Annotated in this window: 45 protein-coding genes, 1 pseudogene and 1 riboswitch (1 of these 47 running past the window's edge); of the genes and pseudogenes, 31 read left to right on the plus strand and 15 right to left on the minus strand. The window is 71.6% G+C overall.

The features are described from left to right. Positions 1 to 185 precede the first annotated feature (185 nt). Entirely contained in the window at positions 186 to 2,336 is a 2,151-nt protein-coding gene (locus LCH29_RS36250; RefSeq protein ID WP_446465933.1) for a primosomal protein N', read from the plus strand. Between the two features lie 8 nt (positions 2,337 to 2,344). Here LCH29_RS36250 and LCH29_RS36255 read toward each other — a convergent pair whose 3' ends face one another. Next, a complete protein-coding gene (locus LCH29_RS36255; protein WP_446465934.1) occupies positions 2,345 to 2,866 on the minus strand; it encodes a hypothetical protein in 522 nt (173 codons plus the stop codon). A gap of 225 nt (positions 2,867 to 3,091) precedes the next feature. Here LCH29_RS36255 and fmt point away from each other — a divergent pair, with 225 nt between their 5' ends. The 3 genes from fmt (at position 3,092) to LCH29_RS36270 (ending at position 7,586) form a co-directional block, all read left to right on the plus strand. After that, positions 3,092 to 4,024, plus strand: coding sequence for a methionyl-tRNA formyltransferase (gene fmt / locus LCH29_RS36260; RefSeq protein ID WP_446465935.1), 933 nt, complete (start codon positions 3,092 to 3,094; stop codon positions 4,022 to 4,024). A gap of 153 nt (positions 4,025 to 4,177) precedes the next feature. Further along, positions 4,178 to 6,085 (plus strand): ABC transporter ATP-binding protein, encoded by a 1,908-nt coding sequence (locus LCH29_RS36265; protein ID WP_446465936.1) that lies wholly within the window; start codon positions 4,178 to 4,180, stop codon positions 6,083 to 6,085. A gap of 52 nt (positions 6,086 to 6,137) precedes the next feature. Next, entirely contained in the window at positions 6,138 to 7,586 is a 1,449-nt protein-coding gene (locus LCH29_RS36270) for an RsmB/NOP family class I SAM-dependent RNA methyltransferase (protein WP_446465937.1), read from the plus strand. A 105-nt stretch (positions 7,587 to 7,691) separates the two neighbouring features. Here LCH29_RS36270 and LCH29_RS36275 read toward each other — a convergent pair whose 3' ends face one another. The 3 genes from LCH29_RS36275 to LCH29_RS36285 all read right to left on the minus strand — a co-directional run bounded on the left by LCH29_RS36275 (position 7,692) and on the right by LCH29_RS36285 (position 16,635). After that, positions 7,692 to 8,342, minus strand: a complete 651-nt coding sequence (locus tag LCH29_RS36275) for a hypothetical protein (protein ID WP_446465938.1) — start codon at positions 8,340 to 8,342, stop codon at positions 7,692 to 7,694. Positions 8,343 to 8,347: 5 nt separating this feature from the next. Then, positions 8,348 to 9,340 (minus strand): hypothetical protein, encoded by a 993-nt coding sequence (locus tag LCH29_RS36280; protein WP_446465939.1) that lies wholly within the window; start codon positions 9,338 to 9,340, stop codon positions 8,348 to 8,350. A 137-nt stretch (positions 9,341 to 9,477) separates the two neighbouring features. After that, a complete protein-coding gene (locus tag LCH29_RS36285) occupies positions 9,478 to 16,635 on the minus strand; it encodes a LamG-like jellyroll fold domain-containing protein (RefSeq protein WP_446465940.1) in 7,158 nt (2,385 codons plus the stop codon). Positions 16,636 to 17,458: 823 nt separating this feature from the next. On the opposite strand from LCH29_RS36285, the gene LCH29_RS36290 reads away from it, so the two are divergent. Both LCH29_RS36290 and LCH29_RS36295 read left to right on the plus strand, forming a co-directional pair. Beyond that, entirely contained in the window at positions 17,459 to 18,526 is a 1,068-nt protein-coding gene (locus tag LCH29_RS36290) for a hypothetical protein (RefSeq protein WP_446465941.1), read from the plus strand. 250 nt (positions 18,527 to 18,776) lie between these two features. After that, positions 18,777 to 20,996: an NADP-dependent isocitrate dehydrogenase gene (locus tag LCH29_RS36295; RefSeq protein WP_446465942.1), complete on the plus strand. Its 2,220-nt coding sequence runs from the start codon at positions 18,777 to 18,779 to the stop codon at positions 20,994 to 20,996. 72 nt (positions 20,997 to 21,068) lie between these two features. On the opposite strand, the gene LCH29_RS36300 is transcribed toward LCH29_RS36295, so the two are convergent. Next, on the minus strand, positions 21,069 to 22,007 hold the full coding sequence (locus LCH29_RS36300; RefSeq protein WP_446465943.1) for a serine hydrolase: 939 nt from the start codon (positions 22,005 to 22,007) through the stop codon (positions 21,069 to 21,071). Positions 22,008 to 22,247: 240 nt separating this feature from the next. Between LCH29_RS36300 and rpe the strand changes: the two genes are divergently transcribed. From rpe to LCH29_RS36315, 3 genes are all read left to right on the plus strand, one after another. After that, on the plus strand, positions 22,248 to 22,946 hold the full coding sequence (rpe, locus tag LCH29_RS36305; protein ID WP_446465944.1) for a ribulose-phosphate 3-epimerase: 699 nt from the start codon (positions 22,248 to 22,250) through the stop codon (positions 22,944 to 22,946). 112 nt (positions 22,947 to 23,058) lie between these two features. Beyond that, entirely contained in the window at positions 23,059 to 24,048 is a 990-nt protein-coding gene (locus LCH29_RS36310; protein WP_446466016.1) for a sugar-binding transcriptional regulator, read from the plus strand. 354 nt (positions 24,049 to 24,402) lie between these two features. Next, entirely contained in the window at positions 24,403 to 25,197 is a 795-nt protein-coding gene (locus tag LCH29_RS36315) for an SDR family NAD(P)-dependent oxidoreductase (protein ID WP_446465945.1), read from the plus strand. Positions 25,198 to 25,402: 205 nt separating this feature from the next. On the opposite strand, the gene LCH29_RS36320 is transcribed toward LCH29_RS36315, so the two are convergent. Beyond that, positions 25,403 to 25,612, minus strand: coding sequence for a hypothetical protein (locus tag LCH29_RS36320; protein ID WP_446465946.1), 210 nt, complete (start codon positions 25,610 to 25,612; stop codon positions 25,403 to 25,405). Between the two features lie 309 nt (positions 25,613 to 25,921). On the opposite strand from LCH29_RS36320, the gene LCH29_RS36325 reads away from it, so the two are divergent. After that, a complete protein-coding gene (locus LCH29_RS36325) occupies positions 25,922 to 27,385 on the plus strand; it encodes a GuaB1 family IMP dehydrogenase-related protein (RefSeq protein ID WP_446465947.1) in 1,464 nt (487 codons plus the stop codon). A gap of 70 nt (positions 27,386 to 27,455) precedes the next feature. Here the strand turns inward: LCH29_RS36325 and LCH29_RS36330 are convergent, their stop codons facing one another. Further along, a complete protein-coding gene (locus LCH29_RS36330) occupies positions 27,456 to 28,268 on the minus strand; it encodes a DUF2637 domain-containing protein (protein ID WP_446465948.1) in 813 nt (270 codons plus the stop codon). Next, positions 28,265 to 28,510 carry a hypothetical protein gene (locus LCH29_RS36335; protein WP_446465949.1) on the minus strand — a complete coding sequence of 82 codons (246 nt, stop codon included), beginning with the start codon at positions 28,508 to 28,510 and terminating at the stop codon, positions 28,265 to 28,267. The genes LCH29_RS36330 and LCH29_RS36335 overlap by 4 nt, the downstream gene beginning before the upstream one ends. Before the next feature lie 313 nt (positions 28,511 to 28,823). Here LCH29_RS36335 and LCH29_RS36340 point away from each other — a divergent pair, with 313 nt between their 5' ends. The 4 genes from LCH29_RS36340 (at position 28,824) to LCH29_RS36355 (ending at position 33,535) form a co-directional block, all read left to right on the plus strand. Then, complete coding sequence (locus LCH29_RS36340) at positions 28,824 to 30,296, plus strand: amino acid permease (protein ID WP_446465950.1); 1,473 nt, start codon at positions 28,824 to 28,826, stop codon at positions 30,294 to 30,296. 10 nt (positions 30,297 to 30,306) lie between these two features. Beyond that, positions 30,307 to 30,762 (plus strand): Lrp/AsnC family transcriptional regulator, encoded by a 456-nt coding sequence (locus LCH29_RS36345; RefSeq protein ID WP_009713600.1) that lies wholly within the window; start codon positions 30,307 to 30,309, stop codon positions 30,760 to 30,762. Positions 30,763 to 30,950: 188 nt separating this feature from the next. Further along, positions 30,951 to 31,748 (plus strand): carbon-nitrogen hydrolase family protein, encoded by a 798-nt coding sequence (locus tag LCH29_RS36350; protein ID WP_123107100.1) that lies wholly within the window; start codon positions 30,951 to 30,953, stop codon positions 31,746 to 31,748. A 62-nt stretch (positions 31,749 to 31,810) separates the two neighbouring features. Then, on the plus strand, positions 31,811 to 33,535 hold the full coding sequence (locus LCH29_RS36355; RefSeq protein ID WP_446465951.1) for a flavin monoamine oxidase family protein: 1,725 nt from the start codon (positions 31,811 to 31,813) through the stop codon (positions 33,533 to 33,535). Here LCH29_RS36355 and LCH29_RS36360 read toward each other — a convergent pair whose 3' ends face one another. Both LCH29_RS36360 and LCH29_RS36365 read right to left on the minus strand, forming a co-directional pair. Beyond that, the gene (locus LCH29_RS36360; protein ID WP_446465952.1) at positions 33,536 to 34,237 is read right to left on the minus strand and encodes a DUF5995 family protein; all 702 of its coding nucleotides are present in this window, start codon (positions 34,235 to 34,237) and stop codon (positions 33,536 to 33,538) included. It lies immediately after the preceding gene. An 86-nt stretch (positions 34,238 to 34,323) separates the two neighbouring features. Further along, the gene (locus tag LCH29_RS36365; protein ID WP_446465953.1) at positions 34,324 to 35,208 is read right to left on the minus strand and encodes an NAD-dependent epimerase/dehydratase family protein; all 885 of its coding nucleotides are present in this window, start codon (positions 35,206 to 35,208) and stop codon (positions 34,324 to 34,326) included. A 133-nt stretch (positions 35,209 to 35,341) separates the two neighbouring features. On the opposite strand from LCH29_RS36365, the gene LCH29_RS36370 reads away from it, so the two are divergent. After that, positions 35,342 to 36,196 (plus strand): helix-turn-helix transcriptional regulator, encoded by an 855-nt coding sequence (locus LCH29_RS36370; protein WP_446465954.1) that lies wholly within the window; start codon positions 35,342 to 35,344, stop codon positions 36,194 to 36,196. Positions 36,197 to 36,620: 424 nt separating this feature from the next. On the opposite strand, the pseudogene LCH29_RS36375 reads toward LCH29_RS36370, so the two are convergent. Further along, positions 36,621 to 36,959, minus strand: a pseudogene (locus tag LCH29_RS36375) (nitrate reductase); the annotation flags it as partial. Between the two features lie 192 nt (positions 36,960 to 37,151). Here LCH29_RS36375 and LCH29_RS36380 point away from each other — a divergent pair. Then, positions 37,152 to 38,615 (plus strand): hypothetical protein, encoded by a 1,464-nt coding sequence (locus LCH29_RS36380; protein WP_446465955.1) that lies wholly within the window; start codon positions 37,152 to 37,154, stop codon positions 38,613 to 38,615. Here the strand turns inward: LCH29_RS36380 and LCH29_RS36385 are convergent. Further along, complete coding sequence (locus LCH29_RS36385; protein ID WP_446465956.1) at positions 38,612 to 39,814, minus strand: MFS transporter; 1,203 nt, start codon at positions 39,812 to 39,814, stop codon at positions 38,612 to 38,614. The two genes, LCH29_RS36380 and LCH29_RS36385, sit on opposite strands and share 4 nt — an antisense overlap. A 171-nt stretch (positions 39,815 to 39,985) precedes the next feature. On the opposite strand from LCH29_RS36385, the gene LCH29_RS36390 reads away from it, so the two are divergent. The 11 genes from LCH29_RS36390 (at position 39,986) to LCH29_RS36440 (ending at position 50,461) form a co-directional block, all read left to right on the plus strand. Then, the gene (locus LCH29_RS36390) at positions 39,986 to 41,290 is read left to right on the plus strand and encodes an alginate lyase family protein (RefSeq protein WP_446465957.1); all 1,305 of its coding nucleotides are present in this window, start codon (positions 39,986 to 39,988) and stop codon (positions 41,288 to 41,290) included. 116 nt (positions 41,291 to 41,406) lie between these two features. Beyond that, positions 41,407 to 41,537, plus strand: a riboswitch (FMN riboswitch). Positions 41,538 to 41,734: 197 nt separating this feature from the next. Continuing rightward, entirely contained in the window at positions 41,735 to 42,823 is a 1,089-nt protein-coding gene (gene ribD, locus LCH29_RS36395) for a bifunctional diaminohydroxyphosphoribosylaminopyrimidine deaminase/5-amino-6-(5-phosphoribosylamino)uracil reductase RibD (protein ID WP_446466017.1), read from the plus strand. Between the two features lies 1 nt (position 42,824). After that, entirely contained in the window at positions 42,825 to 43,445 is a 621-nt protein-coding gene (locus LCH29_RS36400; RefSeq protein ID WP_446465958.1) for a riboflavin synthase, read from the plus strand. After that, positions 43,442 to 44,137: a nicotinamide mononucleotide transporter family protein gene (locus LCH29_RS36405; RefSeq protein WP_446465959.1), complete on the plus strand. Its 696-nt coding sequence runs from the start codon at positions 43,442 to 43,444 to the stop codon at positions 44,135 to 44,137. The genes LCH29_RS36400 and LCH29_RS36405 overlap by 4 nt, the downstream gene beginning before the upstream one ends. Then, positions 44,134 to 45,477, plus strand: coding sequence for a bifunctional 3,4-dihydroxy-2-butanone-4-phosphate synthase/GTP cyclohydrolase II (locus LCH29_RS36410; RefSeq protein ID WP_446465960.1), 1,344 nt, complete (start codon positions 44,134 to 44,136; stop codon positions 45,475 to 45,477). The genes LCH29_RS36405 and LCH29_RS36410 overlap by 4 nt, the downstream gene beginning before the upstream one ends. A gap of 35 nt (positions 45,478 to 45,512) precedes the next feature. After that, positions 45,513 to 45,986 carry a 6,7-dimethyl-8-ribityllumazine synthase gene (gene ribH, locus LCH29_RS36415; RefSeq protein WP_123106609.1) on the plus strand — a complete coding sequence of 158 codons (474 nt, stop codon included), beginning with the start codon at positions 45,513 to 45,515 and terminating at the stop codon, positions 45,984 to 45,986. Between the two features lie 35 nt (positions 45,987 to 46,021). Further along, positions 46,022 to 46,306, plus strand: coding sequence for a phosphoribosyl-ATP diphosphatase (locus LCH29_RS36420; protein ID WP_009713585.1), 285 nt, complete (start codon positions 46,022 to 46,024; stop codon positions 46,304 to 46,306). Positions 46,307 to 46,353: 47 nt separating this feature from the next. Further along, positions 46,354 to 47,202, plus strand: coding sequence for an ATP phosphoribosyltransferase (gene hisG / locus LCH29_RS36425; protein WP_123106610.1), 849 nt, complete (start codon positions 46,354 to 46,356; stop codon positions 47,200 to 47,202). A gap of 41 nt (positions 47,203 to 47,243) precedes the next feature. Next, positions 47,244 to 47,699, plus strand: coding sequence for a PH domain-containing protein (locus LCH29_RS36430; RefSeq protein WP_446465961.1), 456 nt, complete (start codon positions 47,244 to 47,246; stop codon positions 47,697 to 47,699). 201 nt (positions 47,700 to 47,900) lie between these two features. Continuing rightward, positions 47,901 to 49,310: a hemolysin family protein gene (locus LCH29_RS36435; protein WP_446465962.1), complete on the plus strand. Its 1,410-nt coding sequence runs from the start codon at positions 47,901 to 47,903 to the stop codon at positions 49,308 to 49,310. Continuing rightward, complete coding sequence (locus LCH29_RS36440; protein WP_446465963.1) at positions 49,307 to 50,461, plus strand: hemolysin family protein; 1,155 nt, start codon at positions 49,307 to 49,309, stop codon at positions 50,459 to 50,461. Before LCH29_RS36435 ends, LCH29_RS36440 begins: the two co-directional genes overlap by 4 nt. Positions 50,462 to 50,469: 8 nt before the next feature. Here LCH29_RS36440 and LCH29_RS36445 read toward each other — a convergent pair whose 3' ends face one another. Further along, on the minus strand, positions 50,470 to 52,368 hold the full coding sequence (locus LCH29_RS36445; protein ID WP_446465964.1) for an AAA family ATPase: 1,899 nt from the start codon (positions 52,366 to 52,368) through the stop codon (positions 50,470 to 50,472). 408 nt (positions 52,369 to 52,776) lie between these two features. Beyond that, the gene (locus LCH29_RS36450; RefSeq protein WP_446465965.1) at positions 52,777 to 53,409 is read right to left on the minus strand and encodes a uridine kinase family protein; all 633 of its coding nucleotides are present in this window, start codon (positions 53,407 to 53,409) and stop codon (positions 52,777 to 52,779) included. Between the two features lie 172 nt (positions 53,410 to 53,581). Between LCH29_RS36450 and LCH29_RS36455 the strand changes: the two genes are divergently transcribed. Continuing rightward, positions 53,582 to 54,970: a peptidase C39 family protein gene (locus LCH29_RS36455; protein ID WP_446465966.1), complete on the plus strand. Its 1,389-nt coding sequence runs from the start codon at positions 53,582 to 53,584 to the stop codon at positions 54,968 to 54,970. A gap of 9 nt (positions 54,971 to 54,979) precedes the next feature. On the opposite strand, the gene LCH29_RS36460 is transcribed toward LCH29_RS36455, so the two are convergent. Continuing rightward, the gene (locus tag LCH29_RS36460; RefSeq protein WP_446465967.1) at positions 54,980 to 56,335 is read right to left on the minus strand and encodes an MATE family efflux transporter; all 1,356 of its coding nucleotides are present in this window, start codon (positions 56,333 to 56,335) and stop codon (positions 54,980 to 54,982) included. Between the two features lie 110 nt (positions 56,336 to 56,445). On the opposite strand from LCH29_RS36460, the gene LCH29_RS36465 reads away from it, so the two are divergent. From LCH29_RS36465 to LCH29_RS36475, 3 genes are all read left to right on the plus strand, one after another. Next, positions 56,446 to 56,970, plus strand: a complete 525-nt coding sequence (locus LCH29_RS36465; protein ID WP_446465968.1) for a PadR family transcriptional regulator — start codon at positions 56,446 to 56,448, stop codon at positions 56,968 to 56,970. A 124-nt stretch (positions 56,971 to 57,094) separates the two neighbouring features. Beyond that, entirely contained in the window at positions 57,095 to 57,430 is a 336-nt protein-coding gene (locus LCH29_RS36470) for an ArsR/SmtB family transcription factor (protein ID WP_446465969.1), read from the plus strand. A gap of 1 nt (position 57,431) precedes the next feature. Next, a protein-coding gene (locus tag LCH29_RS36475; RefSeq protein ID WP_446465970.1) for a cation transporter crosses the window boundary here: on the plus strand, positions 57,432 to 57,671 show its 5' portion. Its footprint extends 441 nt past the window's final position; only the first 240 of its 681 coding nucleotides appear in the window; it begins with the start codon at positions 57,432 to 57,434; its stop codon lies beyond the right edge, outside the window.

The following is a 57,671-nucleotide window of genomic DNA, read 5'->3' on the forward strand; positions in this document are numbered from 1 at the left end:
GACGGCGGCCTACGGCCACTTCGGCCGCGAGGACTCCGACTTCACCTGGGAGCGCACCGACCGCGTCGACGCCCTCCGCGCGGCGGCCGGTCTGTAAACAACCGGCCACAGTCTGACCGAAGGCCCGGACGCCCTTGCGGCGTCCGGGCCCTCGCATGTCCGAGTCCTCTGCTAAGACTTGATCTGTGAGCAGGGACGACGAGCAGCGCAAGGCCCCGGCGGAGGAGCCGCAGGGGGGTGAGCAGCTCGCGCTCATCCGGGACAGCGTGCGCAAGGCCAAGGTGCCGCGGGCCAAGCCGCGGACCTGGCGGGGAGCCGCGCTGGCCACGGAGCGGCCGGTGGCCAAGGTGCTCGTGGACAAGGGCCCGGTGCACCTCGACAAGCTGTGGGACTACGCGGTCCCGGCCGAGATGGACGCCGACGCCCGGCCCGGGGTGCGGGTGCGGGTGCGGTTCGGGGCCGGGACCGGCAAGGTGCGCGAGGGGCGGCGCGAGGGCGGCGGACTGCTCGACGGGTACATCGTCGAGCGGGTCGCCGAGTCCGACTACCGCGGGCCGCTGGCCGCCATCGCCCAGGTCGTCTCGCCCGAGCCGGTGCTCGGGCCGGGGCTGCTCGCGCTGTGCCGCGCCGTCGCCGACCGGTACGCCGGATCGCTCGCCGACGTCCTCCAGCTGGCCATGCCCAAGCGGAACGTCCGCGCCGAGTCCGAGACCTCCCCGCCGCCGCTGCCCCCGCCCGGGCCGCCCGCCCCCGGCAGTTGGGCCCGCTACCCGGCCGGGCCCGGATTCCTGGAGGCGCTCGCGGGCGGCGGCACGCCCCGGGCCGTATGGACCGCGCTGCCCGGACCGCACTGGCCGGACGAGTGGGCCGCCGCGGTCGCCGCCACCCTCTCCTCCGGGCGCGGCGCGCTCGTCGTCGTACCGGACGGGCGCACCGCCGCCCGGGTCGACGCGGCGCTCACCCGGGCGCTCGGCGGCGCGGGGCGCCATGTGCTGCTCACCGCGGACCTCGGGCCCGAGGAGCGCTACCGGCGGTGGCTGGCGGTCAGCCGCGGGTCGGTGCGGGCCGTCGTCGGCACCCGGGCGGCCATGTTCGCGCCGGTCCGCGACCTCGGCCTGGTGGGGATCTGGGACGACGGCGACCAGAGCCACAGCGACGACCACGCCCCGCAGCCGCACGCCCGCGACGTGCTGCTGCTGCGCGCCGTCCACGAGAAGACGGGCTTCCTGCTGGGCGACCTCGGCCGCACCGTGGAAGCCGCCCAGCTGGTGGAGAACGGCTGGGCCCGCCCCCTGGAGGCCGACCGCGAGCAGGTCCGCGCGGCGGCCCCGCTGATCCGCACCGTGGACGAGGGCGAGGTGGCCCGGGACGCCGAGGCCCGCGCCGCCCGGCTGCCCACGCTCGCCTGGCAGACCGTGCGGGAGGCGCTGAACCGCGGCCCGGTGCTGGTGCAGGTGCCGCGCCGGGGGTACGTACCCCGGCTGGCGTGCGAGCGCTGCCGCGAGCCCGCCCGCTGCCGCCGCTGCGCGGGTCCCCTGGAGGCGCGCGACGCGGACCGGCTGGCCTGCGGCTGGTGCGGGCGGGCCGAGACCGCCTGGCACTGCGCCGAGTGCGGGGGCGGACGGCTGCGGGCGAGCATCGTGGGCGCCCGGCGCACCGCGGAGGAGCTGGGCCGCGCCTTTCCCGCCGTCCCGGTCCGCACCTCGGGCCGGGACCACGTCCTGGACACCGTGCCCGACCGCCCGTCGCTCGTCGTCAGCACCCCGGGCGCCGAACCGGTCGCCGAGGGCGGCTACGCGGCCGCCCTGCTGCTCGACGGCTGGGCCCTGCTCGGCCGCCCCGACCTGCGCGCGGGCGAGGACGCGCTGCGCCGCTGGCTGGAAGCGGCCGCGCTGGTCCGGGGGCAGGAGGACGGCGGTCTCGTCGTGGTGACGGCCGAACCGACGCAGCGGCCCGTCCAGGCGCTGGTGCGGTGGGATCCGGCCGGTTACGCGGCCCGCGAACTCGCCGAGCGGTCCCAGCTGGGCTTCCCGCCGGTCTCCCGGATGGCGGCGGTGGCCGGACCCGGGGAGGCGGTGGCCGAGCTGATCGCCTCGGCTCCGCTGCCGGAGGGGACCGAGACCCTGGGCCCGGTGCCGCTGCCCCCCACCCCACCGGGCCGCCCGCGCCGCCCCGGCGACCCGCCGCCCGGAGCGCAGTGGGAGCGCGCCCTGCTGCGGGTGCCCCCGGGCCAGGGCCGTGCCCTGGCCGCGGCCGTCAAGGAGGCCAAGGCGCTCCGACTGGCCCGCGGCGACAAGGACCCGACGGTCCGGGTCGACCCGCTGGACATCGGTTGAGAGGCTGCTCAACCGTTGCGGGGGCCCGGGAACACGCCGGGGCGAGCCTCGGGGAGGGGCGGGGCGGACTGCGGGGGGAGGACGGAACGAGCGGCCGGTACGGACGGGACCGGCGGCACGGCGGCGGGCTCGGCGCCGTGCCCCGCCGGGGCCTCGCCGCCCTCCGCGGTGGTCGTCGCCGAGGCGCGGCGGGAGCCGTAACGGCGGTGCACCGCCTGCTTGGTGACGCCGAGCGCCGAGCCCACCGCGTCCCACGAGAAGCCGAGCGAGCGGTCGAAGTCGACCGCGGCGGTGACCAGGGTCTCGACGCTGTCCCGCAGCTCCTGGGCGAGCCGCACGGTGGGTGCCGGGGCGCGGCCGTAGACGACGAAGCCCGCGGACGGTCCGGTGCGCCGCGGCCGGTAGACGTTGCCGAGCTGGGCGGTGAGGGTGCGCAGCGCGTCCACCTGTCGGCGGACCCGCTCGATGTCCCGGACCAGGAGGTGCAGGCTGGCCCGTGCCTGGGCGTCGTGAGTTGCGTGGTCGGCCATGAACAAGCCTCTCGAACCGGCGGTGAAGGGGGCGGGCGGGAAGGGCGCCGGGCCGCGGGGTGCGGCCCGGCGCGGTCAATCTCTCTTGACCAACGCGGCACCCGCCCGTCGGTCACGGTCCGGGGCGTGCGGGAGTCGGCCCGTACGCCCCCTGGGGTGTCGGACCATAGACTGAGGTCGCGTTTCTGCCGTTCTCCGCCCTGTATGAGAGGTCGTTCGCCACCCATGAGGCTCGTCTTCGCCGGTACCCCCGAGGTCGCCCTGCCCGCGCTGGACGCACTGATCGCGTCCGACCGGCACGAGGTGGTGGCCGTCGTGACCCGTCCCGACGCGCCCGCCGGGCGCGGCCGTCGGCTGGTGGCCAGCCCGGTCGCGGAGCGGGCCGAGGAGGCGGGCATCGAGGTGCTGAAGCCGGGCAAGCCGCGGGACGCGGACTTCCTGGCCCGGCTCGCCGAGATCGCCCCGGACTGCTGCCCGGTGGTGGCGTACGGCGCGCTGCTGCCCAAGGCGGCGCTGGAGGTCCCGGCGCACGGCTGGGTCAATCTGCACTTCTCGCTGCTGCCCGCGTGGCGCGGTGCGGCGCCGGTGCAGCACGCGGTGCTCGCGGGCGACGAGGTGACCGGGGCGTCGACGTTCCAGATCGAGGAGGGGCTGGACTCGGGCCCGGTGTACGGGGTGGTGACCGAGGACGTACGGCCCACCGACACCAGCGGCGATCTGCTGACCCGGCTGGCCTTCGCCGGGGCCGGGCTGCTCGCGGCGACGATGGACGGCATCGAGGACGGTTCGCTGCGGGCGGTGCCGCAGTCCGCGGAGGGCGTCTCGCTCGCCCCGAAGATCAACGTCGAGGACGCCGAGATCGACTGGTCGGCGCCCGCGCTGCGGGTCGACCGGCTGGTGCGGGCGTGCGCCCCGGCGCCGGGCGCGTGGACGACGTTCCGCGGGGAGCGGCTGAAGGTGGTCTCGGCGGCGCCGGTGGCGGACCGTACGGATCTGGCCCCCGGTGCGCTCGCCGCGACCAAGAAGGCGGTGTACGCGGGCACGGGCAGCCATGCCGTGGAGCTGACCTGGGTCCGGCCGCAGGGCAAGAAGCCGATGCCCGCGGCGGACTGGGCCCGTGGCGTGCGGATCGCCGAGGGCGAGCGCCTCGGCGGCTGACGGGCGGCCGAAGGGGGCGGGCGCGGCGCGCCGGGAAGCCGGAGCGTTGACCTCAACCTTGGTTCAAGTTCTACCGTCCTTGATACGTGCCGCCGGTCCGGACCCACCGGCGTAATCACCGTGGCGGCACCCCGAACCCTTCGGAGGTGCGCGATGAGCATGGAAGTCACCGCGTGGCATTCCCTGTACCAGGCCAGCCACGCCAGCGACGACCGGCGGCCCTTCTCCCGCGCGACGTTGCGCCGCATCGGGGCCTTCGCCCGCCCCCACCGCCGCCCGCTGCTGCTGTTCGTCCTGCTGAGCACGGTGGTGGCGGTGACCGCGGTCGCCACCCCGCTGCTCGCGGGCCGGGTGGTGAACGCGATCGACCGCCATGCGCACGAGTCCACGGTCCTCGGTCTTGCCGGGCTGATCGCCGCCATCGCCGTGGCCGAGGCGGCGGGCGGGCTGCTGACCCGGCGGCTGTCCGCGAACATCGGCGAGGGGCTGATCCTCGATCTGCGCACCGCCGTCTTCGACCATGTGCAGCGGATGCCGGTCGCGTTCTTCACCCGCACCCGCACCGGTGCGCTGGTCAGCCGCCTCAACAATGATGTGATCGGCGCGCAGCGGGCGTTCAGCGACACCCTCTCCGGAGTGGTGAGCAACGCGGTGACGCTGCTGCTCACGTTCGTCGTGATGGTCGGCATCTCCTGGCAGATCACCCTGCTCGCGCTGCTGATCCTGCCGATCTTCCTGCTGCCCGCCCGCCGGGTCGGCCGCAGGCTCGCCAGGCTGCGGCGCGAGGCGGCGGCCCACAACGCCGCGATGGGCACCCAGATGACCGAGCGGTTCTCCGCGCCCGGCGCGACGCTGGTGAAGCTCTTCGGCCGCCCTGCCGAGGAGTCCGCCGAATTCGCCGCGCGGGCCCGCCGGGTGCGCGACATCGGCGTCCGTACGGCCATGGTCCAGGTCTCGTTCGTCACCGCGCTGACCCTCGTCTCCGCCCTGGCCCTGGCCCTCGTCTACGGCCTCGGCGGCTACTACGCGCTGCGCGGCAGCCTCAACCCCGGCGCCGTCGTCTCCCTCGCGCTGCTGCTCACCCGGCTGTACGCGCCGCTGACCGCGCTGGCCGGGGCACGGGTCGAGGTGATGAGCGCCCTCGTCAGCTTCGAGCGGGTCTTCGAGGTGCTCGACCTGAAGCCGCTGATCACCGAGAAGCCGGACGCCCGGCAGGTCCCGGACGGGCCGGTGTCGGTGGAGTTCGACCACGTCGACTTCGGCTATCCGTCCGCCGACAAGGTGTCGCTCGCCTCCCTGGAGGAGGTCGCCCACCTGGACACCCGCGGCGGAGTCCAGGTGCTGCACGACGTGTCCTTCCGCGCCGAACCCGGCCAGATGGTCGCCCTGGTGGGATCCTCCGGTGCGGGCAAGTCGACCATCGCGCAACTGCTGCCGCGCCTCTACGACACCGACGCGGGCGCCGTCCGGCTGTCCGGCGTCGACGTCCGCGACCTGACCGCCGCCTCGCTGCGCGAAGCCCTCGGCATGGTCACCCAGGACGGCCACCTCTTCCACGACACGATCCGCGCCAACCTGCTGCTGGCCCGCCCCGGGGCTGCCGAGGAGGAGCTGTGGGAGGTGCTGCGCCGGGCCCGGCTGGACGGGCTGATCGCGTCGCTCGCGGACGGTCTCGACACGGTCGTCGGCGAACGCGGCTACCGCCTCTCCGGCGGCGAGCGCCAGCGGCTGACCATCGCCCGGCTGCTGCTCGCCCGACCCCGGGTGGTGCTCCTCGACGAGGCCACCGCCCATCTGGACTCCACCTCCGAGGCCGCCGTGCAGGAAGCCCTCGCCGAGGCCCTGGACGGGCGGACCGCGGTGGTGATCGCCCACCGGCTGTCCACGGTGCGGGCGGCGGACCTCATCCTCGTCGTGGAGGACGGCCGGATCGTGGAGCGCGGCACCCACGACGCGCTGCTCGCCGCCGAGGGGCGCTACGCGGAGCTGTACCGCACCCAGTTCGAACGGCACCCCCCGGAGGCGGGGATGGCTGGGGAGGCGGCCAAGGCGCTGAGCTGAGCGGCGTAGGCTGGTGTGCTGATCACCCCATACCTTCCGGAGCACATTTCCCGTGAGCCCCCAGCCCGGCCCTCCCCGTCGCAGCCGCCCCGGCAAGCCCTACCGCCGACCGCAGAAGGACCCCGTACGGATCCTCGCCTTCGAGGCGCTGCGGGCCGTCGACGAACGGGACGCGTACGCCAACCTCGTCCTCCCGCCCCTGCTCCGCAAGGCGCGGGAGGACGGCGGCTTCGACGCCCGGGACGCGGCGCTCGCCACCGAGCTGGTCTACGGCACCCTGCGCCTCCAGGGCACCTACGACGCGATCATCGCCGAATGCGTGGACCGTCCGCTGCGCGAGGTGGACCCGCCCGTCCTCGACGTGCTGAGCCTGGGTGCCCATCAGCTGCTGGGCACCCGCATCCCCACCCACGCCGCCGTCTCCGCGAGCGTCGAGCTGGCCCGGGTGGTGCTCGGCGACGGGCGCGCCAAGTTCGTCAACGCGGTGCTGCGCAAGATCGCCGCCGCCGACCTCGACACCTGGCTGGAGCGGGTCGCCCCGCCGTACGACAAGGACCCCGAGGACCATCTCGGCGTCGTGCACGCGCATCCGCGCTGGATCGTCTCGGCCCTGTGGGACGCGCTCGGCGGCGGCCGGGCCGGGATCGAGGACCTGCTGGAGGCCGACAACCAGCGGCCCGAGGTCACCCTCGTCGCCCGCCCCGGCCGCGCCGCCCCCGACGAACTGGTCGACGCCGTCGGCGAGGAGTCCGCGCTGCCGGGCCGCTGGTCCCCGTACGCCGTCCGGCTCGCCGAGGGCGGCGAACCCGGCGCGCTGGACGCGGTCCGCGAGGGGCGTGCCGGGGTGCAGGACGAGGGCAGCCAGCTCGTCGCCCTCGCGCTCGCGGCCGCCCCGCTGGACGGCCCCGACCGGCGCTGGCTGGACGGCTGCGCGGGCCCCGGCGGCAAGGCCGCGCTGCTCGGCGCGCTCGCCGCGGAGCGCGGCGCCGCCCTGCTGGCCGCCGAGAAGCAGCCGCACCGGGCCCGGCTGGTGGAGCGGGCCCTCGCCGGAAACCCCGGCCCCTACCAGGTGATCGCCGCCGATGGCACCCGGCCGCCGTGGCGGCCGGAGAGCTTCGACCGGGTGCTGGTCGACGTGCCGTGCACCGGCCTCGGCGCGCTGCGCCGCCGACCCGAGGCGCGCTGGCGCCGCCGCCCCGAGGATCTGGCCGGGTTCGCCCCGCTCCAGCGCGGCCTGCTGCGCGAGGCGCTGGCCGCCGTACGCATCGGCGGCGTCGTCGGCTACGCGACCTGCTCCCCGCACCCCGCCGAGACCCGCGCCGTGGTCGACGACGTGCTGGGGGAGGCCCGCAAGGGCCAGGGCGCCACGGCGGAGTGGATCGACGCCCGCCCCCTGATGCCCGGAGTCCCCGCCCTCGGCGAGGGCCCCGACGTCCAGCTGTGGCCCCACCTCCACGGCACCGACGCCATGTACCTGGCCCTGCTGCGCCGCACGGCCTGACTTCTGTGAGCCTCGCCGCGGGCTCGGCGCTCGTGGAACGGTCTCGACCACCGGCCCGGGGTGTTTCCCCGGTGTGCGCCGGCGGCCGAGTCGATCAGGCAGGTGTCACCCCGTGGTGCGGTACGCGTCGCCGAGCACGCGGGACCCGGTGGAGCACGAGGGGAACAGTGAGGCGCGGCCGACCGCGATCAGATCGCTGCTGTCGGACGAGCCGGTTTCGCTCGCGCCGCGCTCACCGTTCCGGTAGTAGCCGCACTCGAGCATCAGCCAGCCGTCGAGCGCGATGTCCGCCTCGCCGTTCCACACCCGCACGGTGAGGGTGGCCTGGTAGTCGGCGGGCAGGACCTCTTCTTTGAGCATCCCGAAGCCGGGTTGCTCGAACGTGAAGCGCGGGATCGCCATGTCGATCTCGGGGTAGTTCGAGTCGACATCGAGCGATACCCCGGTCCCGATGACACCACCGCGCCGATCGGAGGTCACACGGAACACCATGCGGTACTCCCTGCCGTCACTCGGGTCGGTGCGGTACTGGGTGTAGTACACCGCGAAGGACGTGGTGCACGGATCCCTGTCCTGCACGCGCTCGCTGACCGGGCGGATCCTGATGTCGGGGATCTTCAGTGTGGGGTTCGTGGCGTAGTTGGTGCCGAGCGCGCGCGCCGTGCCCAGCTGCACCGGGCCGAGCCGGAAGGAGGACAGGGTCAGGGCCGCGCCCTGGTACTGGAACGAGGGGGTGGGGTACACGGTGTTCGTCATGATCATCAGCTCTTTCCGACGACGACGAGACTGCCTACGTCAAATGCCGTGTGGTCGCTGAGCGTGAGACCTTTTTCGCGGTCCCACGTGTGGTAGCGGTAGCCGTACGCGTGCAACGGATGGCTCTTCGGCAGTGCGCGAGCCGCCTTGAACTCGACTTTGAAGCCGGGGCGCAGCGGGAGGTTCTTCTGATCGAACGTGTAGGAGATCGTGGAGTCGAAGCCCGCTTCGACATCGCGGTCGATCGTCAGTCCGATTTCGTCATTGGTGGTGACGGTGACCGGGTCGAGCCGGATGTACTGGCCAGTGGCCAGTCTGGTGCCGCATGAGAAGGAAACTTCGTAGCCCTTGCACTGGGTGACCTTGAGGGTGAAGACCCACTTGGCGGGCTGATCACCGCTCGTGAAGGGCCGGCTGAAGGTGTGCACGCCGGTGGTGTCGGGAACCACGTCGATGTTGTGATGGGCGTAGTTCGGGTGATCTTTGAGGAAGGCCACCAGCTTGTCGACCTCCGTGATCCTCCCAGGGTTGTCCGGGCAGGAATGCTTCGCGGTCGACAGCCAGGTGACCAGGCAGCGGTGGCCGGAGGTCTCGGGAACCACTTCGAACGGGTCCTGGGTGACGCCGATCGTGCCGGGCTCGATCTCCTCCAGAACGCAGTGATCACTGCCGGTCGAGGTGTTGATCGGCGTCCAGTCGGAGCCGCCCGGCCACAGGACGACCGCAGGATCGCACATCACCAGTCTGGCTCTTCCGGTGGCGCTTTCCATCTTCGAGGAGTTCCTGGCCCGGACGTAGACGTAGTTCGGCTTGTGCTCCAGGAATGCCTCCTGGTAATACCGCTTGTAGCTGTCCTCGGTGGCGTAGTCCTGCCAGGGTTTGGGTGAGGTCCCCACCGGGATGATGTCGGGCGAGCCGAGCGCACCGGCTCGCTGAGCCGGGCCGGTCTCGTCCAACGAGGTCCGGACGTACAGGTCGTTCCAGTCGGTGGCTGCCATGACTTCTCCTTGTGGAGGTGAGTTGGCCGGTGGATCGGGCGTGTGCGCGGCACCCGCCCGGCCGGCGGGACGTACGGGGCTCGATGAGGCGCATGGGGGGGCGGGACAGTGGGTCTGCCGCACCAGCGTCTCGGTGGCTAGCTTCGGAGGCCGGCCGCCCGCACCGCGTAGGTGGCGATCATGTAGCGCAGCAGGTCCTCCCGGAAGGCACGCAGGATGGTGCCGGCCGGCAGCCGGTAGTCGCCCGCGTCGGCGAGGAACTGCTGCCACCACGGGAGGAGGGCGGCCAGTGGTCCGGGCCGCTCGGCCGTGCCGATCACGGCGCTGATTCCCGCGCCGATCTCCAGTGGGCTGGGATCGGGCTTGCCGACCGCCTGCTCGACCAGTGCGGTCAGGAGCGCGTTGTCCTCGGCATTGGCCGGGGGATCGATGGGGGGGACCGGAGTCTGATCGGGGACCGGCTGGAACCGCGGGGGGATGCGGCTGACGTGGGTGACCCGGTACAGCACGCGCCATGCGCCGTTGGCGGCGGCCGTGGCCTCGCGCAGTGCCACCGCGGCCGGGTCCCGGCTCCCCCTGTACCACGCGGGATCGATCACGCGATCGCGCAGTTCGTCGAAGTTGTCGGTGGTCGGCGCCAGGTAGAAGGCGAGATACCGGTAGCCGTCCACCTTGCCCTCGGCCGGCTGGGACGAGAAGGTGATCTGGTCGCCGTCGATCTGCGGGGCGCTGAGGAAGCCGTCGGGCTCGGCGGTGGCGCTCAGGCTGAACGCCGCCGATGTCTCCTTGCTGCGCACCACGTTGACCTCGGTGGCCCAGCTGTAGAGGTAGTCGAAATCGAGGTAGAACCCCCAGACGGGGAACGACATCTCGATGTCGAAGACGGCCCCCGCTTTCCCGGTGCGTGAGGACAGCGCGCCGTAGGACTCGGTGTAGACGTTCATCGTCGACATCTGCTCGGCGTAGCTGCCCCCGGCGGCCGTCCAGACGTAGGTGTTGACCAGGTTGCGCTTGGCGAGGTGGGCGGCCCAGTCATAGGCGGCGTTCGCGCGCTGGGCCGCGCGGTAATCTCTCCAGTCGCCGCTGCCGCGCAGGCGCTGCGCGTAGTCGTGGACGTCGAACTGCTGGTAGTAGGCGCTCAGCCGGGCCTGCTCGCGCTCGATGCGCTGTTTGAGGGTGATTGCCTCAAGTGGTTTGAAGTAGCTGCCCTGCCCGGCGTCGGCGTGGGGAAACGCCGGATCATTCCTCAGGCCGACTTTGCCGTCGAGCGTTCCGTTCTTCACATACGCCGGGTCGATGGGGAAGGTGAGGATGTTGATGTCCTCGGGGATGTCCGGGTTCGGACTGGTGGTGACGTTCACCGTCGAGCGCGTGGTGGTGAGGATGGCGGCGTAGACGTCGACGGTGAGCGATTTGACCAGCGCCATACCGGTGTTGGCGGGGATGAACCGGCGCCCGACCGTGGGGTTGAGCCACTTGTCGGGCTGGTCGCCGGGCTCCCAGGCGCCCCCGGGTCTGAGGGTGGACGGCATGGTCACCGTGGTGCCGCTGGAGCGGCCCACGCCTTCACTGTCCTGGTCGACGAAGTCGAAGCCGCCTTGGCCGCCGATGTGGCCCTCGAACTTGAAAATGGGGGACTCCACCTCGGCGCCGAGCCCGACCGATGCGTTGTACGCGCCGTTGGCGTATGCGCCGGCCTTCCCGGTGAACGCATGGGTGCTGGAGGTGTCGCGGGTCGAGTCGTAGACGTAACTGACCTCATCGGCCTCCTCGAATGTCACCGAGGTGGTACCGACGTAACCGTTGAGGTCGCTGCCGCCGTTCTTCCACAACGGCATGGTCTGGTTCTCGCTCGGGATCGGAGGCCCGCCCTCGATGAAGCCGATCAGGCTGGGTTCGGACTGGGCCCGGCCCAGGTAGACCGTGTCGAGGTCGCCCACCTTGTAGCCGGTGACGAGTTGCAGCGCGCCCTCGTCGACCGAGACGTAGGCGCGTTTCATGACGCTGAACAGTGTGCCGTAGGCGTCGCGTTGCAGATCCGCGTACTCGATCACGGACGGGGTCTCGGTGGTGGTGTCATGGCTCGGGGAGGGGACTCCGCCGAGGATGTTCATCACCCCGTCGGCCTCATTGCCCAGGGGCGCGGTGGACTCGGACCACACCGGTGTGGTGGTGCCGGTGAGCCGTCCGGTGTTGCCACGCCCCGTGGCATCCTCGACCACCGGGCCCGAGCCGTTGTCGAAGGTCCACAGCCCCACCAGGTGGCTTTCGTCGCCCGCCAGTTCGCGGTTCATCGAGTCGGCGATCTGCTCGCCGGTGAGCTGGGTGTCCCAGACGCGCACCGAGTCGAGTTGGCCGTGGAAGCCGACCGAGGCTTCGCCCGTCATCTGTCCGAAGGCGAACTGATCGCCTGCCGGGTAGCCGCCGACCGAGGCGGGCCCGTCCGCCCAGGTCGGGGCCGCGGCCCGGCCGTTGACGTAGAAGGTGTTCACCGACGTCGGCTGGTAGCCGACGCGCAGATCGCTACGATTGAGCCGGGCGTCGTTGTTGCCCTGGACGTCGAAGGCGATCCGGCCGGCGCGTTCGTTGAAACGCCACCAGGACACCAGGCCGTCGTGGTTCGACGGCGCGTGCCGGGACGTGTGGGTGTCGGCGATCTCGGTGGCGCTCAGGACGCGCGTCCACAGCCGGGTGTCGGACAGGAAGCCGGTCAGGTGGCGCGACCCCCCGTGGGACGAGCTGCGTCCGAGGTTGAGATCGGCGGGTGACGAGACCCGCTCCACGATGTCGGTGTACTGGGGGTATGTTCCCTCCGTCGTCCGGTTCGAGGCGACGAGCTCGCCGTCCACCCAGAGGGCCAGGTGGACCTCGTACCGGGGCTCGGCGGGGCCTTGGCTCCCGGTGGACGCGGCGGGTGTGACCGTCACCATGTCGTAGGTGGCGGCGAGGTGGTGGGCGGCTCCCGCGGTGAGCTGTTCGGTCCCGCACACCTCCATGATCCGCGCCGTGCCACCGATCTTCACGTTCACCGCGAACCGTGGCGAGCCCTCGTGGGTGGTGGTGAGTTCATAGTCGTCGCCCTTCCCCAGGATGGTCACCGGCTGCGGCGGGGCCGTGGAGGGGGCGGGCTCGACCCATGTTTCGAGGGAGAACTTGTCGCTGAGGTCGGTGGTCGCATCGTGCCCGCACTCGACGTAGTCGGCCCCCGCCAGTGCCAGTGCTGAGCCGGCTTGGCGGACCATCGCCAGGTGCGACCAGCCGTGGATGATCGGTTCGCCCGCCAGGACGGCGATGGTGTTCCCGTGGCCCAGGACCGGGCGCGTGTACAGTCCGTATTTCTCCCAGGTCGCGCTCGGTTTGATGGCGCCGTTGAAGCCCGGCCCGGTGGCGGCGCTGTTCCGGGCGCTGTCGCCTTTGCCCTCAAGGAGCATCCACTTCCACATCAGGTCCGCGGCGTTGTCGGGGATCCGCTGTTCGTGGTAATGGCCGATCTCCATCTTGGTGAGCGGGCGGGCGAAGAACGCGGCTTCGTTGACCCGCATGAGCAGCGTGGGACGGGTGCCGGGATCGATCGCTCCGATCACCATGGTGACCAGATCGAGCTTGTCACGCACGGTGCAGGTCCATTTCTGACGGGCGACCAGGAGCCCGTTCAGGTAGAGGCCGGCCGTGAAGACATAGCTGTGTGTCCCGGCTTGCGGGGACGATGTCTCCTCCACCGACCATGGCAGCGCCACCTGGTACCACTCGTCGGCGGTCACCTTCTGTGCCGAGATCATGGGGGCCGCCTGGCCGTCGAGAGTGAACTCGGCACGGACGTGCTGATCGCCGTCGACCGAGATGGACACCACCGGCGTGGCCATGCCGAGCATCGACAACGACCCGATGGTGCCGGGCCTGACCACACCGTCGGTCGCGATCGGGCTGAACCACGTGGAGAACGTGCCTCGGGTGGTGGTGTAGCCCTTGCGGAGGGTGGTGCCGCTGTTCGTCCTCAGGCTGGGGCAGTCCCGGAGTCCGGCGAGGTAGCGCACCCGATCGCCGCCCTCGGCGGCGGTCGGAGTGCGGGCGAAGGTGAGCAGCCGCTGATGGGGCCGGAAGATGTCCATCGTCGAGCGCTGCGGCCGGCACCACAGCTCAAGGCTGAGATCGCCCTGGAGGGTGAGAGCGCTGATGTTGGGGGCGGAGGCCTCATCGGTGGGGAAGCTGACGTAGCCGTCCCAATTGAACGACAGGGTCCGTTGGTCGGGGCGGTTGCGCCAACCGCCGTTGATGCCTTGGCGGACGAGGACGGCGGTGCCGTCGGTGAAGCCGGTCGTGTTGCCGACGAGACCCACCGAACCCTGGTCCGGCAGCGCTGCCAGGTGGGTCCGGAGCAGCTCCGAACCACCGGTGATCGGCTTCTCCTCGCCGTCGAGGATCGCGTGGGCGCTCTGGAACGCCCGTGCCTCGACGGTGCCGGGGGCGGACAGCCTGTCGGCGGCGGACACCGGAGCGGTGACGATCGCCTCGACCAGGCTTCCGTGAACGCGGAGGTCGGCGTCGGGCGGAAGCCGTCCGCTCTCCGAGGTGAGGGTGATGTCGTCGACCGCGGCGGGGCTGCCGTTGGTGATGACGATCAGGGCGTCACCGACCGCACGGTGATCACCGCTGGCGAGCGCGGCGTAGTCGTAGTCGCCGTTGGTGCCCTCGATCGTGGCCGCGAACAGGTCCTGGCGGCGCGGCACACGGGTCCAGATCGCGGTGTGGGCGGCGCCGGACTCGGTCAAGGAGAGCTCGACGGTGCACAGGTCGGTGTTGATGTCGTCGCGCACGATGATGTGCTCGACCGATTCCACGGTCGGCCGGGTGAAGAGGGCGACGGTGTTGGCCCCTGTCGTGCCGGACCCGGCGGTGATGCTGTAGGTGCGGACGTTGGAGGCGGTGCTGGAGGCGTACGCGTACGTGGTGGACGCGCCCCTGAGGACGCGCAGCGCCTCTTGGACGTGCGTCGGCACTTCGCGCCAGACGTGCTCCAGTGATACGCCCGGCCACCGCGGCACCATGTGGGTGAAGGTCAGGTCGAGCAGGTCGTCGGAGGCGCTGGTGGCGACGACGGACGCCAGCGGCAGGCGCTCCACGTGGCGGGTGACGAAGCCGGCCAGCGCGGCGTTCGCGGTATCGATGAGCGGGACGTACGCGGCGGTACGGGTTCCGGACGCGTCGTAGTACGTGGCGGCACCGGTGGCCGACCGCGGGTCGCTGGGGTCGCGGACCGCTTCGCCGTTGAGCGCGAGCGCGAACGGCACCAGACTGCGCGGCACGCCGCGCCAGGTCTCGGTCCGGCCCGAGGGCGAGGTCAGCGTCACGTCGCAGAAGGCTTCCCGGGGTCCACCTGCCGGATCGCCGATCGTGATCGCGGCACTGTTCATGAACGCGCCGGCCTGTGCTGCGACGAACTGCACCGGTCCGGTCCGGGAGGCGTCGGCGGCCGCCTTCCACGTGGCTTCGAAGACCGCGCGGGCGGCCTCCACATCCAGTTGCATCACGCTGAGGCGGTCGTCGCGGCCTTGGAAGTAGCAGCGCAGCAGGCCGTCGGTCCCGGCCAGAAGGGCCGGCGAGGACGCCAGATCGCCGAAGGTGTCCAGATGCTCGAAGTGGCTCGCGACGACCGACAGCCCGCGCTCGTCGAAAGACAGCGCTCCGCCGTTTCCGGTGGCGTCGGGGCTGGTCGACGGCACGAGGCGGGCACCGAACACCTTGCCGTACGTGCTCGGGTCATCCGGGTGCGCGCTGTTGGGCGTGAGGGGCGGATCGAGGGGCGTCTCATGGGCGTCGGCGTAGACGACCGTGTCCAGGGACCAGACGCCGACCAGGTGGTCCGCGTGGAAGCCTGCGGCATCGTAGATCGCGACCGAGTCGAGCGCTCCGACGAAGCCCTCCTTGGGCGCGCTGAGCCTCGTGATCGGGGCGCCGCCGGGTGTGGTCCCGGTGCTGCCGGATTCCTCATACGGGAGATCGTTGTCGTTCACGCGGATGACGAAGCGGGCGCCGGCCTCGCGATGAGGGTCGAAATCAACCCGGACATGGCTCCATGCCTCGCGCCGCACGGCCAACGTGCCCGTGCGCGCGGTGAGCCGGTGGCCGGCGGAGTCGGTGAAGGCGATCTCCAGGCTGGTGCCGTTCACCAGTGACAGGCGCGGTGCGGCGGGATCGTCGGGATTGCCCAGCACGAGCTGCCGTTCGGCGGCCGACCGTGGATAGAGCCACAGCTCGAAGCCGAATCCCCCGGTGACCTCGACATCGGGCAGGGCGACGTACGCGCTGGCGTCGAAGTCCAGCGTGTACGGGGCGACGCCGACCGGTTCGGTGGCCAGCGCCTCCGCCGGCCGCGCGATCGTCCCGTCGGCAGCCGCGCCGAAGTCGACCGTCGCAAGCGTCGCCTTTGCGTTGGGGGGCTGCGCGCGCAGCGCCAGCATGAGCCGGCCGGCGCGCTTGATCAGGAACGAATCGCTGTCGCCGGAGCGCACTCGCTCCTGCTTCAGGTAGTACGCGAGCGCGGGGCGTCCCGAGAGTCGCAGTGGTTCGTGGTCCGGTGTTTGGAGCGTGAACGAGAAGTCGGCGGCGAGACGACCGTCGACCAGCGCCTTCGGGTCGAGCACGAAGTGCCCCGCGGCGTCCAGCGGGAGTTCGTAGACGTCGACCCGATCGGTTTCGCGGGCAACCATGATCGTGCAAGTGAGCGAGGCGCCGTCGCCGTGCGGCAACAGGGCGGCGTCGAAGCGGCCGTCGGTGATGCCCGGGACGGGCACCTCATAGGCGGGTTCGACGAAAGGCTCCCGCTCGGGGTCCAGGAAGCTTTGGACATCCGTGTCGTCGTACGGGATGTCCGGTTTGCCGCTGCGCTGGAACCGTACCTCCCAGGCCGGTGACAGGACGTATGCGGCCTCCTGCGGGTTGTCGGGCGACGCCTGACGCACGAGGCGGAAGCGGTTCACCAACAGCGTCCCGCCGACTGTCTGCCTCAGGAGGTACACGTATTCCTGACTGCTGACGACACGGAAGGGGACACTGGCATCGGCTGCCTTCGCCAGGCGGTCATGAGCGCCGTACTGCGACGGGACGTTGATGAGCTGCATCCCGGCCGGGCGCACTTCGTTCGGCATCTCAAGGCGCCGCCATCCGTCCCAGTCTACGGCGTCGCTGGATGAATTGATGTCCAGCGAGAGGACGTTGTAGTAGAGGTCATCGGCAGCCGAAGGGGTGCCCTGCCGGCCGGTGGAACGCGAATCGGATCGCGCGAACGCGATGACCATTCCTTGAAAGCTCGTTGTCGCGACCTGACGAAAACTCATACCTTCTCCCACGAGAAAAGAGCAGGTTGCCGCGGCCGAAGCCACGTCAGGGTCTGTTTGTGCGGACAGCTGTCAGCCTATTCGCTGCCGGAGCCAAGAGCGCGCCAGTCAAGAATAAGAGCGATCCGCGCGTGTGTCGGTTCCTCCGCTGTTCGCAGATTGTGGCGTGGGGTGCGGGCCCGATTTTTTTGTGTTGCTTGCTTTTATTTTTCGGGGCGCTCATGCCCCAGGCTTGGAACAGTCGTGCCGAGGCCCGGTCGACGGGTCGGGCCGGGGTGAACTCGTCCCGCCCATGCGCGCACGCCTGCTCCAGGGAGAGGAGCAGGCGTGCGACGTGACTCATGCGTGTCACTGAACCCCCGTGTGCGCGGCGGATGCCACGTCAGGCCCTCACCGCCGGGCGAGCGGGCATGTCACGTGTCCCGCGGCGGTTCCTCGGATCAGTCCCTGGCCTCCCTTCGTGCGGAGCTGTCGCAAGAGTCGTTCAGGACCGAAAGCGAAGCCTCGACAGAATGCCGCCCCGATGTCCTTCGGACTCAACTGTGTCCACTTTGAAAAGATGTCCTGCGCCGGGTAAACGCCCGATCGGATGACGCAAGTCGAAAGTTGGAACACCGCACGCCTGCGTTGACCAAATAACAGTAGGTCGATCAAGGCGGCGCGCTGCGACGACGCTTGGTTCAGCAAGGCGGGTAACCAGGTGCTGCGGCCTGATACTTGCTGTTATTTTGACACGGGATTCCGTGCTGCAGGGACAGGTGCGGTATAAACGCATACTCCCCCTGTGACCACCCCCGCCCGCACCGCTGTTGAGCGGTTCCTCGAGACGTTCGTCAATGGCAGCACGCGCAGCCAGAGACGTACGTATATCAACGAATATCTTGCCTACCTCTGCGCCTCTCGCCACTGCCGCGAGAACGAACTCACCATCGATGACCTCCTTGACGAGGGCACTATCCATGACTGGCTTGCGGCCGCCAGTCGAGGCGCTACCCGCCGTCGCACAGGGGCCAAAGCCCCGTACGCCAGGGCCGCGCCCAACTCCATGGCCGCTCGCATCACCACCATCAACACCTTCTCGCGCTTCTGTGGGAGCCCCCTTGACCTCCGACGGCCCCGACCTGATCCCGCGTGCCGCCTCACATCCGTCGAAGCCCACCGCACGGTTCGTCTTCTCGCCGCTCACCAACCTCCCCGGATGCTCGCGGCCACGTGGGAACGTTCCGTGGCCGTCGTCGCCCTTGTCGCGTGCACCCGCCGAGGTCTGCCCGAGGTGCATGCCATGCGGTTGCGGGACGTGGAGCTGGGGCGGGAGCGGCCGCGCGTCCGCGTCGCCGGTGAGTGGTATCCCCTGGACGTGCTGAGCCGGGACGTTCTCGCGCGCTGGCTCCTCGCCCATCAGAGGCTGACGGCGCGCCGGCGCAAGGTCTTCTCGGTGGACAGCCTCTGGGTCACGACCGGCGCCGGCCGTGCGCGAGCAGCCGGGCTTCCGGCGACGCTGCGTACTCTTGTGGCGGCTCACCGTAATCTGACGGTGCAGGTGCTCGGCTCCCCCCTTCTCCTCGCGCAGTTCCGTCCCGCAGGGGGGTGCGGCCGAAATCCGTTCCCTGAGCGGATCTCGCTCCATGGTGTCGCGGAGGCTGGTGACGGCGAACGCGTTGCGGCTGTCATTCGTGCGATTTCAGGTGGTTCACGCCACTACGTCCGAGGGGGCGATCAGGGCGGCAGGGCGAGCCAGGTCTGGTCACGGCCAGAGACGGCTCAAGGCCGGCTGGCAGGACTTTCGTCGGTGGACAGGAGGGGCGACCCCTCGCGGCCGGGCCGTACGGCCGCCCGGCGGTCCCTCAGGTGAAGGCCGTCAAGGGCGGCCAAGGGGGGGACCTCCAGCACTGCTGATCGGTGCCTGCGGTCGCCCAGCGCCGAATCGTCCTCGCGCCCCTCCGAGCCCGATGCGCGAGGGAGTGACAGTGGCGCGCGTTCCCGGCTGTCCGGGTGGGGTCCCCGGACAGGGCGGGTCCCCTGAGCGGGGGGCGTTCGAACACGAGCCGCTCACGGGATATCTTGATGTCGAGCAATGTTACAGACGTGGAGCGGAGCACCCGGTGACTGACTCGACCATCATCTATACGCACACCGACGAGGCCCCGGCCTTGGCGACGTATTCGTTCCTGCCTGTGGTCGAGGCCTACGCCTCGACGGCCGGGGTCTCCGTGGAGCGGCGGGACATCTCCCTGGCCGGGCGCATCATCGCTCAGTTCCCCGAGCGGCTCGAGGCGAGCCAGCGCATCGAGGACGCCCTCGCCGAGCTGGGCGAGCTGGCCAAGACGCCCGGGGCCAACATCATCAAGCTGCCGAACATCTCGGCGTCCATTCCGCAGATGAAGGCGGCCATCGCCGAGCTCCAGGAGCAGGGTTACGCGCTGCCGGACTACCCGGACGACCCGAAGACCGACGAGGAGCGGGACATCCGCGCCCGGTACGACAAGGTCAAGGGCAGCGCCGTCAACCCGGTCCTGCGCGAGGGCAACTCCGACCGCCGCGCCCCGGCGTCGGTCAAGAACTACGCCAAGGCCAACCCGCACCGCATGGGCGCCTGGTCGGCCGATTCAAAGACGAACGTCGCCCACATGACCGGCGACGACTTCCGCTCCACCGAGAAGTCCGCGGTGATCGCCGAGGACGGTGCGCTGCGCATCGAGCTGACCGGTGACGACGGCTCCACCACCGTGCTGCGCGAGTCGGTGCCGGTGCTCGCGGGCGAGGTCGTGGACGCGTCCGTGATGCGCGTGGCGGTGCTGCGCGAGTTCCTCAAGGAGCAGGTCGCGCGGGCCAAGGCCGAGGGCGTGCTGTTCTCGGTGCACCTGAAGGCCACGATGATGAAGGTCTCCGACCCGATCATCTTCGGCCATGTCGTACGGGCTTTCTTCCCGAAGACCTTCGCCGCGTACGGCCAGGCGCTGGCCGCGGCCGGGCTCACCCCGAACGACGGGCTCGGCGGCATCCTCAAGGGCCTGGAGTCGCTGCCCGAGGGCGCGAAGATCAAGGAGTCCTTCGAGGCGGAGCTGGCCGAGGGCCCGGAGCTGGCCATGGTCGACTCCGACCGCGGCATCACCAACCTGCACGTCCCGAGCGACGTCATCGTCGACGCCTCGATGCCCGCCATGATCCGTACCTCGGGCCACATGTGGGACACCAAGGGCGAGGAGGCCGACACCCTCGCGGTCATCCCGGACAGCAGCTACGCGGGCATCTACCAGGTCGTCATCGACGACTGCCGCGCCAACGGCGCCTTCGACCCGTCGACCATGGGCTCGGTGCCCAACGTCGGCCTGATGGCGCAGAAGGCCGAGGAGTACGGCAGCCACGACAAGACCTTCGAGATCCCCGTCACCGGCACCGTGCGGGTGACCGACGGCCAGGGCAACCTGGTCCTGGAGCAGACGGTCAGCGAGGGCGACATCTTCCGGATGTGCCAGACCAAGGACGCGCCGATCCGGGACTGGGTCAAGCTCGCCGTCACCCGCGCCCGCGCGACCGGCGACCCGGCGGTGTTCTGGCTGGACGAGGGCCGCGCCCACGACGCCAACCTCATCGCCAAGGTCAAGCAGTACCTCCCGGAGCACGACACCGAGGGCCTGCGCATCGAGATCATGTCCCCCGTGGACGCCATCGCGTTCTCCCTGGAGCGCATCCGCCGCGGCGAGAACACCATCTCGGTGACCGGCAACGTGCTGCGTGACTACCTGACCGACCTGTTCCCGATCCTGGAGCTGGGCACCAGCGCCAAGATGCTGTCGGTCGTGCCGCTGATGAACGGCGGCGGGCTGTTCGAGACGGGCGCCGGCGGCTCCGCGCCCAAGCACGTGCAGCAGCTGGTCAAGGAGAACTACCTGCGCTGGGACAGCCTGGGCGAGTTCCTCGCGCTCGCGGTCAGCTTCGAGCACCTCGCGCAGACCACCGGCAACGCGCGGGCCCAGGTGCTCGCCGACACCCTGGACCGGGCGACCGCCACGTTCCTCCACGAGAACAAGTCGCCCAGCCGCCGGGTCGGTGGCATCGACAACCGCGGCAGCCACTTCTACCTGGCCCTGTACTGGGCGCAGGAGCTGGCCAAGCAGACCGAGGACGCCCAGCTCGCGGAGTCGTTCAAGGCGCTCGCCGCGACGCTGACCGAGCAGGAGCAGACCATCGTGGACGAGCTGCTCGCCGTCCAGGGCTCGCCGGCCGACATCGGTGGCTACTACCAGCCCGACGGGGCCAAGGCGTCGGCCGTGATGCGTCCGTCGAAGACCCTCAACCAGGCGCTCGCCGCCCTGCGCTGACGGTCTCTCCGTACGGTTGCCGCCCCGGCCGGTGCTCGCGCCCGGCCGGGGCGGTTCCGTATCACCGACGACCTACGGCACCGCGGGCATCGCCTCCTGCGGGGCGCGGGTCGGGGTGTACGGCTTCGCCGTCCCCGCCTTCGGATTGAGGTCCTTGTGGACCGCGCGCGCCACCGCCTGGATCGCGGCGACACCGTCCTTCATGCGGGCGTTGTCCTGGGTGAGCACCGTGAGCGTGTAGTCCTGACCGTGCCCGGTGAACGCGCCGATGCTGTGCACCCGCCAGCCGTGCGTGGCGCGGGACAGCCAGCCGTTCTTCACCTCGATCGTGGTTCCGCGCGGCGCGCCCGCCGGGGTGCCCCAGCGCTGCGACGGGACGACCTCGCGCATCAGCCTGCGGACGTACGCGCGGGAGTCCTCGTCGAGCACGGCGTTGGGGCGGGTCACCCGCTCCAGCAGCTTCTCCTCGTCGTTCGCGGTGATCTGGGTGAGCCCCCAGTAGCCACCGCTGCCGGGCACGGTCCTGGTCATCCCGGCGGCCCGCAGGAACGCCTTCACCCTGGCCGCCTTGAGCTGCCGCCACAGCGCGCTGGTGGCGTCGTTGTCCGACTTCGTGATCATGGCGGTGGCGAGCCGGGTCTCGCGCCGGGTCAGCTCGCGGTCGTGCTTCTGGGCGTCCCACAACAGCGTGGCCAGCACCGTCACCTTCACCACGCTCGCGGAGTCGAACGGCCGGTCCGCGCGCAGCGTGCAGCGGGTGTGGGTGGCGGGGACGCGCAGGCTGACCGCGGTGGTGGCGGACCGGCCGTGCAGCGCCGCGCCGATGTCCCGGGACAGCGCGGCGGCCTGACCCGCCCGGTCCGAGGTGCAGACGGCCTGCGGCGTCACGGCCGTCCGCGGGGTCGCGGCCGCGGCGGTCTCCGCACCGGCGAGCGCCGGCGCGAGGAGTCCGGCGGTCAGCGCCACGGAGAGGGCGGCGCGGGGCCGCGGGCGTATTCGCTGTCGCGTCATGGTCGGTTGCCTCTGTCCTTACGTGTTCCCGCCCGTCACACGGGCATCCCTGGTCACTCACCCCTCATGACCCACAACCGACAGTGCGGGTTGCCTCGGAGCTCCAGGGTTTCGATCACCCCATCGCGGCTCCCGCGCGGCGGCAACCGGGGCGGGCCAAAGGGGCGGGCGACGGGGCGGCGGCCGTATCGTGATCATCCCGGGTCCATGGCCCGGCGGCGGGCGTGGCAGGCTGGTCCCATGGCCGTGCAGATCAATCCCAGCATCCTGTCCGCGGACTTCTCCCGCCTGGCGGACGAAGCCAAGGCCGTCGAGGGTGCCGACTGGCTCCATGTCGACGTCATGGACAACCACTTCGTGCCCAATCTGACCCTCGGAGTGCCGGTGGTGGAGGCGCTGGGCAAGGCGACGGACACGCCCATGGACTGCCACCTCATGATCGAGGACCCGGACCGCTGGGCCCCGGCCTACGTGGAGGCGGGGGCGGGCTCGGTCACCTTCCACGCGGAGGCCGCGGCCGCGCCCGTACGGCTGGCGCGCGAGATCCGCGCCAAGGGTGCGCGGGCGGCGATGGCGCTCAAGCCCGCGACCCCCATCGAGCCGTACGAGGACCTGCTGCCCGAGCTGGACATGCTGCTGGTGATGACCGTGGAGCCCGGCTTCGGCGGGCAGGCGTTCCTCGACATCATGCTGCCCAAGATCCGCCGCACCCGTGAGCTGATCTCCCGGCACGGCCTGGAGATGTGGCTCCAGGTGGACGGCGGGGTGTCCGCCTCGACCATCGAGCGGTGCGCGGAAGCGGGCGCCGATGTGTTCGTGGCGGGTTCCGCGGTCTACGGTGCCGAGGACCCCGACAAGGCCGTGCGCGAGCTGCGCGCCCTGGCCGAGAACGCGACGGGCACCACCGGACTGTGCGGCCACCAAGCTGCCGGTCGGTGAACGTCACGGTAAAGCGCGAACCAACTCCACCGTTTCTGACAGGATGAACGGTGAGGCCGGAACATTGACAAGTGAGGAGACCGCGGTGTCGACGGGCCGTTCAGCCACGCGGATGGGACCCGCCGAACTGGTGCAGGCGGCGGCCATGGCGCGCCGCTTCTACCTCGAGGGCAAGTCCAAGATCCAGATTGCCGAGGAGTTCGGGGTCAGCCGCTTCAAGGTCGCGCGGGTGCTGGAGACCGCGCTCGAACGCGACCTGGTGCGGATCGAGATCCGGGTTCCCGCCGAACTCGACGCGGAGCGCTCCGACGCGCTGCGCGCCCGCTACGGGCTGCGCCACGCCGTCGTCGTCGAGTCCCCGGCCGACCTCGAGGCCGACACCCCGGACCCGGAGAACCTGGGCGAGGTCGCCGCGGACCTGCTCGGCGAGCTGGTGAACGAGGGCGATGTGCTCGGGCTGGCCTGGGGCCGTTCGACCATCCACATGGCCGCGGCGCTGCACCGGCTGCCCCCGTGCACCGTCGTCCAGCTCACCGGCGTGTACGACGCGGGCACGGCCGAGCGCGGCTCGGTCGAGGCGGTCCGGCGCGCCGCCGCCGTCTCCGGCGGCGAGGCCCACCCGATCTACGCGCCGATGCTGCTGCCGGACACCGCGACGGCCGACGCGCTGCGCGGGCAGACCGGGATCGCCCGGGCCTTCGAGTACTTCGACAAGGTCACCGTGGCGTGCGTGTCCATCGGCTCCTGGGAGGCCGGGATCTCCACGGTGTACGACATGCTCACCGAGGAGGAGCGGGCCCACTACGAGAGCCTCGGCGCCGCCGCCGAGATGTCGGCCCACCTCTTCGACGCCGAGGGCCGCCGCATCGGCCGCGACCTGGGCGAGCGCTGCATCACGGTGGAGGCCGACCGGCTGCGCCGGATCCCCGAGGTGGTGGCGATCGCGGGCGGCCGCCGCAAGGCGGAGGCGATCGGCGCGGTGCTGCGGTCGGGGCTGGTCACCAGCCTGGTGACGGACACGACGGCGGCCGACCATCTGCTGCTGGAGGCCGACCCGGGCCCCCGCCCCGCCCTCGACCGGGCGGACCCCGACGGCGTGTAGGGCCCCGCTCCCGGACGCCCCCGGCACCCTCCCGGCGCCGGGGGCCCATTGCGCGACCAGGTATTGACATGAGTTCAGTTAGGTTTGATGCTGGTCGCATCTCACCCAGACGATCAGCTGCGGGGACACTTGGTGCGTACCTGAGTTCAATTGAATCTGGAGTCCTCGGTGGGGTCACGCGTCCGACCATCTCCCCGGGGACGGGCAAGCAGGTTGCCCTCGCTGCCGAAGGCGCGCACGCCCGACGGGGAACCAACCGTCGTCTCGGCGAGCTGCGTCTTCGAGGCGCCCATCTCCTATCCCGGCAGCGCCTCCGTGCGAGATCCATCTGTGCGAGATCTAGGAGACAGCCCCATGTCAACGACTCCTGAGCACCGCTTCGCGGGACAGGTCGCCCTCGTTACCGGGGGCGGGTCAGGAATCGGGGCCGCGGTGGCCCGCCGGCTCGCCGCTGAAGGATGTGCGGCCGTGCACGTGGGCGACCTCAACGCGGACGGTGTTCGCGCCGTCGCGTCCGCCGTCGAAGGGGTTGCTCACGTTGTCGATGTAACCGATCCGCAGGCCGTCGATGACGTCGTGTCGTCCGTCGTCGAATCCGAGGGCCGTATCGACGTCGTCATCCACACGGCCGGGGTCGACGACCCTGACGCCAAGACGCGAATCCTCGAGGCTCAGGAGTCGGGCGAGCCGGTGGACGTGCTGACTCGACTCGATGACGCCGCCTGGCGCCGGGTGATGGCCGTGAATCTCGACGGCACTTTCCACGTCCTGCGAGCCGCCGTGCGAGCCATGCGCATACACGGCAGGGGCGCCATCGTGACGGTGGGCTCGTCCGCGGCGTTCGACACGCTCACGGGATATCCCCACTACGCCGCTTCCAAAGCCGGCGTGCACGCGCTGTCCCAGGCCGTGGCGAAAGAGGCCATCGCTTTCGGTATCCGCGTCAACACCGTCGCTCCGGGGCCAGTGGATACGCCGATGGCGGCGCGTACCCCGGGCCCCGTCCGCCAGAGGATGGCCGAGTCGGGCGCATTGGGATACGCGACACCGGAGCAACTGGCCGACAACATCTGCTATCTGGCGTCGCCTGCCGCATCCAATGTGGTGGGTGCGGTGCTGCTGAGCAACGGAGGCCGGTTCACCGTCTGACCGGATGAATTGTCTTGACCGTGGGGTGGGTTCGACCTCGTCATCTACGGAACGCTCCTGCCCTCGCTCCTCGAGGACGATTCCTGGCACATGAATCGGCAAACGGGTGGAGCAATCGCCAGTTACGCACTGATCGGGCTCGCCTTGGGGCGCTGGTATCAGGTTGTATCGCCGACCGGTTCGGCCGTCGCAAGCCGATGATTCTCTATACGTTGCTGTTCGGCGTGCTCACCGGTCTCTGCGCGGTGCACGAGACGACCACGTCCATGCCGGTGCCGTGGCGCTGGAAGGTGAGGCGGTTGGACATACCGTGAACCCGGCGACGTAGTCGGTGCGGGGTCGTCGGGCGGGCGGCCAGGCCGCGGGCCAGGGCGGCGATGGGCAGTGCCCCGCGCCGTCGCGGTCTTGTTCCCATCCTCGGCTCCCTCATCTGAAACCGGCTCCCAGCCGAACCGATACGCCCGTGACCGGGTAGTTTGTGTAGGACGGTGGGGGATTGGCTGGGATTTCGTGAAGCTACCAAACTGAACTTGATTAAACAATGGATGGCGCAATGTCGGGCGAAGGTGAGACGTGCTAGTGATGATCGACCCTCTTGGAGGGGTGAATTCACTTCAGTTCGATCTTGAATGAGCTCCCCGTTGGAGGTTCACATGATCGCGGGGGTGTTTTGCTGGGGCTTCATGGGAGTGACCTGCGCCCCTGCGCGTGGAAACGTGGAAGTATGCATTTCCTTGAGCCTGGAACCGGTCGCTATGTGAAGTCGTCTCCGGCTCCCTACGACCTGACGTACGACGATGTGTTCATGGTGCCGAGCCGCTCCGCGGTCGGCTCCCGCCAGGGCGTCGACCTGGCCTCACCCGACGGCACCGGCACCACCATCCCGCTCGTCGTCGCCAACATGACCGCGATCGCGGGCCGCCGGATGGCCGAGACGGTCGCCCGGCGGGGCGGCCTCGTCGTCATTCCGCAGGACATCCCGATCGACGTCGTCGCCGACGTCGTCCGCTGGGTCAAGAGCCGCCACCTGGTCCTCGACACCCCGATCGTGCTCGCCCCCTCCGGCACCGTCGCCGACGCCCTGTCGCTGCTGCACAAGCGGGCGCACGGCGCGGGCGTCGTGGTGCAGGACGGCCGCCCGGTGGGCGTGGTGACCGAGTCCGACCTGACCGGGGTGGACCGGTTCACTCAGCTGTCCGAGGTGATGTCCCGGGAGCTGCTGCTGCTCGACGCCGACATCGACCCCCAGGACGCCTTCGGCCGTCTCGACGCGGCGCACCGCAAGTTCGCCCCGGCCGTCGACGCCGACGGCAAGCTGGCCGGAATCCTGACCCGCAAGGGCGCGCTGCGCGCCACGCTGTACCAGCCCGCCGTGGACGGCGACGGACGGCTGCGGATCGCCGCCGCCGTGGGCGTCAACGGCGATGTGGAGGGGCACGCGAAGGCGCTGCTCGACGCCGGGGTGGACACCCTGGTCGTGGACACCGCGCACGGCCACCAGGAGTCGATGGTGGGCGCGCTCAGGGCGGTCCGCGCGCTCGGCCCGCGGGTGCCCGTCGTGGCGGGCAACGTGGTCGCCGCGGAGGGCGTGCGCGATCTCATCGAGGCGGGCGCCGACATCGTCAAGGTCGGCGTCGGACCGGGCGCCATGTGCACCACCCGCATGATGACCGGCGTGGGCCGCCCGCAGTTCTCCGCGGTGCTGGAATGCGCCGCGGAGGCGCGGAAGTTGGGCAAGCACGTCTGGGCGGACGGCGGCATCCGGCATCCGCGCGACGTGGCGATGGCGCTGGCGGCCGGGGCGTCCAACGTCATGGTCGGCTCGTGGTTCGCCGGTACGTACGAGTCCCCGGGCGACCTCCAGCACGCCGCCGACGGGCGGCCGTACAAGGAGAGCTTCGGCATGGCGTCCGCGCGCGCCGTGCGCAACCGCACCAGCGAGGAGTCGCCCTACGAGCGCGCCCGCAAGGCGCTGTTCGAGGAGGGCATCTCGACGTCGCGGATGTTCCTGGACCCGACCCGGCCGGGCGTCGAGGACCTGATCGACTCGATCATCGCGGGGGTGCGCAGCTCCTGCACCTACGCGGGCGCGGGCTCGCTGGAGGAGTTCCACGAGCGTGCCGTGGTCGGCGTACAGAGCGCCGCGGGCTACGCCGAGGGCAAGCCGCTGCACGCCAGCTGGGAGTGACGAGACGCACGTGGCCCCCACTCGGCTCGGGTGAGTGGGGGCCACATGCGTGCGTCGGATCCGTCGAGGGTCAGCGGATGACGCCTCGCGGGTCACCGCCCCGCCGGGGCAGGGCGTGCCGGGGCGGGCTGGTGAGCGTGATCTGGCGCACCAGCTGGTGGAACGAGACCAGCGCGGCGACCGGGGGGAGTCCGGCGACGGCCATGCTGGGCGCGTTCTTGGGGGCGTGCGCGACGCACAGGAACACCGCGATCGTGGAGAAGAGCACGACCACCGCCCACGAGTGCGCCGCCCCGCGGCGGTGCAACGCGGCCCGCAGCACGGACAGCGAGGCGACCAGCCAGGGGCCGTAGACCAGCAGGGGCCACCACGCCGCCATGGACTCCGAGGTGCTGGGGGAGGCCAGATAGCGCAGCGGGCGGTACGAGATCATCCCGCCCAGCACGCTCAGCATGGCGACGATCACGGTGGTCATGGCCGCGAAGAGCAGGCTGATCAGCTGGAGCCACGGCATCGTCGGCACCCGGAAGCGGACCCGGCGGCGCTTGCCGCGCCCGCGCACATGGGTGGGGGAGGGCGACCGGATGGGGATCGGCCCGGTGGAATGCGCCGGGTTCTCGACGGGGACATCGGTGGGGACGGACGTGGGGACGGACGGGGGAACGGGAGGGGAGACGGTGGGGATGGCTCCGGTGCTCTGGAGCAGCCGCGCCAGGTCCCCTTCCAGGTCCCAGCGGCCCTCGAGGGAATCCGGGTCCGGCAGGGGGAAAGGATTCATCGCGTAGTCGACGCCCACATCGAACCGCTCGGAGGGGATCGGCGGCGGGTAGTGGCCGGTGGGAGGGGGCCCGTAGCCGCCCGGCCTCGGCTCGGTGTACGTCATGCCTGGACGCCCGCCTCGACGCCCGGCTCCGCCGTGCCGGAGCCCTTCGTACCGGAGCGCTGGAGGAAGTCGTCCTCGATCCTGCCCAGGGTCCTGAGGAAGTCCTCCCAGACCCTCGAGCAGTATTCGAGGGGGTAATCGTGCGGGAACCGCTCCTCCTCCGTCCCGTGGTCCCGGGCCCGGAACACGGGTTCGGCCGTGAGCGGAGCGTGGTCAGGGGGTTGCAGCCTGTCAGTCGTCACGTCCCCACCAACGACCGCCAAATTGGTGCCGTATCGCGGCATTCGGGTGAACCGGGGGGTGACGCGCGCACGGGTGTCGCAATGATTCCCTGGCGACCGCCCCCGCGCGCAATGTTCGGACAGGTATGCGCAAGGATGGTGCATTACGGCCACGGCCGGACGACTCATAGGGTCTTGCGCTGACGCTGAGTGGCGCCAGATCGACCGCTCGGCGATTCCCATCTGCGGATTTGTCACCGGGCATCCCTATGCCCGCGTTCGGTCCGCCACCCCCGTACGCCAAGCCGATGGCAGCGATTAAGGAGCCACCCACGTGTTGGAGCACGGCACAGCCCCTCCCACCGCCGAGCGACCGGAAGGCAAGCCTCCGGCCGGCGGGCTGAGCGCCCGCCTGATGCGGCGCAAGCCGGTGGAGCGGCTGGTCGCCGAGGGTGGACAGGGGGAGGGCGGAAGCCTGCGGCGCTCGATGGGCGTCTGGCAGCTGACCATGATCAGCATCGGCGCGACGCTGGGCACCGGCATCTTCGTCGTCCTCGGCGAGGCGGTGCCGGACGCGGGTCCCGCGGTCATCGTGTCCTTCGTCATAGCCGGGCTCACCGCGCTGTTCTCCGCGCTCTCGTACGCGGAGCTGGCGGGCACCATCCCGGTCTCCGGGTCCTCGTACTCGTACGCCTACGCGACCATGGGCGAGCTGGTCGCCTGGGTGTGCGGCTGGTGTCTGATCCTGGAGTACGGCGTCTCCGTCGCGGCCGTCGCCGTCGGCTGGGGCCAGTACCTCAACGAGCTGCTGGACGGCACGCTCGGCATCACCATCCCCGACGCGCTGGCCGCCCCGCCCGGCGACGGCGGCATCTTCAACCTGCCCGCGCTGCTCGTGGTGCTGCTGTCCATGGCCTTCCTGCTGGGCGGCGCCAAGGAGAGCGCCCGGGCCAACGCGATCATGGTCGGGGTGAAGATCGCCGCGCTGATCCTGTTCTGCGCGGTCGCCTTCACCGGCATCCGGGCCGGCAACTACACGCCGTTCATGCCGCTGGGCATGGCGGGCGTCAGCGCCGCCGGGGCCACCCTCTTCTTCTCGTACATCGGTTTCGACGCCGCCTCCACGGCCGGTGAGGAGGCGAAGAACCCGCAGCGCGACCTGCCCCGCGCGATCATGCTCTCGCTCGTCATCGTCACCGCGCTGTACTGCCTGGTCGCGGCGGTCGCGGTGGGCGCCCTGCCGTGGAAGAAGTTCTCGGGCACCGAGGCCGCGCTCGCCGGGATCATGGAGAACGTCACCGGCCAGAGCTTCTGGGCCACAGGTCTGGCGGCCGGTGCGGTCATCGCGATCGCGTCCGTGGTGCTGACCGTGCTCTACGGCCAGACCCGCATCCTCTTCGCGATGTCCCGCGACGGGCTGGTGCCCCCGGTCTTCTCGAAGGTCCACGCCGAGACCGGGGTGCCGCGCGCCAACACCGTCATCGTCTCGCTCTTCTGCGGCGTCCTCGCCGCCGCGATCCCGCTCGGCCAGCTCGCCGACGCCACCAGCATCGGCACGCTCTTCGCGTTCGCGCTGGTCAACATCGCCGTGATCGTGCTGCGCCGGACCCGGCCCGATATGACGCGGACCTTCCGGGTGCCGCTGTCGCCGCTCTTCCCGCTCATCGGTTTCGGGCTGTGCCTGTGGATGATGAACAGTCTGGAACTCGTGACCTGGGTGGTCTTCGGCGTCTGGATGGCCGTCGGGCTTGTGCTGTACTTCGCATACGGCATGCGCCGATCCCGACTGGCCACAGCAGAGAAGTGACTCCCCCGCAGTGCGACTGAACGACCTCGACGAACGCATCGTCCACGCCCTCGCCGAAGACGCCCGCCGCTCCTACGCCGACATCGGCGAGCTGGTCGGCCTGTCCGCCCCCGCCGTCAAACGGCGGGTGGACCGGCTGCGGGCCGACGGCGCCATCACCGGCTTCACCGTACGGGTGGACCCGGCGGCGCTGGGCTGGGAGACCGAGGGGTTCGTCGAGCTGTACTGCCGCCACAACACCTCGCCCGACGACATCCGCCGGGGCCTGTCGCGCTACCCGGAGGTGGCATCCGCGTCGACCGTCACCGGCGACGCGGACGCCGTCGTCCAGGTATTCGCCGCCGACATGCGCCACTTCGAGCGGGTGCTGGAGCGGATAGCGGGCGAGCCGTTCGTGGAGCGCACCAAATCGGTGCTGGTGCTGTCGCCGCTGCTGCGGCGCTACACCTCGGGTGCCCCCACGTAGGCGCCCCCGCGCAGTGCCCCGGGGCCGGAGTGGCTGTTGCCGCTCCGGCCCCGGCGCGCAACGAATCGCCGTACCGGGCCGAAAAGCCGTAACGGATCCACGGCGAGCGCGCAACGATCGCGGCTTGTCGGTCGTTCTCGGCGCAACGTACCGTTTTCTGCGTACGTCACGTCTCCCCAGAGGTCTCCATGCCGCCGCTGCGCACCGCCCTGCTCCAGAGCTCCGGTCACCCCGGCGACCCCGCCCGTAACCTCAAGGCCCTCGACGCCGCCGCCGAGCGCGCCGCCGCGGACGGGGCCGGGCTGCTGGTCACGTCCGAGATGTTCCTCACGGGCTACGCCATCGGCGACGGCGTGCACCGACTGGCCGAGCCCGCCGACGGGCCGAGCGGCCGCGCCGTCGCCGAGATCGCCGCCGAGCACGGCATCGCCGTCCTCTACGGCTACCCGGAGCGCGCCGGACAGGCCGTCCACAACTCCGCCCGCCTGGTCGGCCCGGACGGCACCCCGCTCGCCAACTACCGCAAGACCCACCTCTTCGGGTGCTTCGAGAACGACTGGTTCACCCCGGGCGACACCCCCGTCGTCCAGGCCGAGCTCGGCGGGCTGACGATCGGCATCATGATCTGCTACGACGTGGAGTTCCCGGAGAACGTCCGAGCCCACGCGCTGGCCGGGACCGATCTGCTGCTCGTGCCGACCGCGCAGATGCACCCCTTCCAGTTCGTCGCGGAATCCCTCGTCCCGGTGCGGGCCTTCGAGAGCCAGATGTACATCGCGTACGTCAACCGCAGCGGCCCCGAGGGCGAGTTCGACTTCATCGGGCTGAGCTGTCTGGCCGGGCCCGACGGCACCATGCGCGCCCGGGCCGGGCGCTCCGAGGAACTCGTCCTCGGCGACGCCGATCCCCGGCTGCTGGCCACCTCGCGCCGGATCAACACGTATCTGCGCGACCGCCGCCCCGGGCTGTACGGGTCCCTCGGCTGAGCCCCCGCCACTCCCGCCTTCCCTCCCTCACCCTCGCTCGATCCGCAAGGAGTCCGTACCCGATGACGTCCACGGTGCCCACCGCCGTCCATGACGAGCACGAGTCCGAGCACACCGACACCCTTCCGCCCGTCACGATGTTCGGCCCGGACTTCCCGTACGCCTACGACGACTTCCTCGCCCACCCCGCGGGCCTCGGCCAGATACCGGCGACCGAGCACGGCAGCGAGGTCGCGGTCATCGGCGGCGGGCTGTCCGGCATCGTGACCGCGTACGAGCTGATGAAGATGGGCCTGCGGCCCGTCGTCTACGAGGCCGACCGGATCGGCGGACGGCTGCGCACCGTCGGCTTCGAGGGCTGCGACGGGGAGCTGACCGCCGAGATGGGCGCGATGCGGTTCCCGCCGTCCTCCACCGCGCTCCAGCACTACATCGACCTGGTCGGCCTCACCACCGAGCCGTTCCCCAACCCGCTGGCCCCGGACACCCCCTCCACCGTCGTCGACCTCAAGGGCGAGTCCCACTACGCCCGCACCATCGACGACCTGCCGCAGGTGTACCGGGAGGTCGCGGACGCCTGGAACGCCTGCCTGGAGGAGGGCGCCGACTTCTCCGACATGAACCGCGCCATCCGCGAACGCGACGTCCCGCGCATCCGCGAGATCTGGGCGAAGCTCGTGGAGAAGCTCGACAACCAGACGTTCTACGGCTTCCTCTGCGACTCCTCCGCCTTCACGTCCTTCCGCCACCGGGAGATCTTCGGCCAGGTCGGCTTCGGCACCGGCGGCTGGGACACCGACTTCCCCAACTCCATCCTGGAGATCCTCCGCGTCGTCTACACCGAGGCCGACGACCACCACCGCGGCATCGTCGGCGGCAGCCAGCAGCTGCCGCTGCGGCTGTGGGAGCGCGAGCCCGAGAAGATCGTCCACTGGGCGCAGGGCACCTCGCTGTCCTCCCTCCACGACGGCGCGCCGCGCCCGGCCGTGACCCGGCTGCACCGCGCCGCGGGCGACCGGATCGTGGTGACGGACGCGAACGGGGACATCCGCTCGTACGGGGCGGTCGTCTTCACCGCGCAGTCCTGGATGCTGCTCTCCAAGATCGACTGCGATGACTCGCTCTTCCCGATCGACCACTGGACGGCGATCGAACGCACCCACTACATGGAGTCCAGCAAGCTCTTCGTGCCCGTCGACCGGCCGTTCTGGCTGGACAAGACCGTCGACGACAGGGGGGAGCCGACGGGCCGGGACACCATGAGCATGACGCTCACCGACCGGATGACCCGCGGTACGTACCTGCTGGACAACGGCCCGGACCGGCCCGCCGTCATCTGCCTCTCGTACACCTGGTGCGACGACAGCCTCAAGTGGCTGCCGCTGTCCGCGAACGAGCGGATGGAGGTCATGCTGAAGTCGCTGTCGGAGATCTATCCGAAGGTCGACATCCGCAAGCACATCATCGGCAGCCCGGTCACGGTGTCGTGGGAGAACGAGCCGTACTTCATGGGCGCGTTCAAGGCCAACCTGCCCGGCCACTACCGCTACCAGCGGCGGCTGTTCACCCACTTCATGCAGGACCGGCTGCCGGTCGACCAGCGCGGCATCTTCCTCGCGGGGGATGACATCTCCTGGACCGCGGGTTGGGCCGAGGGCGCCGTACAGACCGCGCTCAACGCGGTGTGGGGCGTGATGCACCGCTTCGGCGGCGCCACCGATCCCGGCAACCCGGGGCCGGGCGACGTGTACGACGAGATCGCGCCCGTCGAGCTCCCCGAGGACTGACTATCCGGTGACCGGCAGGGGAGTGAGCAGACAGCGCCCGACGAGCCCCACGCTCTTGTCGATCCGCTCCGCGAACTCCTCCACCACCTCCGGCAGCGCGCGCAGTCCCCACAGGGCGCGGAACGCCGACCATGCGGCGTCCCGCGCCTTGTCCAGGCTCCACGAGCCGACCAGATGGGTCAGCGGATCGGCCGCCTCCAGCAGATCCGGACCGGGCATCAGCTCCTCCCGGATCCGCTCCTCCAGCCCGGCCAGCAGCGCCCCGACCCGGTCGAAGTCGCCCTCCAGCGCGGCGGGTTCCGCGCCCCGGGACCGGCAGGTGTCCACCAGCGCGAGGGCCAGGTCGTGCCCGATGTGGGCGTTGATCCCGGCCATCGCGAACTGCACCGGGCGGACGGCGGGATGGCCGCGCAGCTCGAACAGCGGCCGCCAGCAGGCCGGTGGCCGCCGCCCGGCCGCCCACGCGTCGACCGCCGCCAGATAGCGGGCGGCGAACCGCACGTCCAACTCCTCGGTGGCGGCCGGGTCCTGGAAGTAGCCGGTGCCGAGGCGGCGGCCGACCTCCTCGGTGACCGACAGATACACCCGGTTGAAGACCGCCACCCCGTCCTCGGGCGGCAGTGCCGCGCCGAGCGCGCTCATGCGCGCCACGACGCTCTGCACGGTGCGCGGCGCGTCCAGCCGCTGGGCGGGCATCGTCATGGGGGACAGCGTGGCAGCGCCCGCCCCCGGTCGGCGGTTGGTGTGCCGTCACATCCCCCGGACGGCGGAACGGTTCGTCAGAACCGTTACAGCGCGCCCGCGTCGTAGGCCGTCCACATCGTCGGGTACAGCGGACGCCAGCCCAGCTCCTCGCGCAGCCGCCGGTTGGAGGTGCACCCCCACCAGGTGTCGCCGTCCGTCCGCTCGGTCAGGCCCTCGGGGAGCGGCGCCCCGAGGATCTGGTGCAGCTCGACCATGGTCGCCGGGGCGTCGTCCACGATGTTGTACTTACGCCCCGACACCGAGCCGCCCGCCGTACCGCCGGGGGCGCGCAGCAGCCGCAGCAGCGCCTGCGTCACATCCGCGTGGTGGACCATGGCCAGCCGCTGGTTCCCGGCCCAGGTCCCGCCCAGCTGGAGCGACTCGGCCAGATGCGGGTCGCCGTCCCCGTACACGAAGGAGAGGCTGCCGATCCGCAGGTCGAGACCGTGGTCCCGGTGCAGCGCCAGCAGCTCCCGCTCGGCCTCCGCCTTGGAGGCGGGGTACGCGCCCCACAGCACGCCGCCGGGCACGCTCTCGTCGTCCTCCACCAGCGGCCGCCCGCGCGAGGCGCCGTACGTGAGATTGGTGCTGACCTGGACGAACCGGCTCGTGCCCGCCTCCACCGCGGCCCTGCCCAGCGCCACCGCGGCGTCCCGGTTGACCGCCCACGCCTCCTCGTCCGGCACCCCGCGGAACGCCGCCGCGATGTTGACCACGGCGTGCGTCCCGTCCATCGCCTTCCGCAGGTCCTTCTCCTCGCGCAGGTCACCCACCGCGACCTGCGCGCCGAGCGCCGCGAACGGCGCGCCCCGCTCCTCGTCGCGGACCAGCACCCGTACCTGGGTACCGGACCGGGCCTCTTGCAGCAGCCGCTTCGTGAACCGCTGCCCCACGCGGCCTGTCACACCCGTCACCAGAATCAACGGCATTCGATCATCCATCCTTCGCTCTTGACCGATTGGCCGTAAGCCTGTGCCGAGCGGCGCGACGACGGGAGAGACCTCCCTATCCAGGGATCGGCAGACCCTGGATACGGAACGGCCGCGGCGCGACGATGGAGCCGTGCACCGTATGGAACTCGCGGACTTCCTGCGCCGCTGCCGCGCCCGCCTCGGCCCCGCCGACGTGGGGCTGACCCCCGGCCCGCGGCGGCGCACGCCCGGGCTGCGCCGGGAGGAGGTCGCCCAGCTCACCGGCATGTCCCCGGACTACTACACCCGGCTGGAACAGGCCCGCGGCCCGCGCCCCTCCCGCCACATGCTGACCGCGCTCGCGCGTGCGCTCCGGCTCACCGACGACGAACGCGACCACCTCTTCCACCTGGTCGGGGAGGAACCGCCGCGCGACCGCACCACGTCGGGGCACGTACGCCCCGGGCTGCTGCGGGTCCTGGACCGGCTGTACGACACCCCCGCGCAGGTGATCACCGACTGGGGCGATGTGCTGGCGCAGAACGCGATGGCCGCCGCCCTGGTCGGCGACATCTGCGCGCGCCCGCCGGGCGACCGCAACATCGTCCGCAGCTTCTTCCTCCGGCCGCCGCAGGACTCCGACTCCGGGCTCTTCCCGACCGAGGACATGAAGGAGCATGCCCGCAGCCACGTCGCCAGCCTCCGCGCCGTGGTCGCCGCCCGCCCCGACGACCCGGGCCCGGCGGCCCTGGTCGCCGAACTGCGCGCGGTCAGCCCGGAGTTCGCGGCGCTGTGGGAGACGCACGAGGTCGCGGTGCGCCGCTCGACCGTCAAGCGGTTCGTGCACCCGGTGGTGGGGGAGCTGGAGCTGGACTGCGAGGTCCTGCTGAGCGCGGAACACGCGCAGCGCCTGATCGTCCACACGGCGGCCCCGGGCACGGAGTCGGCCGAGCGCCTGGAACTGCTGCGGGTGGTGGGTCTCCAGGACCTGACCCCCAGCGGCTGACCCGGGGGGCCGGATTCCCCACCCCGCCCCTTCCCGAAACCGGGGACACCCCGGCCCCCGGCGGCATGCTCCGACCCCCGCCCGGCCCGAAGCGCCCACCCAGCGCCCTGCCTGCGCCCCGGCCGTGCCGCTGGGCCTGGGTCGGGGCCGCGGCCGGGCTTGTCGGGCGCGAACCTCGTGGGCCTTGCCGGGCCCGAGACACCACCGGGCCCGCTGCGTGCTCGCAGTGCCGGGCGCCGCCCGAGGGCGTGCCGCACCGTCGTGTCGGGTCAGCCCGCGGCGTCAGGGGCACGCTCGGACGTGCCCGGGAACGCACTGGGAGGAGCAACGCGCGAACAGGGCACGCGGCCGCCCGTCGCGGGCTTCCCGCTCCGGGGCCCGGGGTGCCCCCGGTTCGGGAAGGGGCGGGGCTGGGGACAGGGCCCTACGGTGCGCGGGTGTCGTCGTCGTACGAGCTCGTCCCCGCGTCCAGCAGCGGTTCCCGCGACGGCTTCAGGTGCTCCGGCGCCAGCGCCCGCAGCCTGTGATAGCCGACGATCACCACGATCGTCCCGAGCGCGATCCCGCTCAGCTCGAAGTTGTCGCTGATCTTCAGATTCACGCCCCCGACCCCGATGACCACGCCCGCCGCCACCGGCACCAGGTTGAGCGGGTTCCGCAGGTCCACGTCGTTGTGCACCCAGATCTGCGCACCGAGCAGCCCGATCATGCCGTAGAGGATCACCGTGATCCCGCCCAGCACCCCACCCGGCACCGCGGCCACGGCGCACGCCGAGGCCCATGACTGCTCCACTTCGCTTTCCGTCGACAGGGGGATCGGAGCAATGTCAGTTGGCCGAAAACGCGCCGCCCGGCCCTCGCCCGCCCGCACCAACCGCACAGTTGATCGACAACTGGGCAACAGTCCAACCTCCGCCCTGGAGTTGGCGCCGCGCGGGGTGTGAGGGTGACGCGCATGGCATCTCGATCCACCTCCCACGCCCTCGCCGTCGGCGCTCTCTGCCTGGCCCTCGCGCCGCTCACCGGATGCGGCCCGGACGGCGGCGGCGAACCGTCCTCCTCCAAGGAGCACACGGGGCAGCCCAGCGCTCCTGCCGAGAGCCGGGCGCCGGGCCGGGGAAAAGGGTCGAAGGACCCGGACGACCTCAACGGGGACGGTCACCGTGACCTCGTGGTGCCCGCCGCGGCCCCGGGCGATCCGGCGCAGGTCGGCCGTGACGAGCGGGTCGCGGTGATCTACGGCTCGGCGAAGGGACTCGACCCCGCGACGCACACCGTCCACGGGCGCCGCGACCTGGGTCTGCCCGCCCCGCCGACGAACCCCCCGCCGGGCCCCGGAGAGGCCGAGTCCGTCGCCGAGAAGGACGTGACCACCGCCGATCTGGACGGCGACGGGTTTTCGGACGTCGTCGCGACCATGGCGGTGGGGAAGGAAGTGGAGGACCGGAACATCATCTCTTCGCGGTCCGTCCCGTACGTCGCCTGGGGCGGACCCGAGGGGCCGCGCAAGGGTGCCGGGGCGACCCCGGTGCGGCTGCCGGAGAGCGCGTCGAAGCTGGGCGTGACCTCGGTGGTGCGCGGCGACTTCGACGGCGACGGCCACCACGACCTCGCGGGGCTCGCCCAGAACCAGTCCTCCGCGGTGGTGCTGTACGGCCCGTTCACCCGCTCCGGCGAGCCCAAGCACACCGACACCTCCCTGCCGTGGACGGACGGGGACCTGGTCGCGGACGACATCGACCCGTCCGGCAAGGCCCGCCCGACCTCCCTGCTGGTCCATGCCATCAGCGACGGCGAGCAGTCCGGCAACACCCTCCACCCTGCCCGCCGCGGCACCGGCCTGTCCGCCGAGGGCAAGGAACTGCGCGCCGGGAACGCCCACGCCTTCGGCGACTTCGACGGCGACGGGCAGAGCGACGTGGCCATCGGGGACGACGGCTCCCGCAACGACGAACCCGGCAACGAGACCGAGCCGTCGGACGTCGGGGGATCGCTGGCCGTGTACCCCGGCAGCGGCGGCGCCCCCGTCACGCACCGGCTGCCGGAGGCGCCCAAGGGGGCGAGCGACTACGGGCCCGGCGGGTTCGCGGCCGCCGACCCGGACGGCGACGGCCGCGACGGCGTCCTGGTCGCCACGTACGAGGGGGCCACCCTCATCGACGGCGACAAGCGCACCCAGGTCACGCGGCAGGGGCCCGCGAAGGCGAACGGCAAGAAGACGCCCGCGAAGTGGCGGCACGCCCGGCCCGTGGGCGCCGCCGACTTCGACGGCGACGACAAGGACGAACTGATCCTGAACTGGGGATCCGGCACCCTGTTCGGCACCTACGGCGAGCAGCCCACCCACTGGTGGATCACCGACGGCACCGGCTCCCGGGACAAGGCCTCCTTCACGACCACGACATTCGTGAGGCGCTAGGAGGCCGTCGTGTCGGGGGCCCGGTCCGCCCGGCCGGGCTCGGCGGCGGTGTCCGGGGTCGCCCCGCCGGCCCGGCGCAGCACCCCGGCCCCGGCCACCAGCCCCAGCGCCAGCGCCGTGACCAGGCCGAACGAGGCGGTCAGCGAGGTCACGTCGGCGATGGAGCCGATGGCCGCCGGGGCGATCAGACCCGAGGTGTACGTGATGGTCGCGACGCCCGCGATCGCCTGGCTCGGGGCCGGGCCGCTGCGCCCGGCGGCGGCGAAGGCGAGGGGGACGACGACGGCGATGCCCAGGCCGATGAGGCCGAATCCGGCGATCGCCCGCACCGGACCCGTGGCGGTGACCACGAGCACGCCGCCGAGCGTGGCCAGTACGCCGCCCGCCCGTACGGTCCGTACCGGACCGATCCGGCCCACGACCGCGTCACCGGCGAACCGGGCGGCGGCCATCATGCAGGAGAAGGCCGTGGTGCAGGCGGCGGCGACGCCGGGGGAGGAGTCCAGCACCTCGCGCAGATAGACCGCCGACCAGTCCAGGCTGGCGCCCTCGGCGAAGACCGCGCAGAACCCCACCGCGCCGATGACCAGCGCGGACCGGGGCGGCAGGGCGAAGCGCGGCGGCGGGTGCTCCTCGGGGGCGCTGCGCAGGTCGAGGACCCACCGGCAGGCGGCGGTGCCCAGCAGCGTGAGCACGGCGGCGGCGATCCCGAGGTGCACCCGGGCGTCGGTGTCCGCGTGGGCGGCGACCGTGCCCGCCGCCGAGCCGAGCAGCGCTCCCGCGCTCCACATGCCGTGCAGCCCGGACATGATCGACCGGCCGAGCCGTTCCTCGATCTCCACGCCGAGCGCGTTCATGGCGACGTCGGCCATCCCGGCGGTCGCCCCGTACACGAAGAGCGCCCCGCACAGCCACACCGGGCCGGGTGCGAGCGGGGGAAGGACCAGGGCCAGACACCACAGGGCGATCAGCCCGCGCAGCGCGGCCCGGGCGCCGAAGCGGTGGCTGACCGCCCCGGCGAGCGGCATCGCGCAGGAGGCGCCGATGGCGGGGAAGGCGAGGGCGACCCCGAGCTGTCCGGCGCTGATGCCCAACTGCTCCTGCACCCAGGGGATACGGGTGGCGAAGTTGCCAGTGACCGCGCCGTGGACGGCGAACACCGTGGCGACGGCCATGCGGGCGCGCCGTACGTCACTCATGGGCGGCTTCGTACTGCTGCTCGTCGCTGCTCATGTGCGTACTCTGCGCATGCTCCGCGGGTCGGCTCAAGGCTATTTCGGCGCGATCTCTTGTCGTGGTCATGATCTATCCCTAATCTGACGTCCAATCTCGATTCTGAATCCCGTTCAGATATCTGATTGGAGTGCCCGATGGTTGCGACTCCAGCGGAGCGCGGGAGACCCACCCGCGCGATCGTCGCCCTCGCCGCCCTGCTCCTCCTCCTGGCCTCCCTGGCGACGCCGTCCGCCCACGGCGCCGAGCGCGGCCGATGGCCCGGCCGGGTGCCGGACACGGTGGTCCTCGACGGCCCCCGACTGGCCCTGACCAAGGTGAAACTCCAGCTCGGAGACCGAGCGCTGAAGCGGACCCTGCGCGATCTGACCACCCAGGCCGACCAGTGGATGACCCAGGGGCCGTGGACCGTCACCGACAAGGACCAGGTGCCGCCCAGCGGTGACAAGCACGACTACTTCAGCCAGGCCCCCTACTGGTGGCCGAGCAGGCCCAAGACCGACGACAATCCGTATGGCTGCCCGTACGTTCAGAAGGATGGCCAACGCAACCCCGATGTGGACAAGATGACGGACCGTCCCGAGGTCGGGAAGGTCTTCGAGTCCGCCTACGAGCTCTCCCTCGCCTGGTACTACACCGGCAAGCGCGGCTACGCCGAACACGCCGCCGACATCCTGCGCACCTGGTTCGTCACCCCGGCGACCCGGATGAACCCCAGCCTGAACCATGCCCAGTTCATCCCGTGCAAGTATGACGGCCGCTCCATCGGCATCATCGACTTCTCCCAGGGCTTCACCAGCCTCCTGGATGCCGCCGCCATCCTCGACACCGGCGCCCCGGGCTGGACCGAGGGCGACCACGCGGGCTTCCGCAGCTGGAACAAGCAGTTCCTCGACTGGCTGGTGAACAGCGACTTCGGCAAGGAGGAGAGCGCCGCCGACAACAACCACGGCACCTTCGCCGACATGCAGGTCGCCGCCATCGCCACCGCCGTGGGCGACCGTGACCTCGCCCGCACGGTGCTGCGCGAGGCGCGGACCAAGCGCATCGACACCCAGATCGCGGCCGACGGCAGCCAGCCCCAGGAACTCGCCCGCACCCGCAGCTTCCACTACTCCACGTTCAACCTCGTCGCGTACACCCGGATGGCGGCCATCGGGCGGCACGTCGGCGTCGACCTGTGGCACTACACCGGCCCCACCGGCTCGAACCTCTTCAAGGCCGTCGGCTTCCTGCTGCCCGCCGCCACCGGCGCGAAGCCCTGGCCGTACCCCGACCTGGAGTTCAAGGCGTACGCCGCGAGCGACATCGTGCACGCGGCGGCCGACGCGGGCGACCGCCGGGCCCGCGCGGCCCTGCCCAGGCTCCAGGCCCCGCCGGGCGGCGACCTGTGGGCGCTGCGCCCCGCGGTCGAACAGCTCGACAGCATCGCGCAGGGATGAGGCCCGGCGCCGCGCGGAGATGAGCCCCCGGGGCCGGGTGGGTGAGGCAGCCCACACCGGCCCCGTCTCCCACCTGCGCTGATTGCCGTGGCACACTGAACCCGTACCAGTGACGTCAGCGCACTCCGGGGTCGGTGAAAATCCGAACCGGCGGTTACAGTCCGCGACCCGTCCGCCGCCAGCGGCCGGTTGACCAGGTGAAATTCCTGGACCGACGGTGAAAGTCCGGATGGGAGGCAGTGCGCGGCGGTAGCGACATCACCGGTGCGCCGTCTTCGTGGCGGCCGCGTTTTCCGCGCGGGCCGCACGCTCCCGGCGCCCCGGCGGCGGCGTTCCCGTTCCATGTCGTTCCGACAGCCCCGGAGTCCGTGCCCGAAGAGGCAGGAGGACCCGGTGGCCCCCGCAGCCGAAGCAGCGGCAACCGCAGCGGCCGAAGACCGCGCCATGCGCCGCGCCGTCGCGCTCGCCGCCCGCGGTCTCGGCCACACCAGCCCCAACCCCGTCGTCGGCTGCGTCATCCTCGACGCCGCGGGACAGCCGGCCGGCGAGGGCTGGCACCAGCGGGCCGGCGGTCCGCACGCCGAGGTGCACGCCCTGCGCGCGGCGGGGGAGCGGGCCCGCGGCGGCACCGCGCTGGTCACCCTCGAACCCTGCAACCACACCGGCCGCACCGGCCCCTGCGCCCACGCGCTCCTCGACGCCGGGATCGCCCGCGTCCGCTACGCGGTCGCCGACCCCACCGCCCAGGCGCGCGGCGGCGCCGCGACCCTCGCCGCGGCAGGGATCGACGTCGCGGCCGGGCCGCTGGCCGACGAGGCGGAGGCGGTCAACGAGGCCTGGCTGACCGCGATGCGCCGCGGCCGCCCCTTCGTGCTGTGGAAGTACGCCGCCACCCTCGACGGCCGCAGCGCGGCCGCCGACGGCACCAGCCGCTGGATCACCTCCGCCGCCGCCCGCGCCGATGTGCACCGGCTGCGCGCCGAGGCGGACGCCGTGGTCGTCGGCTCCGGCACCCTGCGCGCCGACGATCCCCACCTCGCCGTACGCGACCGGGAGGGCGTCACCCAGCCGCTGCGGGTCGCCGTCGACACCAACGCGACCGCGCTCAAGCCCGACGCCCGCATCCTGGACGACGCCGCGCCCACCCTCGTCGCCGTGACCGAGGACGCCGACACCGGGCACCTCCCGGCCGGGACGGACACCGTGCGGCTGCCCCGCGCCGACGGCGGGCGCGGGCTCGACGTCGCCGCGCTCCTCGCCGCCCTCCACGACCGCGGCGTCCGCTCCGTCCTGCTGGAGGGCGGGCCCACCCTCGCCGGGGCGTTCCTCGCCGCGGGCGCCGTCGACAAGGTCGTCGGCTATCTCGCCCCCGTCCTGCTCGGTGCGGGCCCCGCCGCCCTCACCGACGCCGGAATCACCACGATCGCGCAGGCGTTGCGCCTGGATGCGGCCGACGTCACCCGGCTCGGCCCCGATCTGCGCATCACCGCCGTCCCTGTCGCACCCACCACCACCCTCGCCGAGGAGAACTGACGTGTTCACCGGAATTGTCGAAGAACTGGGTGAGATCGTCGCCGTCGAGAACCTGGGCGACGCGTCCCGCTTCCAGGTGCGCGGACCCGTCGTCACCGAAGGTGCGCGGCACGGCGACTCCATCGCCGTCAACGGCGTCTGTCTCACCGTCGTCGACACCGGGGACGGCGGGTTCAGCGCCGATGTGATGGCCGAGACCCTGGACCGCTCCAGCCTCGGCGCGCTCGCCGTCGGCTCGCGCGTCAACCTGGAGCGCCCCATGGCGCTGGGCGGGCGGCTCGGCGGCCATCTGGTCCAGGGCCATGTGGACGGCACCGGCACACTCATCGAGCGCAAGCTGTCCGAGCACTGGGAGATCGTCAAGATCTCGCTGCCGACCGAACTCGGCCGCTATGTGGTCGAGAAGGGCTCCATCACGGTCGACGGCATCAGCCTGACCGTCGTGGACGCGGGCCCCGACTACTTCACCGTCAGCCTCATCCCGACGACGCTCGCCCTCACCACCCTCGGCGTCAAACAGCCGGGCGACCCGGTCAACCTCGAAGTGGACGTCCTCGCCAAGTACGTGGAGCGCCTGCTCGCCCACGGGGGCGCGGACCAGGACAAGAAGGCGATCGAATGAGCGCCCTCGACTGGCTGGGCGCCGAAGCCGGGCAGATATTCGGCCAGCACATCCTGTGGTCGGACGCGCTCGGCAACACCATCGGCCTGGCCGCCCTCGCCCTCGGCCGCCGCCGCTCCCTGTGGACCTGGCCCGTCCAGCTCGCCTCCGGCGTCATCCTGGTCGCCGCCTACGCCACCGCCCACCTCAGCGGCGGCGTCGGCAAGCAGCTCCTGGTCATCGGCGTCGCCGCCTGGGGCTGGCGGCAGTGGCGGCACGGCCGCCGCGACGAGGGCGGCGCGGTCGCCGTCCGCTTCGCCACCGGCCGCGAGCGCGCGGCGCTCCTCACCGGACTCGCGGTCGGCACGCTCGCCGTCGGCGCGCTGTTCACCGCGGTCCCCCAACTGTCCTGGAACCCCTGGCCCGACGCCTACATCTTCGTCGGCACCCTCGCCGCGATGGTCGCCCAGGCCCGCGGTCTGATCGAGTTCTGGTTCGCGTGGATGCTGGTCGACGTGGTCGGCGTCCCGCTCGCCTTCAGCAGCGGACTGGCCTTCTCCGGCCTCGTCTACGTCATCTACTTCGCGCTCGTCCTGCGGGGGGCGCGCGACTGGTGGCTGCGCTCCCGTACCGGGAACACCCGGACGTCACCGGGCACCCGGACGTCCTCGAGCGCGACCACCCCCGCAATGGAAGGAGTGTCAGTGTCATGAGCGAGGCCTACGTGACGACGCAGCCGCGACCGGTGGCCGAGGACGAGGCCGCCGACGCGTGGCCGCCCGACGAACTGGCGCTGGACTCCGTCGAGCGGGCGATCGCCGACATCGCGGCGGGCCGCCCCGTCGTGGTCGTGGACGACGAGGACCGGGAGAACGAGGGCGACCTCGTCGCCGCCGCCGAGACGATCACCCCGGAGATCGTCGCATTCATGATGAACGAGTGCCGCGGGCTCATCTGCGCCCCCATGGAGGCCGACGACCTCGACCGGCTGCGGCTGCCGCAGATGGTCCAGGACAACACCGAGTCCATGGGGACCGCCTTCACCGTCTCCGTCGACGCCACCGCCGAACACGGCGTCAGCACCGGCATCTCCGCCGCCGACCGCGCCACCACACTGCGCCTGCTGGCCGACCCGGACACCACCCCCGGCGACCTCGTGCGCCCCGGCCACATCTTCCCGCTGCGCGCCCGCCCCGGCGGCGTGCTCGCCCGCGACGGCCACACCGAGGCCGGGGTCGACCTCGCCCGGCTGGCCGGACTGCGCCCGGCGGCGGTGATCTGCGAGATCGCGGGGGAGGACGGCGTGATGCTGCGCCTGCCCGACCTGGTCTCCTTCGCCCACAAGCACGACCTCGCGATCATCTCGATCGCCGACATGATCGCGTACCGCAGGGCCGCCGAGCCCGCCGTGCGGCGCGAGGCCACCACCCGGCTGCCCACCGCCTTCGGCGACTTCCAGGCGTACGGCTACCGCGCGATCGCCGACGGCGTCGAGCACATCGCGCTCGTCCAGGGCGACATCGGCGACGGCGAGGACGTGCTGGTCCGGGTCCACTCCGAGTGCCTGACCGGCGACATCTTCCACTCGCTGCGCTGCGACTGCGGCCCCCAGCTGCACGCCTCCCTGGAGCGGGTGACCGCCGAGGGCCGCGGCGTGGTGCTGTACCTGCGCGGCCACGAGGGACGCGGCATCGGGCTGCTGTCCAAGCTGCGCGCCTACCAGCTCCAGGAGCTGGGCCGGGACACCCTGGACGCCAACCTGGAGCTGGGCCTGCCCGCCGACGCGCGCGACTACGCGGCGGGCGCCGAGATCCTGGCCGACCTGGGCGTGCGCTCCCTGCGGCTGATGACCAACAACCCCGAGAAGACCACCGCCCTGGTCCGCCACGGGCTGCGGGTCACCGGCCGGGAGCCGATGCCCGTGCAGGCCGGGGAGCACAATCTGCGCTATCTGCGGACCAAGCGGGACCGGATGGGGCACGACCTGCCCTGGCTGGAGGGCGACCGCCGGGCGGCCGCCCCGGAGCCCGTGTCCGCCTGCGGCAACCAGTAGAACCACCCGTACGAACGAAAGATCTGAGGAGTGACGTGAGCGGTAAGGGCGCCCCCGAACTGTCCGTGGAGAACTGCGGGGACCTGCGTGTGGCCGTGATCGCCGCACAGTGGCACGAGAAGGTCATGGACGGCCTGGTCGACGGCGCCACCCGGGCCCTCGGCGAGCTGGGCATCGCCGAGCCGACGGTGCTGCGGGTGCCCGGCAGCTTCGAGCTGCCGGTCGTCGCCAAGGCCCTCGCGGACCGCGGCTACGACGCGGTCGTGGCGCTCGGCGTCGTGATCCGGGGCGGCACGCCCCACTTCGACTATGTGTGCCAGGGCGTCACCCAGGGCCTCACCCAGGTCAGCGTGGACACCGGTGTCCCCGTCGGCTTCGGCGTGCTGACCTGCGACACCGAGGAGCAGGCCCTGGACCGCGCCGGAATCGCCGGTTCCAGCGAGGACAAGGGGCACGAGGCGGTCACCGCCGCCGTCGCCACCGCCGTCACCCTGCGGTCCGTCGCGTAGACCTGCGCGAAGTCGAGCCGTCCGGCCCAAGTAGGATGGCGCACACCATGTCCAAGAAGACGTTCGAGGAGCTCTTCGCCGAGCTCCAGCAGAAGGCCGCCACGGCCGACCCCGCCACGTCCCGTACCGCCGAGCTGCTCCAGTCCGGCGTGCACGCGATCGGCAAGAAGGTCGTCGAGGAGGCCGCCGAGGTGTGGATGGCCGCCGAGTACGAGAGCGACGCGGCGGCCGCCGAGGAGATCTCGCAGCTCCTCTACCACCTCCAGGTGATGATGGTCGCCAAGGGACTCACCCTCGACGACGTCTACGCCCACCTCTGAACCACCCCCGCTCACCACCCATCCCTCGTACGAAGGAATCGCCCCTCATGCTGCGCATCGCCGTCCCCAACAAGGGTTCACTGTCCGAGCCTGCGTCGGCGATGCTCCATGAGGCGGGCTACAAGCAGCGCAAGGACCGCAGGGAACTCGTCCTGGTCGACGCCGACAACGACGTCGAGTTCTTCTTCCTGCGCCCCCGCGACATCGCCGTGTACGTCGGCTCCGGCCGCCTCGACATCGGCATCACCGGCCGCGATCTGCTGCTCGACTCCGGCTCCCAGGCCGAGGAGATCCTCCAGCTCGGCTTCGCCGGATCCACCTTCCGCTACGCCACCCGGCCCGGCACGGCCACCGACGTGAGCGAATTCGGCGGGATGACCGTCGCCACCTCCTTCTCCGGCCTGGTCACCAAGCACCTCGCCGACCACGGGGTGGACGCCGCCGTCGTCCACCTCGACGGCGCCGTGGAGACCGCCATCCAGCTCGGCGTCGCCGAGATCATCGCGGATGTCGTGGAGACCGGCACCACCCTGCGCAACGCCGGTCTGGACATCATCGGTGAGCCGATCCTGGAGTCGGAGGCGGTCGTGATCCGCCGCACCGGCGCGCCCACCGACGACCCCAAGGTGCGCCAGTTCCTCCGCCGGATGCAGGGCGTCCTGGTGGCCCGGCGCTACGTGATGATGGACTACGACATCCGGGTCGAGCAGGTCGAGCGGGCCGTGGCGCTCACCCCCGGCCTCGAATCGCCCACCGTCTCCCCGCTGCACCACGAGGGCTGGGTCGCGGTCCGCTCGATGGTCCCCTCCAAGGACGCCCAGCGGATCATGGACGAGCTGTACGAGCTGGGGGCGCGGGCGATCCTCACCACCGGCATCCACGCCTGCCGCCTCTGAGCCCCCTCCCGACCCTCCCTCTCACGAGAGACCCCACACACGTGTCCGCCGCCGCCCAGCCGCCTGCCCTTCCGGTCACTTTCCGGCCGACCGTCACCCGGATCGTCCTGCTGACCGTCGGCGCGGTACTCGTCGTCGTCCTCACCGCGATCGGCCTGCTCCTGGAGAACCTCTCCCCGGGCGAGCAGGCCAGCTTCATCCTGACCGGGCTGCTGTTCTTCGCGGGGCTCGCGCTGTTCAGCCGCCCCAAGGTGGTGGCCGACGAGGCCGGGGTGACCGTGGTCAACCTCATCACCACCCGCCGTCTGGAGTGGGCCGAGGTGCTGCGGGTCAATCTGCGGCCCGGCGACGCCTGGGTCCATCTGGACCTCGCCGACGGCACCAGCCTGCCCGCGATGGGCATCCAGGTGGGCGTCGCGAAGGCACGGGCCATCGACGACGCCCGCGCCCTCCGAGTCCTCGCCGAACACCGCGGCACGGGCGGTGGCACGGCCTGACCCCGTGAGGGGCCTGCCCGTAACCGCCCATCCTTGTTTACTCTGTTGCCGGGGCCGAACGATGCCCCGCCCCGCCTCCACCTGCCCGCGCCCCCCGCGCGCAGCCGGCGGGCCCACCCTGCGACCCAAGGAGTGACTCCCTCCAGAGATGGACGGATCGTCCTGTAGTACCTGCGCCGCCGCCGACCCCGAGGCGGCGGCATGAGCGTCACCCTGTCTCTCCTGCTGCTCTCCGCGGCACTCGTCCTCATCCTCGCCAACGGCTTCTTCGTGGCCGCCGAATTCGGCCTGGTCACGGTCGAGCGGCCGGACGCGGAGCGGGCCGCCGAAGAAGGCGACCGGCGGGCCCGTACCGTCGTCGAGGCGCTGCGCGAGCTGTCCTTCCAGCTCTCCGGCACCCAGCTCGGCATCACCATCACCTCGCTGGTGGTCGGCATGCTCGCCGAGCCCGCGCTCGGCCATCTGCTGACCGCGCCGCTGTCCGCGGTGGGGCTGCCGCACGGCGCCGTCTCCGGCGTCGCCGTCGTCATCGGCATGCTCGTGGCCTCCGCCGTCCAGATGGTGATCGGCGAACTCGTGCCCAAGAACTGGGCGGTCTCCCGGCCGCTCCAGGTCGCGCGCTTCGTCGCGGGCCCGCAGTCCGCGTTCGCCCACTTCTTCCGGCCGGTCATCGCCCTGCTCAACACGGTCGCCAACCGGCTGGTGCGGATGCTGGGCGTCGAGCCCACCGAGGAGCTGGCGTCCGCCCGTACCCCCGGTGAGCTGGTCTCGCTGGCCCGCCACTCGGCGCGGGCCGGGGCGATCGAGCAGGACACCGCGGACCTGTTCGTCCGCACCCTCTCGCTCGGCGACCTCACCGCTCAGCACGTGATGACCCCGCGGGTACGGGTCAGCGCGCTCCAGTCCACGGCGACCGCCGTGGACGTGCTCAACCTCACCCGGGCCACCGGACTCTCCCGGTTCCCGGTCTACCGCGACCGCCTGGACGAGGTCATCGGCATGGTCCACCTCAAGGACGCCCTCGCGGTGCCCGCGGACGACCGGCTGCGCACCCCCGTCGGGTCCATCGCCCAGCCCCCGGTGCTCGTCCCCGAGACGCTGCCCGTCCAGCCGCTGCTGGAGCGGCTGCGCAGCGAGCAGCCGATAGCCGTGGTCGTCGACGAATACGGCGGCACGGCCGGTGTCGTCACCCTGGAGGACATCGTCGAGGAACTGGTCGGCGAGGTCCGCGACGAACACGACGACGAGGCCGCCGACACGCCCGACCTGGCCCAGACCGCCGCAGAGGACGGCCGGCCCGCATGGGACGCCGACGGGGCCTGCCGCGTCGACACCCTCCGCCGGATCGGCCTCGAAGTGCCCGACGGGCCGTACGAGACGGTGGCCGGGCTGGTCGCCGATCTGCTCGGCCGGATCCCCGCCCCCGGGGACACCGCCGAGCTGCCCGGCTGGAAGCTGGCCGTCCGGCAGGTCGGCCACCACCGGGCGGAGCGGGTACGGATCGTCCGGACCGGAGCGGGTACGAGTGCGGGGACCGGTTCCGCGACCGGTTCCGCGACCGGCGCCGTTGCCGTAGCAGCTGCTGTAGCCGAGAAGGAAACTGAGCGATGAGCCTCGTCCAACTCTTCTTCGCCGCTCTTCTGGTCCTCGCCAACGGATTCTTCGTCGGCGCCGAGTTCGCCCTGGTCTCCGTGCGCCGCAGCCAGATCGAGCCGCGCGCGGCCGAGGGCTCGGCACGGGCCCGTACGGTGCTCACCGGGCTGGAGAGCCTGCCGCAGATGATGGCCGCCGCGCAGTTCGGCATCACCGTCTGCTCGCTGACCCTCGGCGCGGTCGCCGAGCCGACCGTCGCCAAGCTGCTGGAGCCGCTCTTCCACCTCGTGCACCTGCCCGCGGGGCTCGTCCATCCGCTCGGCTACGCCATCGCGCTCGCCGTCGTCGTCTGCCTGCACCTGGTGATCGGCGAGATGGTGCCGAAGAACCTGGCCATGGCGGCGCCCGAGAAGACCGCGCTGTGGCTCGCCCCCGGCCTCGTCGGCTTCGCCCGGCTGTGCCGTCCGGTCACCGCGATGCTGGGCGCGTGCTCCCGGCTGGTGCTGCGGCTCTTCCGGGTCGAGCCCAAGGACGAGGTCGAGGCCGTTTTCACCAGCGAGCAGCTGACCCACCTCGTCGAGGACTCCCGGCAGGCCGGGCTCCTCGACGACGGGGAGCACGAGCGGCTCGCCGATGCCCTGGAGCTGGGCAGCCGCCCGGTCACCGACGTCCTCCTCGACCCGGCGGGCCTGGTCACCGTCGACCCCTCGGTCACGCCCCGGCAGATCGAGGAGCTGACGGTCCGTACCGGCTACTCGCGCTTCCCGGTGCGCGGCGCCGGAGGCGCCTTCATGGGCTACGTGCACGTGAAGGACGTCCTGGACCTGGAGGCCCCCGAACGGGCGGTCCCCCAGCGGGTCTGGCATCCGATCGAGACCCTGCGCGCCGAACTGCCGCTGGACGACGCGCTCAGCGCGATGCGGCGGGCGGCCTCGCACCTGGCGGCCGTGGCCGACGCGTCCGGCAAGGTGCTCGGGCTGGTCGCGCTGGAGGACGTGCTGGAGATGCTGGTCGGCGAGGTCCGCGATCCGGCCCACCGGGACAGCGGCCGCGGCCGCCTCGCGGCCGAGCCGCGCGGCGCCACCCCGGTCCAGGCCCCGGCCGCGGCGTCGGCCGCTGCCCCGGCCTCGGCCTCGGCTTCGGAGGAGCCCGCGATGGTCTCCCGCTAGGACACGCCCTACGGCAGCGGGGGGTCCTCCGGGTCGCGGTACATGGGACCGCGACCCGACAGGACCTCCCCGTACGCCTGCATCAGATCCGGCAGCCGCAGCGTCGCCAGGTCGTCCCGGGTCGGCGTGCCCGTCCACCCCGACAGCCGCAGATCCCGGTACGCGCAGCTCTTCTCGTACAGGGTGCGCAGGAAGCGCCCGTTCCCCAGCTCGTCTATCCAGCCCTGCTCGACCACGTGACCGCTGATGCTGCGCAGCTCCTCCAGCGACTCCTCGTCCCACACGTCGCCGTTCTCCGCGGCCAGCACCTCGCCGATGCGGGTGAGTTCGAGCGGACGGTAGCTGGGGAAGTCGACGCGCGTGGTGAAGCGGGAGCCGAGGCCGGGGTTGGCGGCCAGGAGGCGGTCCATGCCCTCGGGGTAGCCCGCGAGTATGACCACCAGCCGGTCGCGGTTGTCCTCGGCGCGCTTGAGAAGCACCTGGAGCGCCTCGTCCCCGTACGCGTCGCCCTTGCTGTACCCCGAGTTGGACAGGCTGTACGCCTCGTCGACGAAGAGGACGCCGCCGAGCGCCGAGTCGATCAGCTCATTGGCCTTGACCGCGGTCTGCCCGAGGTATTCGCCGACCAGATCGGCGCGCCCGGCCTCGACCAGATGGTCGCCGCCGAGCAGCCCGAGCGCGTAGAAGACCCGGCCGAGGATGCGGGCGACGGTCGTCTTGCCGGTGCCGGAGGGGCCGGAGAAGACGAAGTGCCGCTTCGGCGGCTGGACCGGCAGGCCCTGCCCGGCGCGCAGCCGGGCCATGTGGAGCTGCGCGGACAGCGCCCGCACCTGCCGCTTGACCGGCTCCAGGCCGACCATCCGCTCCAGCTCCTGGAGCGCGCTCTCCAGCAGGGCGGGGTCGGACGGCCCGGGCTGGGCGGGCAGGCCGCCCCGGTCGCGGGTGTTGTCGGCGCCGGTCACGGGCGTGGTCATCAGCGGCGGGCCGTCGGCACCGTCGCCGCCGGTGCGCAGATCGCGGCCGTCGGCCGGATCGACGGCGGCCGAGAGGGTGTCGGCCGGGTCGGTCACGATGCCGTCGGTGGCGTCCTGGCTGCTCACCCCCGACAGCGTCACGGCCGCGAGGTCGGCCGTCTCGTCCAGGCCGTCGGACTCCGCTATCGCGGCCAGCCGCGCCGAGGTGTCCATGAAGGTGGGGTCGATGCGGTGCACCGCGCGGTACAGAGGGAGGGCCGCGGCGCTGCGTCCGGTGCCCTCATGGGCGCGGGCGAGCCAGTAGCGCAGCTCCTTGCGCTGGGGCTGTTCGCTGCGGCACCGCATCAGTGCTGCGGAGAGGAGCGGTTCCGCCTGCCCGTACATCTCCAGCCGGACCCGGGCCATGCCGCCGAAGAGCCCGGCCTCGATGCCGAGGAAGGGGTCGTCCAGCAGCGGTTCGGTGTGCCGGACCAGCTGCTCCCAGTCCTTGACCAGGTACGCGCGGCAGGCGTGCAGGAAGCGGGCCTGCGGATCGGCCTCCACGGGCGGGCACCCGGCCAGCGCCCGGTCCAGCTCGGGGATGTGGCGGCCGTCCAGCCAGTGCGAGGCGTGCGCCAGCAGCAGGTCCCGGCTGGTCTCCAGCACGGGCTGGACCCACCAGCCCAGCCAGTACCAGGAGTTGAGGGTGCGTCGGTGCCGGGTGCGCTGTTCGCCGAAGCGATCGCGGTGCCGGTACATCCGTAACAGCGCGGTCGCCGTGTCGGCGCGCAGCGCGTGCAGGCCGAGCCATGCGTCGGCCATGCCCGGATCGTGCCGCACCGCGGCCCGGAACTCCTCCTCGGCCTGTGCGTAGGCGCCCATCGTGTAGGCGTCCACGGCACGCAGCCAGGCGAGATCGGCCGGGGTGTGCGAACCCTGCGTGCCGAAATCCATCACGTCCCCCACAACCCCTGCCCCCGTGGATGCCGCCGGGGCGGCTGCCCTTTTCGCATCGTACCTGCGCAGGCCGCACCGGCCGAGGGTGCCGCACTGTTGTTCGTCGCAATCGCACAAGGCTTGGCGGGCGTGCGCGGGGGCGTGTAAGGGGCGTACGCGGCCAGCGGCGTACGTGACCGAGAGTGACGGTACGGTGTCGTACGGCAGCCTCAATACAGTGCCGAACCGGGTGCGGACAGGACGAAGCCCCCGATCACGGGGGAACAACCGGGGGCTTCGCGTACTGGGGCGACTCGTACGAGTCGCACATTGAGAACGTAAGACCTGTATGGGCCCCAGGTCAAGCCGAGTTGGGGCGTGCCCGGCAGGTCGGGCGCGGGCCGCGGCCGGACCGGTTCCACCCCCTCACGCGGAGTGACGCCCAGGGGTGATTCGGGTGGTCGCGGCGGGCCCCGTGAGCATCGCGTACCCCTTTTTTCGCTGCGCTATCAGGGTTTCCGCATGGGGGCGCGAGGGGTCGACGGCGAAATGTGCGCGCTCGGCGGGCTGCCAGCCGTCCCAGAATGTGGACAGTCCGGGGCCGTCGCGCAGCCTCCCGCGCCGCCAGGCGTCCCGGTCGGACAGCTCCATCCACACCAGATGGGCCAGGTGCGGGCGTACCGCACGGCGCCCGGCGCCGACGCCTTCGAGGAGCACGACCGGGGCCGGGTCCAGTCGCCGCCGGGTGTCCGCGAAGCGCCGCTCGACCCAGTCATACGGGGCGTATCGGACGGCGTCGCCACGGCTCAGCGGGGTCAGGATGTGCTCCTGCAACCGCCCGGCCCACCCGAACGGCTCCTCGTGCGTGGCGAGATCGTCCGTATGGACGACGGGCGCGCCGCCCAGCGCCTCCGCCAGCCGCCCGGCGAAGGTCGTCTTCCCGGACCCCGCGTGTCCGTCGACCGCGACGAGCCGGACCGGCCCGCACGACGGCGGCAGGGCGCGCAGCCGCCGCGCGAACGCGCGAAGCGTCTCGGCGGGGCGGTCAGCGGTCTCCATGGGGGGCCACTCTACGACTACCGTGGAGTATTCACTCCATTGGTCCACGCCAATATTGGTGCGGCGGCGGAGCGGGGAAGCACTGGCCTGACACCACTCGCAGCGGCCATAGTTGTGCGACTGTCGCGCATGCGCATTGGCCGCCGCTGGACGACGACTGGGGGAGCCCCGTATGACCAGTTCCGGATTCACGCCCCGCCGCTCCGTGATCGCCGCCGCGCTCGGCGCCGCGGGCGCCGCCGCCGTACCGATGACCTCCACCGCCGCCGCCTCCGGCCCCGCCCCGAGACCAGCGGGCCCGGCGGCGAAGAAGGCGGGCGCGACCGCCGAGTACCACGGCTGGACCAGCTACGCGGACTGGCTGGCCGGAGCCGCCAAGGGCGTCCGCGCCGAGTCCGGCGCCCGCCCCGGCATCGTGATGTCCCGCCCGGTCGGCACCGTCGACTACACCGACCCGCACACCGGCACCAAGGCCGCCTGGGAGTACGCCACCTGGACCTCCCCGGTGCGCAAGCTCTCCGTCCCCGCGACCGAGGCCATCGTCTCCTGGAACGCCCGCACCCCGTCGGGCACCTGGATCCAGGCCGAGCTGAAGGGCACCTACTCCGACGGCACCGCGACCCCCTGGTACGTGATGGGCCGCTGGGCCTCCGGGGACGGCGCGAACTCCATCCGGCGCACCTCGGTCGACGACCAGAGCGACGACAAGAGCTCGGTGTGGACCGACACCCTCGCCGTCGACAAGCCGGCGAGCGGGCTCCGCCTGACGGCGTACCAGCTGCGGCTGACCCTCTACCGCAAGCCCGGCACCACCCGCACCCCCACCGTGTGGCGGATCGGCGCGATGGGCTCGGACGTCCCCGACCGCTTCGAGGTGCCCGCCTCGAAGCCCAGCCTGCCCAAGGGGCGCGAACTCGCCGTACCGCGCTACTCGCAGGAGATCCACAAGGGCCAGTACCCGGAGTACGACAACGGCGGCGAGGCCTGGTGCAGCCCCACCTCCTCCCAGATGATCATCGAGTTCTGGGGCCGCAAGCCCACCGCCGATGACCTGGCCTGGGTCAACCCCGACTACGCCGACCCCCAGGTCTGCCACGCGGCCCGCGCCACCTTCGACTACCAGTACGACGGCTGCGGAAACTGGCCGTTCAACGCCGCCTACGCCGCCACGTACCGCGACATGCAGGGCGTGGTCACCCGGCTCGGCTCGCTGACCGACGTGGAGAAGCTGGTCGCCGCGGGCATCCCGGTGATCACCTCGCAGTCCTTCCTCAAGACGGAGCTGGACGGCGCGGGGTACGGCACCGCGGGCCACCTCATGACCGTCATCGGCTTCACCGCCACCGGAGACGTGATCGCGAACGACCCCGCCTCACCGGACAACCCGTCCGTCCGCCGGATCTACAAGCGCAGGCAATGGGAGAACATCTGGCTGCGCACCAAGCGGTACAACGCCGACGGCAAGGTGGTCTCCGGCACCGGCGGCGTCTGCTACCTCTACTTCCCGGCCAAGCCGACCGCGGCCCAGCGCACGGTGCTGAAGGAGCACGGCATCCGCTGAGCGCCCTCCTCATTCCGTGACCGAAGCCTTCGGGCGACGTTCGTCGCACCCTGGGGCCCGGGACCGTTCCGCGCGCCGGTACATCCTGGCGACGGCCGCGCACTGGAGCGCCATCGACAGTGCCATGGCCAGGCAGACGCCCGGCAGGCCGGATCCCGACATGCCGTACGCCAGCGCGAGTTGCAGCACGACCCCGCAGGAGGTGATCCGGGCCAGGGCCGGGCTGCGGCCGCTGGCCTCGAACACCCCGCCCGGCGCGATGAAGCAGGCGAGCAGCACCAGATAGGGGCCTATCGAGCGCAGATAGAGCGTCCCGGCTGCGGCCACCTCCCCTTCGGCGCCGAAGGCTCGCATGATCCAGGGTCCGGCGGCGAGCAGGGTCAGGGCGGCCGCGAGGCCCAGGGCACCGGCCAGGAGCAGCGCCTGGCGTCCGATGTCCCGCCGCTGGTCATGCCCGGCGCCGAGCAGATGAGCGGTGTGGATGGCGGCCGCCTGGCGCACCGAGTAGAAGGCCATGGTCGCGACGTACATGGCCTTGGTCGCGATCCCGTACGCCGCGACGTCGTTCACGCCGATGTGGGCGACGACGGCGACGAGCGCGAGCGCCCCGGTCATCCGGATGACGAAGTCGGCCGACATCGGCAGCCCGGTCGCAGCCGTCCTGCGTGCGTCGGTGACGAGCCCTCTGATGGTGAGTGGGGTCTCTGCGGCGGCCCGTCGCAGGAGGCCGTTGCGGCGCAGAGCGAGGAAGCCGCAGACCAGCGCCGCCGCCCGCCCCAGCACGGTGGAGATCGCCGCCCCGCGCACCCCGAGTCCCAGGCCGAGGATGAGCACGGGATCCAGGGCGAGGATCAACCCGTTCGCCAGCAGGGAGAGTTTCATCGGGGTGCGGGTGTCGCCCGTGCCCTTGAGGATGCCGTCGACGACGTTGGCCGCGAAGAACACCGCGATCCCGGGGAGCGCGATCGAGAAGTACCCGGTGGCCAGGTGCTGCGCGGGGCCTTCGTCGCCGCCGAGCACGAGGCGGGCCAGCGGTGCGCGCAACAGGTATCCGCCGATGGCGACGACGGGTGTGACGAGGGCCCACAGGGCCCAGCCGCCGCGTACGGCGACCCGTATCGCGGCCGCGTCCTCCGCACCCCTGGCCCGTGCGACCAGCACGGTCGTGCCGGACCCGGCCACGAGGATGACGCCGAGCAGCAGGTTTTCGACGTTCGTAGCGACCGCCACCGCGGCGACGGCGTCCCCGCCGAGGCGGGCCACCCAGAGCATGTTGATGATCCCCGCCGTGACCCCGGCGAGCAGCTCGAAGTAGACCGGATACGCGAGTGACATCAGCTTGCGACGGTGTTCCGCTGCGCCCATGACACGACTCCTCGTTTCGCTGTACCTCTAAACGAGGTATAGCGAAAAGAGATAGCATGGCGGTGCGAAGCGGACAAGTGCGCGGACACGCGCGGGGAAGGGGCCGGTGCATGCTGGAGCTGTCGATTCTGGGGTTCCTCTATGAAGAGCCCCTGCACGGCTACGAACTGAAGGCGCGTATCCACGCCCTGAACGGCCATATCCGCCCGGTGAGCGACGGCGCGCTCTACCCGGCCATCACCCGGCTGGTGAAGGCGGACCTGATCGATCAGCGCACCGAGCCCGGCAGCGGTGCCGCACACCGCCGGGTGCTGTCCCTCACGGAGGCGGGCCGCGCCGAACTGCTGGCTCGTCTGGGGAACCCCAAAGACGGGGACATCACCGATGGGCAGCGCTTCTTCACGCTGCTCGCGTTCCTGCGCCACCTCCCGGATCGTGCTGCCCAGGCCGCCGTCCTCCGGCGTCGTCAGGCGTTCCTCGCCACTCCCTCGAGTTTCTTCTACCGCGACGGTGAGCCGGTACGAGCCGAGGAGGCGCCGGACCTGTTCCGGCAGGGCATGCTGCGCATCGCGCGTGCCACCGGAGCGGAAGAGAGGAAGTGGCTGGACGAGGCGATCGGCAGCTTGGAGAGCTGAGAGAGCAGCGGATGCGGTGGGTGGGTGCGAGGAGTCGGCTCAGAGGGCATTGGGGTGTGCGGTCGAGTAGCCCGGTCTCGATTCATGAGTCCATGAATTCAGGATTACGTGTACTCTCATCGGCATGCCGACTCTCGCCACCGACATCGAGGTGCTGGCACGGTTCGGCCGCGCCCTCGCCGACCCCATCCGCTGCCGGATCCTGCTCGCCCTGCGCGAGGCTCCGGCTCATCCCTCCGATCTCGCCGACGCCCTGGAGGTCTCCCGGACCCGGCTGTCGAACCACCTGACGTGCCTGCGCGACTGCGGCCTGGTCGTCGCGGTGCCGGTCGGTCGGCGTATCCGCTACGAGCTCGCCGACGCACGCCTCGGGCACGCGCTGGACGACCTGCGCACCGCCGTGGTCGCCGTCGAGACGGGCAAGACCTGCCCGGACGCGGAAACCAAGGGCTGCTGCTGAGATGGCCGCGGAGACATCCATCGGCATCGGACCCTCCCCGGCCCGCCGCGACGCGCTCGCGAAGCGCATACGGCTGATGGTCGCGGCCACCATCAGCTACAACGTCATCGAGGCGATCGTCGCGATCACCGCCGGGACGCTCGCCTCCTCCGCCGCGCTGATCGGCTTCGGTCTGGACTCCGTCATCGAGGTGTCCTCCGCCGCCGCGGTCGCCTGGCAGTTCTCCGCCCGCGAGCACGCC

Source organism: Streptomyces sp. BRA346, assembly GCF_052851135.1.

What these genes read in the sequence shown, in the direction of transcription:
- LCH29_RS36255 (WP_446465934.1), bottom strand. Translation starts at nt 2,866, where the DNA reads ATGGCCGACCACGCAACTCACGACGCCCAGGCACGGGCCAGCCTGCAC.
- fmt (WP_446465935.1), top strand. Translation starts at nt 3,092, where the DNA reads ATGAGGCTCGTCTTCGCCGGTACCCCCGAGGTCGCCCTGCCCGCGCTG.
- LCH29_RS36265 (WP_446465936.1), top strand. Translation starts at nt 4,178, where the DNA reads ATGAGCATGGAAGTCACCGCGTGGCATTCCCTGTACCAGGCCAGCCAC.
- LCH29_RS36275 (WP_446465938.1), bottom strand. Translation starts at nt 8,342, where the DNA reads ATGACGAACACCGTGTACCCCACCCCCTCGTTCCAGTACCAGGGCGCG.
- LCH29_RS36280 (WP_446465939.1), bottom strand. Translation starts at nt 9,340, where the DNA reads ATGGCAGCCACCGACTGGAACGACCTGTACGTCCGGACCTCGTTGGAC.
- LCH29_RS36285 (WP_446465940.1), bottom strand. Translation starts at nt 16,635, where the DNA reads ATGGTCATCGCGTTCGCGCGATCCGATTCGCGTTCCACCGGCCGGCAG.
- LCH29_RS36300 (WP_446465943.1), bottom strand. Translation starts at nt 22,007, where the DNA reads ATGACGCGACAGCGAATACGCCCGCGGCCCCGCGCCGCCCTCTCCGTG.
- rpe (WP_446465944.1), top strand. Translation starts at nt 22,248, where the DNA reads ATGGCCGTGCAGATCAATCCCAGCATCCTGTCCGCGGACTTCTCCCGC.
- LCH29_RS36310 (WP_446466016.1), top strand. Translation starts at nt 23,059, where the DNA reads ATGGGACCCGCCGAACTGGTGCAGGCGGCGGCCATGGCGCGCCGCTTC.
- LCH29_RS36315 (WP_446465945.1), top strand. Translation starts at nt 24,403, where the DNA reads ATGTCAACGACTCCTGAGCACCGCTTCGCGGGACAGGTCGCCCTCGTT.
- LCH29_RS36320 (WP_446465946.1), bottom strand. Translation starts at nt 25,612, where the DNA reads ATGGGAACAAGACCGCGACGGCGCGGGGCACTGCCCATCGCCGCCCTG.
- LCH29_RS36325 (WP_446465947.1), top strand. Translation starts at nt 25,922, where the DNA reads ATGCATTTCCTTGAGCCTGGAACCGGTCGCTATGTGAAGTCGTCTCCG.
- LCH29_RS36330 (WP_446465948.1), bottom strand. Translation starts at nt 28,268, where the DNA reads ATGACGTACACCGAGCCGAGGCCGGGCGGCTACGGGCCCCCTCCCACC.
- LCH29_RS36350 (WP_123107100.1), top strand. Translation starts at nt 30,951, where the DNA reads ATGCCGCCGCTGCGCACCGCCCTGCTCCAGAGCTCCGGTCACCCCGGC.
- LCH29_RS36355 (WP_446465951.1), top strand. Translation starts at nt 31,811, where the DNA reads ATGACGTCCACGGTGCCCACCGCCGTCCATGACGAGCACGAGTCCGAG.
- LCH29_RS36360 (WP_446465952.1), bottom strand. Translation starts at nt 34,237, where the DNA reads ATGACGATGCCCGCCCAGCGGCTGGACGCGCCGCGCACCGTGCAGAGC.
- LCH29_RS36365 (WP_446465953.1), bottom strand. Translation starts at nt 35,208, where the DNA reads ATGCCGTTGATTCTGGTGACGGGTGTGACAGGCCGCGTGGGGCAGCGG.
- LCH29_RS36380 (WP_446465955.1), top strand. Translation starts at nt 37,152, where the DNA reads ATGGCATCTCGATCCACCTCCCACGCCCTCGCCGTCGGCGCTCTCTGC.
- LCH29_RS36385 (WP_446465956.1), bottom strand. Translation starts at nt 39,814, where the DNA reads ATGAGTGACGTACGGCGCGCCCGCATGGCCGTCGCCACGGTGTTCGCC.
- LCH29_RS36390 (WP_446465957.1), top strand. Translation starts at nt 39,986, where the DNA reads ATGGTTGCGACTCCAGCGGAGCGCGGGAGACCCACCCGCGCGATCGTC.
- ribD (WP_446466017.1), top strand. Translation starts at nt 41,735, where the DNA reads ATGCGCCGCGCCGTCGCGCTCGCCGCCCGCGGTCTCGGCCACACCAGC.
- LCH29_RS36405 (WP_446465959.1), top strand. Translation starts at nt 43,442, where the DNA reads ATGAGCGCCCTCGACTGGCTGGGCGCCGAAGCCGGGCAGATATTCGGC.
- LCH29_RS36410 (WP_446465960.1), top strand. Translation starts at nt 44,134, where the DNA reads ATGAGCGAGGCCTACGTGACGACGCAGCCGCGACCGGTGGCCGAGGAC.
- LCH29_RS36420 (WP_009713585.1), top strand. Translation starts at nt 46,022, where the DNA reads ATGGCGCACACCATGTCCAAGAAGACGTTCGAGGAGCTCTTCGCCGAG.
- hisG (WP_123106610.1), top strand. Translation starts at nt 46,354, where the DNA reads ATGCTGCGCATCGCCGTCCCCAACAAGGGTTCACTGTCCGAGCCTGCG.
- LCH29_RS36435 (WP_446465962.1), top strand. Translation starts at nt 47,901, where the DNA reads ATGAGCGTCACCCTGTCTCTCCTGCTGCTCTCCGCGGCACTCGTCCTC.
- LCH29_RS36440 (WP_446465963.1), top strand. Translation starts at nt 49,307, where the DNA reads ATGAGCCTCGTCCAACTCTTCTTCGCCGCTCTTCTGGTCCTCGCCAAC.
- LCH29_RS36445 (WP_446465964.1), bottom strand. Translation starts at nt 52,368, where the DNA reads ATGGATTTCGGCACGCAGGGTTCGCACACCCCGGCCGATCTCGCCTGG.
- LCH29_RS36450 (WP_446465965.1), bottom strand. Translation starts at nt 53,409, where the DNA reads ATGGAGACCGCTGACCGCCCCGCCGAGACGCTTCGCGCGTTCGCGCGG.
- LCH29_RS36455 (WP_446465966.1), top strand. Translation starts at nt 53,582, where the DNA reads ATGACCAGTTCCGGATTCACGCCCCGCCGCTCCGTGATCGCCGCCGCG.
- LCH29_RS36460 (WP_446465967.1), bottom strand. Translation starts at nt 56,335, where the DNA reads ATGGGCGCAGCGGAACACCGTCGCAAGCTGATGTCACTCGCGTATCCG.
- LCH29_RS36465 (WP_446465968.1), top strand. Translation starts at nt 56,446, where the DNA reads ATGCTGGAGCTGTCGATTCTGGGGTTCCTCTATGAAGAGCCCCTGCAC.
- LCH29_RS36470 (WP_446465969.1), top strand. Translation starts at nt 57,095, where the DNA reads ATGCCGACTCTCGCCACCGACATCGAGGTGCTGGCACGGTTCGGCCGC.